The following is a 56,033-nucleotide window of genomic DNA, read 5'->3' as shown; positions in this document are numbered from 1 at the left end:
TCGACCGGGTCCAGGTGGTGGGCAAGCGCGAGGTCGTCTTCCACCTCAACAAGCCGGACGCCACCTTCCCGTTCGTTCTCGCCACCCCGGCCATGTCGATCGTCGACCCCGACGACTACCCCGCCCACTCGCCGCGCAAGGACGGCAAGGTCTTCGGGTCCGGGCCGTACAGCCTGCGCTCCTACGAGGACGGCAAGCAGGCCGAACTGGTCAGGAACGACAACTACAAGGGCTTCGCCCAGCGCAAGAACGACGCGGTCACCATCCGCTACTTCCAGGACTCCGGGCAGATGGTCGACGCCCTCAGGGACAAGAAGATCGACGTCACTTTCCGCGGCCTCGCCTCCAAGGACATCGTCTCGCTCCGCAGCCACGCAGGGCAGGAGGGCCTCCAACTCGTGGAGGGCGCGGGCACCGAGATCAGCTACCTGGTGTTCAACCCGAAGGACCCGTGGGCCAAGAAGCTCGCGGTCCGCAAGGCGGTCGCCCAGGTCGTCGACCGCGCGGCGATCGCACACAAGGTCTACCAGGACACCGTCGACCCGCTGTACTCCATGGTTCCCGCGGGTCTGACCGGTCACACCACGGGCTTTTTCGACGACTACGGGGACCCCAGTTCGTCCAAGGCCCGGAAGATTCTCCTGGAGGCGGGCATCACCGAGCGCGTCCCGCTCACCCTCTGGTACACCACGGACCGCTACGGCTCCGAGACCGCCCCGGAGTTCCAGGAGATCAAGAGGCAGCTCGACGACTCCGGTCTGTTCCGCGTGTCGGTCAACGGGCGCCCCTGGAAGACGTACGAAGAGGGCTACCGCAAGGGCGAGTACCCGGTGTTCGGGCGCGGCTGGTTCCCCGACTTCCCGGACGCCGAGAACTTCATCGCGCCCTTCGTGGGCGAGCAGAACGCGCTCGGTACGCCCTATCCGGTGCCGCGGATCACCGACTCCCTGCTGCCCGCCTCGCGCCGCGAGAGCGACCGCGGAGCCGTGGTCAAGGAGTTCGAGGCGGCCCAGCAGATCCTCGTCGACGACGCCCGGCTGCTGCCACTGTGGCAGGGCAAGCAGTTCGTGGCCGCGAGCGAGGAGATCTCGGGCGGGGAGCAGGCCCTGGACCCGTCGACGATCATGATGATGTGGGAACTGCACCGCAAGACCAGCTGGTAGATCCGTGGTAGATCCCCGGTAGGTCACCAGAGGCTCCGGTGGTGGCTCCTTTGGTGGCTCCATTGGTGGTACGGGGCGCGGGGCCGATTGTCAGTGGTCGCCTGTAGGTTCTGAGGCCTGGAAGTGACCGCACATCGGAGGAACTTGACGTGACCGACACCGCCATGCTGCCCGAGTCCTGGCGCGGCGTCCTGGGTGACGAACTGCAGCAGCCCTACTTCAAGGAGCTCGCCGAGTTCGTCGAGGAGGAGCGCGCCAAGGGTCCCGTCTACCCTCCGCGCGAGGAGGTCTTCGCCGCGCTGGAGGCGACGCCGTACGAGCGGGTGAAGGTGCTCATCCTCGGCCAGGACCCCTACCACGGCGAGGGCCAGGGACACGGCCTGTGCTTCTCGGTCCGCCCCGGGGTGAAGACCCCGCCCTCGTTGCGGAACATCTACAAGGAGATGAAGGAGGAGCTGGGCACCCCGATCCCGGACAACGGCTATCTGATGCCGTGGGCCGAGCAGGGCGTCCTGCTGCTCAACGCGGTGTTGACCGTGCGCTCCGGTGAGGCCAACTCGCACAAGGGCAAGGGCTGGGAGAAGTTCACGGACGCGGTGATCCGGGCCGTGGCCGACCGGCCCGACCCGGCGGTCTTCGTCCTGTGGGGGAACTACGCGCAGAAGAAGCTCCCGCTCATCGACGAGGAGCGGCACGTCGTGGTGAAGGGCGCGCACCCCTCGCCGCTCTCCGCCAAGAAGTTCTTCGGCTCCCGCCCGTTCACGCAGATCAACGAGGCGGTCGCACGGCAGGGCCACGAGCCGATCGACTGGCGGATTCCGGATCTGGGCTGATCCGGGGCGCAGGTGACGGCCGGGCCGGGGGGCCGGCCGTCACCTGCGTGGCCCAGCGGCGTACGGCGTGCCTGAGCGCAATTGTCAGTGCGTCCGTTTAGCGTCGGAAGGGACAGTGACAGCGTCTCTGATTGACTTGGTGATCCTGAGCGTTGCTCAGGGGTGTGAGTCAATCGACTTTGTACCCTGGTGCTGAACGGCCGGAGCCTTCAGTCCGCATGGCACGCCCCTCCGGACGCTGGTCGGTCAGGTCTCACGACCTCACCGAGGAGGGTGCCCGACGTCGACTGGGCGCCGAGCGCGTGCGTGACACTCCGCCATCAGATCGCTACGTTTCGCTCATCCAACTGGTGAGCGTCTCTGGAACTCTTAAGGATCCTGGGTTATCGCGTGGCCCCGAGGGGTGGAAGCGGTAACGAGCGCGGACGAGTCCGGGCCGATCCTTGGGTAGAGCCCGTGTGCGGCGTCACTGGCGGTGACGCGGTGCCGGCGTCTGGACTGTGCCCGGCTCTTTCGGGTCGGGCACACCCTGGGATCGCTGCCCCGCCGGACGCTGAACCGGTCACCGCAGGTGAAGCACGATGCCGGTGGCGGGGACCGCGCGCATTTCAAGCACGCGGCGTGTATGTCAGGTAGAACGAGAGGCAGTCCATATGGTTACGCCCGAGCCGGAATCAGTTTTCCGCGGCTTCGCTAAGCCAATCGCCGCACCGTTGGAGACCCTGGAGGACGCGGTGGCGGAGCAACAGGAGCAGGCGGCGCCGGATGCCATGATGACCCGGATCGGACAGGTCGTCATGCTGCACCACGGCGGCGACCGCGAGGAGGCCCGGGGGCGCTTCCTCGCCCTGTGGGCGGAGATCGGCGAGGACGGCGCCCCGCTGCACCGTTGCACACTGGCGCACTATCTGGCGGACACGCAGGACGATCCCGCGGACGAACTGGCCTGGGACCTGCGGGCCTTGTCGGCGGCCGAGGAACTCACCGACGGCACCGACGGCACCAACGGCACCGACGGCACCGACGGCAGGGGCGCCGAGCGCCACCAGTCGCTCGCGGTCCGCGCGTTCTATCCGTCGCTGCATCTGAACCTGGCGGCCGACTATGTGAAGCTCGGCCGCTCCGATGCCGCGCGAACCCATCTGCGCCGGGCCCGCGGCGTGATCGGCGCCCTCGGTGACGACGGCTACGGGGACGGTGTGCGGGCGGCGATCGGCCGTCTGGAGCTGAGACTCGACGGGGACGGGCCTTCGGACGGGGGGCCGGGGGAGGGCCCCGGTACCGTCGAGGGCCCCGGCCCCTTCGGCCGGCCCGGAGGGGAGGCCCTGGGGCCGCCGAGACAGCGGCCCTAGCTTCACCCTGCCGACTTCACGGGTCAGGGGCAGGACGGCAGCAGGGTGTTTCAGGTCGTCGCACTCCGTCCCGATATCGGCCCGCCGCACGACAGGGACGGCGTGCAGGCCCTCCTGGCGGACCGGGCGGTGCCGCGCGTGGAGTAGTCAGTGCGAGAGACGGCGTCTATCGCCGCACGATCCGCCTCGACGGCGACGCGGGCGCGCTGGAGGTGGGCCCCGGCGGCGCGGACCACGCCCACCGTTCCGGGGGCCGGGTGATCGGCCGGCTGATGAGCGCTGGCCGCTGTGCCCGGGATCGAGGCCGACACCTCCCATCGGATCGCCCCGCGGCTCGGTTACCGGGACGCTTTCCCGACGGCCGACCTGCGCGTGGGCCCCGGCCCGGTGAGGGAACTGGCCGCACGTGAACTGGCCGCACGGTGGCGTCGCTGGTGCGCCCTCACGGCGGCATGCCCGATGCGGACGGAGGGGTGCCTCGTGTGAGGCGGGCGGGGTGAGCCTTGTGACGGGCGCGGGATCCCTCAAGGGGCGTACGTCCTCCTGCAGATGACTGCCTCCGGGCTGTCCGGCTTCCAGCCGCCGTACTTCCTGCCGAGCGCGCACACGTCCGAGGTCCTTGGGAGCTCCGGTGCGACGGGTGGCGGGACGACGGCGCGAGGTGCGGGCCGGTGGGGCTGCGGCTGCGGGTGCGGGTGCGGGTGCAGAGGGCTGTGCGGGTGGTATGGAGGAGGCGCCTGGGGGACGGCGGGCGCGCGGTGTGGCGCCGACGCGCTCGGTGGGCTCGGCGACGGCTTCCGGGGCGGCCCGACGAGCTCCAGCGCCTCGCGCGCCGGCGCCTGCACGACCTGTGGCCCGGCCGTGCCGTCCGGACGCGGCGGTGACGGCCGGGACGGTGCGGGCGGCAGGGCGGGGGAGGGCGGTCGCTGGACGGTCACACAGCCGGACAGGGCGGTGACGGCCACGGTGACCAGGAGCGTTGCGGTCGTCGTCGTTCGATGCACCCGCGCAACTCTGCTGCGTCCGGCCCGCTGAGGGGAGCGGACAAGCGCAGGTTGCCCCGCACGGGTGATCCTTCCGCTTCTCCGGAGGGCGCCGGTGTCCGCAAGATGAACCGGCGCCGAGTGGAGTGCCTCACTCGCCCGTGGCGCCGTCGATCCGCTCCCGGATCAGATCCGCGTGACCGTTGTGACGCGCGTACTCCTCGATCATGTGGGTGTAGATCCAGCGCAGGCTGATGGGGTTATCGGTGAACTTGCTCCTGCCCTCGCAGGCGTCGTCCAGCGCGAAGCGTGCCGTGTTGCGCCGGGCGATCTCGATCTCGCCCTGCCAGGTGGCGTACGCCTCGTCCCAGGTGTCCGCCTCGGTGAGATGGAACTCCCCGTCCCGGTCCTCGTCGCTGCAGTAGATCGGCCCCTGGTCGTCGCCGACCAGCACCTTGCGGAACCAGCCGCGCTCCACTTCCGCCATGTGCCGCACCAGACCGAGCAGCGACAGCTCGGAGGGCTCGACCGAGGCGGTCCTGAGCTGGGCATCGTCGAGGCCTTGGCACTTCATCTCGAGGGTCTCGCGGTGGTGGTCGAGCCAGCCCTCCAGCATCGGCCGTTCGGCGGCGTTGGTGGCGGGTTTGGTGCGCTGCTTCGTCATGCCCGCATTTTCGCCGACCGGGCGGCCGCTCACCACGTCGTTTTCGGGCCCGCGGACGGAGTCGGCCGCGCAGCATTCCTGCCGGCAACTCCCGGAAACCGTCCCGCAGTTCGCCGACGCCGGGTACGTCCGCGTGGTGCGACCCCGCCACGCACGAGAACATCATCCCGTCGCACCACGCGGCCGGTGACAGCGCGTGCCGGGCGGGCTCGCGCGAACCCGCGGCCGTGACCATCGCGGTCAGCGGCTCCCGGAAACGCTGCTCCGCCGCGTCGAACACGGCGCGCAACTCGGGGCGGCGGGTGGCCTCCAAGGCCAGTTCGTAGCGGGCGATCAGCAGCTCTCGGTGGCGGGTCGGACAGCGGTGCAGGGCCGGTGTCAGCCCCTCGACGAGCGCGTCGGCCCCGCCCCGCGGATCCGGCATCTCGTCCGCCGTCAGCACCTGCGCCTCGCGCTCCGCGAGCAGGCCTACGGCGGCTTTCCGCAGGGCCCGCCGGGTGCGCGCCTGGTTCGAGGCCGAGCCCTGGGGGAGCCCGGCCACCTCGTCGACCGCCCGGTGGGTGAGCCCGCGCATACCGCGCTCGGCGGCGACCAGGCCATCGAGGACGCGATCGTGCTCGCCGGCCGCGCAGCCCCCGACCGGCCCGACCTCGCCGCGTACACGGCGGACCGCAGGCCGCGTACGACGGAGATCGCCCGGAAGGCCGTACGCGACCCTGTGCTCACCGTGCTGTCCAAGGCCGCGCCCGCACTCTTCCTGCGGAGCTTCGACGGCATTGCCGACTGGCGGCCACCGCAGCGGCCGTATGCTTCCGGCGAGGCCCGCGTCGGCGACTGAAGGAGACCCTGGTGAAGGTCGGCTGCATCGGACTCGGCGACATCGCGCAGAAGGCGTACCTGCCGGTGCTCGGCGCCCAGCCGGGGGTCGAGCTGCATCTGCAGACGCGGACCCCCGCCACGCTCGCCCGGGTCGGCGACAGCCTCCGCCTTCCGCGGGAACAGCGGCACGCCGACCTGTCGGAGCTGCTCGCGCGGGACCTCGACGCGGCGTTCGTACACGCGGCCACCGTCGCACACCCCGAGATCGTCACGCGGCTCCTGGAGGCGGGCGTACCGACGTTCGTCGACAAGCCGCTCGCGTACGAACTCGCCGACTCCGAGCGTCTGGTGCGACTCGCGGAGGAGCGGAACGTCAGCCTCGCCGTCGGCTTCAACCGGCGTTACGCGCCCGGATACGCGCAGTGCGCCGACCACCCCCGCGAGCTGATCCTGATGCAGAAGAACCGCATAGGGCTGCCCGAGGAGCCGCGCACGATGATCCTCGACGACTTCATCCACGTCGTCGACACCCTGCGGTTCCTGGTACCCGGGCCGATCGACGACGTGACCGTACGGGCCCGCGTCGAGGGCGGCCTGGTGCACCATGTCGTGCTGCAGCTGGCCGGGGACGGCTTCACGGCGCTCGGCGTGATGAACCGGCTGAGCGGTTCGGCGGAGGAGATCCTCGAGGTCTCGGGGCAGGACACCAAGCGTCAGGTGGTCAACCTCGCCGAGGTGATCGACCACAAGGGGCAGCCGTCCGTGCGGCGGCGCGGGGACTGGGTGCCGGTGGCCCGGCAGCGCGGCATCGAGCAGGGCGTGCTCGCCTTCCTCGACGCCGTACGCGCGAGCAAGGTGCTCAGCGCCCGTGACGCGCTGGCGACTCATGAGCTGTGCGAGCGGGTGGTACGAGCGGTCGAGGAGCGGTCCGCCGCAGCCTGAGCGCCCGGAAGCCCTCCGTCGCGCACAGCGCCGCCAGCACCAGCAGCGCCCCGTGCACCGGCCAGTCACCGAACCGGACGTACGGGGTGACGCCGCGCGCCAGCGGTACGTCGTAGACCACCGCCCCGCTCGCGCCTGTACCGAGCCAGGAGCCGAGCCGCTCGCCGCTCGGGCCGTAGGCGGCGGAGACGCCGGTCAGTGTCGCGTGCACCATCGGGCGGCCGGTCTCGGCGGCCCGCAGCGCGGCGAGCGAGGCGTGCTGCTCGGGCGCCCAGCTGTGCTGGAAGGTCGAGGTCGAGGACTGCGCGAGGAGCACCTCGGCGCCGTCCTGGGCGAGATGCCGGCTCATGTCGGGAAACGCCGTCTCGAAGCAGACCATCGGGCCGACCCGCAGCCCGTGTCCGACGTTCATCACCACCTGCTCGGTGCCCTTCCTGCGGTCCTCGCCCGCCGCCTTGCCCACCGAGGTCGCCCAGCCGAGGAGGGAACGCGCGGGTATGTACTCGCCGAAGGGTACGAGCCGCATCTTGTCGTAGCGGTCGCCGGTCGGGCCCCGCGGTCCGACCAGGACCGAACTCTTGAATATCCCCGGCCGGTCGGAGCGGCGCGCGTCGACGTTCACCAGGAGGTCGGCGCCGGTCAGACGGGACAGCGCCGCGATCCGGTTCGCCAGGTCGGGCCGGTGGGCCAGGTCGAAGCCGACGCTGCTCTCACCCCAGACGACCAGGTCGAGATTCTGCCCCGCGAGGGTCCGGGTGAGCGTCTCCTCGCGCGCGAAGCGCTTCTCGGCGCCGGCAGCGCCGCCGATGACCCCGGGCTGGACGACCGCGATCCGGACCCGGCCGTCCACGTCCGGGCGCGGCGACCACGCCCAGGCCGCCGAGGTCGCGGCGGCCGTCGCGACCAGTCCGGCGACGGCGGGCATACGGGACTCACGCACCGCGACCAGCAAGGCGACCGCCACGTTGACGGCGACCACCAGGAAACTCAGCAGCCACACCCCGCCGACCGACGCGAGCCGCAGCGCGGGCTCCACCTGCCACTGGCTCGACCCGAGCAGCCCCCATGGCCCGCCCAGGCCCTGCCAGGACCGGACGAGTTCGACCATCAGCCACCCCGACGGCAGCACGAGGAGCGCGGCCCCGACCTGCCTCGCCGACGGCACTCCGGCGAGGAACCGTCGTACGAGCCAGCCCCAGGGCGCCCACAGTGCGCCGAGCAGCGCCGCGATCACGACCGTGAACACATGAAGGCTCGGCAGCAGCCAGTGGTGCACGGCCAGCATGAAGCCCAGCCCGCCGAGCCAGCCGTCGTACGCCGCCTGCTTCGCCGTCGGGGCCGAGCGGGCCAGCAGGATCCAGGGCACGAGGGCGACGTACGCGAACCACCACCACGAGGGGGCGGGGAAGGCGAGCATGGGCAGCGCGCCGGCCAGCGCGGCGACGACGGCACGCCGCCAGGGGGAGACGAGCCAACGCTCGGGCCAACGGTCGGGCCTCTTCATGCAGCGCCTCCCTCCCCGGGGAATGTCTCCAGTGTGCGCGTCGGAGACGATCTCCGACAGGGGGCATCTGGTCCGAGGTGTCTGGTCCGAGGCATCTGGTCAGGGGCGTCCGGGCAGGGATGTTCGGTGAGGGGCATGCGGTCAGGTCGCGGCGGGTTCCTGGGGCGGCTGCGGGGTGCGGCGCCATTTTTCCTGGACGACGACCTCGCACAGGCGCCACCCCAGGTCCGTACGCACCAGCCGGAAGGCGTACCGGCCGCCGCACACGAAATCGGGCGCGGTCGATCCGCCGTCGTGGCCCGCGAACCGCATCGGATTGATGTAGTCGGCCTGGACCCGGGCCGTGTCGCCCGTGTCCTGTTCAAGGACTCCGAACCGCACACGCCGGTTCACGATCAGATGCTGACGCATGGGGAAGATCTCCATGCTCCGCGCGAGCCATCCCGCGACCTCGTCGGCGTCCCCCTCGATGCCACCGGCCGAGCGGTAGTCGGCGCGTCCGTCCGGTGCGAACAGCCTCCGGTACGCCTCCCAGTCGCCGTCGTCGACCGCCACCGCGTACTCGGTGACGAGTCCGTCCACCGCGAACCGGTCCATCACGGTCGCGAGCTCCACGCGCTGCGTCATCGGCTCAGTGTTGGCCACGAGGGGTGCGCAGCCAAGGGGCGTGCACCAATATTCGGTGGCCACGGCAGGTCGCTCCGGCGGACCCTGTTCCCGTGAATGATCAACCCCTCGCGGCAGAGCCGCAGTTCCGCGTCCGAGCCCGCCATACGCCCACCACGGTCACCGTCTACCAGGCCTACCGGCCCGAGATCGGCCTCCCCGCGGCTCGCGATGGACGATTCCCTTCCGCGTGGAAGCGCGACCGGATGACATGGATCAAGCCGAGCTTCTTGTGGATGATGTATCGCTGCGGCTGGGGCACGAAGGAGGGCCAGGAGACCGTTCTGGCCGTCGAGATCAGTCGCGAGGGATTCGTCTGGGCGCTGCGCAACGCGTGTCTGTCGCACTACGTCCGCGGGGTGCACGCCGACCAGGCGACGTGGAAGCGGCAGTTGAGGCAGGCGCCGACGGCCACGTCCCTGGATGTGGTGTACGGCTGCTCGCCACGGCAGAGGAGTCCGCAGGTGTGACAGATCTCCCGGATGTGTCACACCCTCGGCTGGTACACCACGTCCGTGGACGTGACCGCGCCGACCCGGGTGCAGTGGGACCCGGAGCGCGATCTGCGGCTCAATCCGCTGCCGTACCGTTCGTTGCAGCTCGGCCTCGCGGGCGAGGCCGTGCGGCGGTACGCGGACGAGTGGATCGTGGGAGTGGAGGATGTGACCTCGCTCGCTGCCGAGATCCATGGGCTCGTGCGGGAAGGTGAGCTCGACCGGGCCGCCGCGCTGCTGCCCGAGGAGCGGCCCTGTCCTCTCGGCGAGGAAGTGCTGGCGCATCTACGATCGCGGAGTGATCGATGAGCTTTGTCCGGGCGGATCACGCAAGAAACCTGACACCCTCACCGTGACAGGGCATACAGCGACGGACGGGTGCCGCACGTAGGGGATGGGCAGGGGCACGTTCGGAAGGGGCAGGGACACGTTCGATGTCAGCGGCTCCTTCTACTCTGCCGGTCATGAGCAGATGGATGTGGAACACCCAGTTGCTGGCAGAACAGGCCGCCCGGTACCAGGCCCTCGCCGAGCGCGGTGACCTACAAGAGTTGTCCCGCGCCGTCATGCGGGCCGCCTGTAACAACGGCGCCATGACGGGCGTGGGGTTGGAGAACATGGAGCTGTTGCGGGCGCTGCCCGACAAGGACCGGCTGGAGCTCGCGGGCATATGGGCCCGTTGGCACGCCCACGTGGAAGACGTCTGGACGGCCGAGGAATTCCGGCGGGATCTGGATTACCTCCGCACCGAACTGCTCATGGTCGCTTCCGGAGTTGTCCGCGGCCTCGATGGGGACCTGCTTGCCGCCGAACGCCATGAACAACTTTCCCGGTTGGGCGACCAGTACCTCATCTGGTCGACCCACCGGGTCTGGGAACTGGCCGATGCGGAACTCGCAGCCGGGCGTACCCCCGATCCGGCGATCCTCGCCGCCTTCCGGCGCACAAACGCTGCGGCGACCCTGCCAGGTTTCCGGCGCACTCATGCGGCCGCGAACGGCACTGAACCCGGGATGCGGAATCTGCTGGCCACGTTCCCTGGGCCGGTGCTCAATCCCGGGGAACCGTGGGCCGACCAGGCGCTCAAGGAGGCGACCGCTGGAGGAGAGCCGTGGCAGCGGCTACTGGCCCATGCCGCTCCTGCGACTGTCGGCGCACCGTCGGTGAAGTGGAAGCAGACCGGATCGGCCCTGCTGGACACCGTTGGCCCGGAGGCGGTACGGCGAGCCGTGCTGAGGTGGTTCGAGCTGGCTGCTCTGGATCGAACAATCCCGCTCCTCGGCCATCCGCACCTCCCGTTCGATGTGAACACGCGCTTCGACCCCTACAACTCCCACGTTCTGCGTGGACTCGCCTGGATGCTCTCCTTCCTTCCGCCTCGGCCAGACACCGTCCATGCCCTCGTCGGCCTCGTCGAGACCTCCCTGGACCATCGGTCCGGAGACACTCCCCGCTCGCCTCAGGTGGCCGAGGCGGGCATCGTCGCCTTGGCGCGGATCGGGGACCGTTCAGCACGAACTGAGCTGGAGACCCTGCGCAGATGGGTCACGCACAAGGGCACCTTGCAGCGAATAGACAAAGCACTCGCTGCTCACTGATCAGGCGGCAGCCACCCTCGGCAACACTCAGGTCACCACGCCCTCGCGGACCCCGATGGCCGGTTCTTGCTGCGCTTGAGTGGGAACTCCATGCCGACGGGTGACGTTCATGAAGCATGGCTGTCATCCACAAGACCACAATGACGCCCGGCAAGCTGGAGCTTCTCGCAGCCTGGCTTCCCAGGCAGCCGTGGTACATCGGCACGGCCAGTGAGCCGCACCTGACCAAGGCTGGTGGTTTCCGGCTCGATGATCCGCAAGGGGAGGTGGGAATCGAGTTCATGGTGGTCACGGACACGTCCGGCGAGCGACCGCGCTCCTACCACGTGCCGCTCAGCTACCGAGGGGCGCCGCTCGACGGAGCCGATCAGGCGCTCATCGGCACGTCCGAGCACGGGGTACTGGGAAGGCGGTGGGTGTACGACGGGACCCATGACCCGGTCCTCGTCGCTCAACTGCTCGGTCTCCTCCAGGGCCGCGCAGCGCCGCAGGCTCAGAGCGCCAGCGACACCCCCGACCCCTCCGTCACGAGCCGCTTCAATGGAGTCGGCTTTTCAACCGTGGTCGCGTCGATGGCCGTCGACGACGGACAGCATGGCACCGCCATCGTGGTGGAAACCAAGGAAGAAGCCGGTCCACACAGTCAGTTGGCGGCAGCTCTGACCATCGACGTGATCCGTGTCCTGCGGTCCGACGAGCAGGTTCCCCGCACCCATACGGCCGGGGAGGCCCGAGGACATGTCGCTGCCGACTGGCGCCGGCCGAACGGCGACGAGAGCCGCGGCCCGTTTGCCATCCTCAGCGACACAGTGCGTTGACCCGACCACAATGCTGGCCGTAGTCCCAACAAAGGACGAGCGGATCGTCGGGTGGAGGACGTGACTTCGCTGGTCAGCGAGATCCATGGGCTCGTACGCCGGGGAGAGCTGGACCGGGCCGCGGGGCTGCTGCCGGACGAGCCGGTCTTTCCTTTGGGGGACCGGGTGTTGGCGCATCTCCGACCCTCGGCGTGATCGAATGCGCATACGAGTTTGATGTGGCCACGGGGTTGCCGGTTCGCCGCTGGGAGGCGCATATGACACGCACTGTCACCGTCGTCACGGGCGGCAGCCGGGGGATCGGTGCTGCGACCTGCGCGCGGCTCGCGACGGACGGACACGACGTGGTCGTGGGGTACGTGAGGGACGCCGCGGCCGCGGAGCGGACCGCGAACGCCGTCCGCGCGACCGGGGCGCGCTGTATCACGGTGCGGGTGGACACCTCCGACGAGGACGACGTCGAGCGGCTCTTCGACACGGCGGCGGACCGGCTGGGCCCTGTCACCGGGTTGGTGAACAACGCGGGTGTGACCGGCCCGCTCGGCAGACTCGCGGACACCGGCACTGCCGATCTGCGGCGAGTGGTGGACGTCAACCTTCTGGGCACACTGCTGTGTTCGCGCCGGGCCGCCCGGTCCATGGCGGCTTGGGGAAGCGGTGTCATCGTCAACGTGTCCTCGGGGGCGGCCACGCTCGGCAGCCCGGGGCAGTTCGTCCACTACGCGGCCACCAAGGCCGCCGTCGACGCGCTGACGATCGGTCTCGCCAAGGAGCTCGGCCCGGACGGCATCCGCGTCAACGCGGTCGCGCCCGGCATGATCGACACCGAGATGCACGCCACCATGGGGGACCCGGGCCGCGCCGAACGTGCCGCCTCTTCCATTCCGCTGCGCCGCGTCGGACAGGCCGAGGAAGTCGCCGCCGCCATCGCATGGTTGATGTCACCCGACGCGTCGTACACGACGGGGGCGGTACTGCGGGTGTCCGGGGGGCGGTGAGTCCCGAAGGGAACGCTGGGCGTGAGGGCTGGACAGGATGCCCTTCAGCGACCGCCTGCGCACTGGCGAGCAGTCTTTGGAAGACGGTCGGTGTGGGCGTGCGCGGGGTGAATTCCTTGATACGGCGTGCGCAGTCGCGCGGCGCGGCTGATGTAGCACTCGATGCCGTACGCGCCGTGGGAGTGGGCCGGCGCCAACTGCTGGGCCGCCAGACCCGGCGGACGGTCGCCGCGCGTGCGCTCCCGCCGCTCCGGTTCCTGCCGTGGGCAGTGCACCGCCGATCAGCACGACGTCCTGCGGAGTGAAGAGCGTCAGGCAGTCCTCAAGACGTCGCTTCTCGCCCGATGAGGCCGCCGGGGTGCGGGGCGGGGCGACTCGATCCGCCGCGACAGGGGCTGTCGATCACGCCTCGGACCTCATGCCGGATCTCATGCCGGACCTCACGCCGCCTCGATGATCTCTCCGCGTATCGCTTCTGCCCACTTCACGACCAGCAGTTCGTACTCCGCCCGCTCCTGAGCGGACAGGGAACCGCCTGCGCGCGTCCACAGGGCACGGATCTGCTCGTTTAACGCGGCAGCGGACCGCACGGAACCAGAGGGCATGAAATCGGGGGACATGCGACAAGCCTAGGGGCATGGACTGACACTGCGCTACCAGGTGGCTACTCATGCCGTATGTGGTTCGTCACGGCCGACGCGGAGCGACGCGATCGGGCTCAGTCGATCCCTGCGACGACACAAAGGTCCTGGAGTTGAGCGCCTCGGCGGGTCCCAACGGGGAGCGCCACCGGGCGAGTCGAGGGCCGACTCGGGACACCGTGCCAGGTACTGCGGGCGGACGCGTGCGAACTGCTGGGTCATGGCCATGGAGTGGAGTATGGGCAGGTCGGAGGTGCGCTGTGGCCGGACTTTCGCGCGGCCGACCGAGGCCCGCTCACTGCCGCTCGGCCCAGGTGCGGGACCAGTCCAGCAGGGGGCCCAGCGCGGTGACCAGGTCGTCGCCGAGCGGGGTGAGATGCCAGGCCGACTGGGCCGTGGACGCCGTCGACGCCGTAGACACGGCGATGCACGCCTCGCGGAGTTCCGTGAGGCGTGTGGACAGGACGCTGGAGGACATGTCGTCGCAGCGGCGCTGGAGCTCGCGGAAGCCGATTGGGGCGCCGTTGCCGTGAAGTTCCCAGATGACGCGTAGCGTCCAGCGCCGGCCCAGGAGATCCAGCGCCGCCATCACGGGACGGGCCGGTGGCCGAGCCGGAGCCCTGGGCGCCCGCCCTGCCAGGGGCGGTCGAAGCACCCTAGAGGCGAGCCGTCAGCCCGCCGACTCCGCCGCGTGCGGGCTCAGTCCGCCCGTCGCCACCAGCGCGATGATGACGATACCGAGCGCGATCCGGTACCAGACGAACGGCATGAAGCTCTTGTGCGAGATGAACTTCATGAACCACGCGATGACGGCGTAACCGACCGCGAATGCGATGACCGTCGCGAAAATGGTCGGCCCCCACGACACGTCGCCGCTCGTGGTGGCGTCCTTGACCTCGAAGGTGCCCGAGGCGAGCACGGCCGGCATGGCGAGGAGGAAGGAGTAACGGGCCGCCGCCGCACGGGTGTGGGCGCACCGAGCCGCTGTGGGCGGTGATCACGGGTGTCGGAGGCAGCGTAGCGTCCCGTTGTGACAGCCCGGCCACAGGAGTTTCGCGGGCGGACGGAGGACGGACGGAGGACGGTCCTGCCCCGGGGCTGGAGGGCAACGTTGTCCAGGGTGTGACCGGGGTGTTGACCGGCCGCTGGGCCGCCACATACGTTGCAGCAGGAGGGAAAGCGCTTGCTGTCACCGGTTCCGCTTCGGTGACACCATGCGTTGGCCAACGTCTGACGTCACGTCCGATGGAGCGCTGATCACGTACATGAGTAGTACATCCCGCAACGCCGCCAGCCCCGCGACCTCGTCGAACCGTCCTGAGACGCTCTCCCGCGGCGCCACGGCCCCGTTCGCCGGCCGCCGCATCAGAGCCGCCGTCATCGGTACGGGCGCCATCGCGCGAGGGAGCCATGTGCCCGCACTCGCCCGGCTCGCCGAGGAGGGCGAGACGGAGATCGTCGCCGCGGTGGACATCGCCGAGGACGCCGTCCAGAAGTTCTGCGCGGAGGCGGGCATCCCGCACGCGTACACCGATCTGGACCGCATGCTCGAGGAGCAGCGGCCCGACCTGGTCGCCATCTGCACCCCGCCGACCCTGCACCGCGACCAGACCGTCGCCGCGCTGCGCGCCGGGTCCTGGGTGTGGTGCGAGAAGCCGCCGGTCCTGACGCTCGCCGACTTCGACGCCGTCGAGGCGGAGGAGGGCAAGGACGGGGGCCCGTACGCGGCCATAGTCTTCCAGCACCGGTTCGGCTCGGGCTCCCGGCATGTGAAGCGCCTCATCGCCGAGCGGACCATGGGACGCCCGCTCGTCGCGCACTGCCAGACCACCTGGTACCGCAATGCCGACTACTACGCCGTGCCCTGGCGCGGACGTTGGGAGACCGAGGGCGGCGGGCCCGCGATGGGACACGGCATCCATCAGATGGACCTGCTGCTCGACCTGATGGGGCCGTGGAGTGAGGTGCGGGCGATGGCCGGGCGCCTGGTGCACGATGTGGAGACGGAGGACGTCTCGACCGCCCTCGTCCGCTTCGAGAACGGCGCGCTGGCCACGATCGTCAACAGCGTGCTGAGCCCGGACGAGGTGAGCCGCATCCGAATCGACTGCGAACGCGCCACCGTCGAACTCACGCACCTGTACGGCCACAGCAATGACAACTGGCACATCACCCCGGCGCCGGACGTGTCGGACGAGGACGCGGCGGCCTGGCGGGACTTCGGTGCGGACATACCCAGTTCGCACCTCGAGCAGCTGCGGGAGCTGGTCGCGAGCATGCGCGCGGGTGAGCGGCCGCGCAGCAGCGGCGCCGATGGACGCACCAGCCTGGAACTGATCACCGCGCTCTACAAGTCGGCGTTCACGGATACGACCGTCCGGGCGGGGGAGGTCGGTCCCGGGGATCCGTTCCACACGGCTCTGCACGGGGGCGCGCCGGGCTGGGCGCCGTCCGCCGTGTCCGCGTCGGCCACAGTCGAGTCCGGGTCCACCGTGAGCCAGGAGGTGTCGGAATGACCGAGTCCGTGCAGAGTGCGCTGCGTATCGTCCACGCCCATGGTGATCGCATCACGATCAGCGACACCAGCACCGGCGTAGAGCTGTTGAGCTACGTCTACCGGCCCGAGGCGGCCTGGGAGGCCCCCAAGCCGTATCTGCATCCCCTCAGGACGCTCGCGGGCGACGTCGTCACGGACTACCGGCCCAACGACCACCGCTGGCACAAGGGCCTCCAGATGACGGCCTCGCACCTCTCCGGCTCCAACCTGTGGGGTGGCAACACATACGTCCACGGGGAGGGGTACCTCGAACTCCCCGAGCGTGTCGGGTCGATGGCACACGTCGGCTTCGACGAGGTGGCCTCGGACGGGGACCGCGCGGTCATCGCCGAGCGGCTCACCTGGCATCCGTACGACGGTGAGCTGTGGGCCGAGGAGGAGCGCCGCGTCGAGGTGCACGACGTCGATCCCGCGTCGGGCTCCTGGGCGCTGACCTGGACCACCGCGGTCACCAACCGGCGGGACGAACCGCTGCGCTTCGGCAGCCCCACCACCGCGGGGCGGGAGATGGCGGGCTACACGGGTCTGTTCTGGCGCGGACCGCGCGCCTTCCGGGACGGCCGGGTCATCGGACCCGACTCCGAAGGGCCCGGCCTGATGGGGCGGCAGGCGCCCTGGCTCGCGTACTCGGGCGAGCACGACGGTGCCGACGGCCACGCGACCCTCGTCTTCGCGCACGCCCCCGAGAACGACCACACCGGGGAGGCGGGCGCCCACCCGGCCCACTGGTTCGTGCGCAACGAACCGTTCGCCGCGGTCGCCCCCTCGCTCGCCTTCTTCGACGAACTGGAACTCGCCCCCGGTGACACCCTCACCCGCCGCTACCGGGTCGTCGTGGCCGACGGGGCCTGGGAGCGCGAGGGGGTCGCCAAGTACCTGGAGGAGCACCCGTGGTGAGCGGCTCGAACGAGACGCCGGTGTTCACCGGGCTTCCGGGAGCCGTCGCCGTCTCGCACCTCTGTGTGTACGACTGGCCTGCCGCCGACGGTGTCTTGGGCGGAACCCCCCATCTGCACCTGACCTGTTCGGAGGCATACGTCGTCACCGGCGGGAGTGGCGCGGTGCAGACGCTGACGACGTCCGGGTACGAGGTCACGCCGCTCGAACCCGGCACGGTGGCGTGGTTCACGCCCGGCACCATCCACCGCCTCGTCAACGAGGACGACCTGCGCATCACCGTCCTCATGCAGAACAACGGGCTCCCCGAGGCGGGCGACGCCGTGCTCACGCTGCCCCCGGAGTACCTGATCGACCCCGAGACCTACGCGGCCGCGACGGTCATCCCGTCCGACGCGCCCGAGGCGGAGCAGGAGCGGATCGCCCGGGCGCGGCGCGACCTCGCCCTGGAGGGCTACCGGGCGCTGCGCGCCGCGGACGGGCCCGGGCCGCTCGCCGCGTTCCACCGGGCCGCGGCAGCGCTGGTGCGGCCCCGGCTCGCCGAATGGCGCGAGCGGTGGCGGCGCGGCGCCGAGGCTGCCGCCGCGGCCACGGGGGAACAGCTCGACCGGCTGGAGCGGGGCGACACGTCCCACCTCGGCGACGCCCTTGTACGGGCCGAACAGCCTTCCGCGTACGGAAAGTTCGGGATGTGCGGACGGCTCGACGTCTACAAGGGGACCAACTAGCCCTCCAGGGGATTTTCTCTTACGTCTACGCCACCGCGGGCCCCGTCGTCGTCCAGCCCGGGGTCTGCGGGTGGGCCGTCAGGTGGTCCTGCTCGACCACCTCACCGCACTCCCTGCACACGACCTGCGGGACCAGTTCATGGCCGCAGGTGTGCTCAAGGACCATGGGACGGAAGCCGCCCTCCTGGAGATGGCGGTCGCCCCACGCCATCAGCGTGAGCAGCACCGACCCCAGCTCCAGACCGGCCTGGGTGGGCCGGTACTCGTAGCGCTTGGGGCGGTCGTTGTACTCGACCTTCTCCAGCACGCCGGCCTCGACGAGTCGCTTCAGGCGGGCGGTGAGCACATCGCGCGGGGCGCCGATGTTGCGGACGAGCTGGTCGAAGCGGGTGGCGCCGAGCAGTACCTCACGCAGGACCAACAGGGAGTACTTCTCGCCGACGAGAGCGAGCGTATCGGCGATCGAACAGGGGCGGGCGTCCTTCATGCCACCAGTCTAGGGGTGGGTTGGTTTGTCCAACCCACCGAGTTACTCTTGGGTCACCTAGCGGGTTTGGAAAACAAACTCTGCGAGTTTGGAGATCAAACATGCGTGACGCCGTCATCGTCGAAGCCGTACGCACCCCTATCGGCAAGGGCAAGCCGAACGGTTCCCTCGCCCACGTGCACCCCGTGGAGCTCCTCGCCCATACGCTGCGCACCCTCGTCGAGCGCTCCGGAGTCGATCCGGCGCAGATCGACGACGTCATCGGCGGCACCGTCAGCCAGGTGGGCGAGCAGGCTGCGAACATCACCCGGTACGCGGTGCTCTCGGCCGGGTTCCCCGAGACGGTGCCCGCGACCACCGTGGACCGCCAGTGCGGCTCGTCCCAGCAGGCCGTGCACTTCGCGGCGCAGGGTGTCCTGTCGGGGGCGTACGACATGGTCGTCGCCTGCGGTGTGGAGTCGATGAGCCGCGTGCCGATGGGCTCGAACGTCCGAGGCGCCGAGGACCCCTTCGGGCCCGGGATCGCGGCGCGCTTCCCCGAGGGTCTGGTGCCGCAGGGCATCAGCGCCGAGCTCATCGCCGCCAAGTGGGGCATGTCGCGCGAGCAGATGGACGCCTTCGCGGTGACCTCGCACCAGAAGGCCGCCGCGGCCTGGGACAAGGGCCTCTTCGACGCCGAGGTCGCGCCCCTGGAAGGCGTGACGCGCGACGAGAGCGTCCGGCCCGCCAGCACCACCGAGATACTCGCCGGGCTCAAGCCCGCCTACTACGCCCCGGCCTACGCCGAGCGCTTCCCGCAGATCGACTGGTCCGTCACGGCGGGCAACGCGAGCCCGATCAACGACGGCGCGTCGGCCGTGCTCATCACGTCGAGCGAGACCGCGGCCCGGCTCGGCCTGCGCCCGCTCGCCCGACTGCACAGCTTCGCGGTCACCGGCTCCGACCCCCTGCTCATGCTCACGGGCGTCATCCCGGCCACCGAGAAGGTGCTTCGCAAGGCCGGGCTGAGCGTCGACGACATCGACCTCTTCGAGGTGAACGAGGCCTTCGCGAGCGTCGTGCTCGCCTGGCAGCAGGAGACGGGCGCCGACCTGTCCCGCGTCAATGTGCACGGCGGGGCGATCGCGCTCGGCCACCCGCTCGGTGCGAGCGGCACCCGGCTCACGACCACCCTCGTCCACGCGATGCGCGCCCGCGGAGCCCGCTACGCCCTGCAGACGATGTGCGAGGCGGGCGGACTCGCCAACGCGATGGTGCTGGAGGCCGTGTAACCCCGATGGCCCCGGTTGCCGTGCCCCGGCTGTGCCCGTGCAGGTGGTGGTCCTAGCGTCCGCGCAGGTGGTGGCGCTTGCGCCAGGCCACCACCGCGCCGACCAGGGCCGGCAGGGCGATGAAGCCCATCGCGATCAGGAAGGCGGGGGAGGTCGGAGCCGAGGCCCGGGCGCCGGCGACGGCGTACGCCGCGGTGTTCGGGATCGACCCCAGGGCGGTGGCGAGGAGGAACGGCAGCCAGCCCATGCGGGAGACGGCCGCGCAGTAGTTCGCCGCCCAGAACGGCACGCCGGGGAACAGCCGGGCCATCATCATCGTGCGGAAGCCGTGCCGGCTGAGCTGTCCGTCGGCCGCCTTCAGCCAGCGGGCGCGCAGCAGCGGGCGCAGCGCGTCCTGCCCGAGGATCCGGCCGAGCCCGAACGCGACACCGGCCCCGAGCACGGTGCCCGCGAGCGCGGTGCCGAGCCCCAGCTGGGAGCCGAAGAGCGCGCCGGCGGCGAGGTTGAGCAGCGGCCGGGGCACGAACGCCACGGTGCACAGCCCGTACGCCACCGCGAACACCACGGCCGCCGCGGCACCGCTGAGCTGCGGCGGCCAGCCGTCGGAGAGCAGTCGCTGCGGTTCGAAGAGCAGCACACTCGACGCGGCCGCCGCGAGCAGCACCAGGAGCAGGGAGAGCCGGGACCAGGGCGAGAGCAGAACTCTCGTGCACCGGGCGGCGAGGCCCGTGGGTGTGGAGACGGCGAACTCCGCGGCGAGGGAGAGCTCAGCGGCGGGAGCCGGGGGAACGGCTGTGGCGGTGCCCCCAGAGAGGGTGGTGGCATCGAGCATTCGGCGACAGTAACCGACCCGTGTGTGTGATCGCCGTATGGTTCGTCTCATGCGCGTCACAGCTTCCGGAACGTCGGGTACACGGTTCGAGGTACCGAACAGTTCCCTCGCGGACACGGTGCTGGAACGGCTCACCGTCACCTATGCCGCCGCGGCCGATCCGCAACGGGCCGTGTCCATGCGCGCGTACATGAAGGACATCGCCCCCTTCCTCGGTCTGACCACGCCCGACCGGCGCACGCTGTCCCGTACGGTCCTCCTCGCAACAGCAGTCCCTGTAGAGGCCGATTGCACCGCCGTGGCCCTGCGCTGCTGGGCGTTGCCGGAGCGCGAGTACCACTACTTCGCCGTCGACTATCTGCGCCGCCATGTGAGGCAACTCTCCTCCGGTTTCCTCCCGGTGGCGCGCCATCTGGTCACCACGGTTCCTTGGTGGGACACCGTCGACGCACTCGCCTCCCACGTAGTGGGAGGCCTGGTGGCCGCCGACCCGAGGCTGAAGAGCGACATGGACGCGTGGATCGAGGACGACGACCTGTGGGCCGCCCGTACGGCCCTGCTCCACCAGCTCCGCCACAAGGACGCGACCGACACCGAGCGGCTCTTCGCCTACTGCGTACGCCAGTCCGGACACCCCGATTTCTTCATCCGTAAGGCGATCGGCTGGTGTCTGCGCGAGTACGCCAAGACGGACCCGGAGGCGGTACGGGACTTCGTCGCCCGGGAGCGCGGGCGGCTCGCTCCGCTCTCCGTACGCGAGGCCCTCAAGAACATCGGGCCCTGACACACCCGCCCCTGACACATCGGCAGAAGCCCCCGTTCACACCCGCCTCAGTGGCGAGAAAAACCATTCGACGTGGCCGGATCCGTCGGCGATGATCGCCTCATGTTCCGGTACGCCTTCCTTCTCGCAGCATCCGCAGTCGCGGATGCGCCGAAGGCTGCCGTCCCGATCATCGTGGCCGCCGTCGACGGCGCCCGAAGCTGACCCTTCCCGGATCGTCCGGCGGACCCCGCAGGGGGAGGGTCGGCAAGTCCTTGGGGTCCCCGTCCCGGCCGCTGCGTGCCGGGGCCATCACTCAGCTCCGCTGACACTGAAGAGGCTTCGAGGTACCGCCATGCCCAAGACGGCATACGTCCGCACCAAACCGCACCTGAACATCGGCACGATGGGTCACGTCGACCACGGCAAGACCACCCTGACCGCCGCCATCACCAAGGTCCTCGCCGAGCGCGGCTCCGGCACCTTCGTACCGTTCGACCGGATCGACCGGGCGCCGGAGGAGGCCGCGCGCGGTATCACCATCAACATCGCGCACGTCGAGTACGAGACCGACACCCGCCACTACGCGCACGTGGACATGCCGGGTCACGCCGACTACGTCAAGAACATGGTCACCGGCGCGGCCCAGCTCGACGGGGCGATCCTCGTCGTCTCCGCGCTCGACGGGATCATGCCGCAGACCGCCGAGCACGTGCTGCTCGCCCGGCAGGTGGGCGTCGACCACATCGTCGTCGCCCTGAACAAGGCCGACGTGGGCGACGAGGAGCTCATCGACCTCGTGGAGCTGGAGGTCCGCGAGCTGCTCTCCGCGCACGGCTACGGGGGCGAGTCCGTACCCGTCGTACGGGTGTCCGGACTCAAGGCCCTGGAGGGGGACCCCCGTTGGACCGCGGCGATCGACGCGCTGCTCGACGCGGTGGACACGTATGTGCCCATGCCCGAGCGGTACCTCGACGCGCCGTTTCTGTTGCCGGTCGAGAACGTGCTCACGATCACCGGGCGCGGGACCGTCGTCACCGGCGCGGTCGAGCGCGGCACGATCCGGGTCGGCGACCGCGTCGAAGTGCTCGGCGCCGCCGTCGACACGGTGGTCACCGGGCTGGAGACCTTCGGCAAGCCCATGGACGAGGCGCAGGCAGGGGACAATGTGGCGCTGCTGCTGCGCGGGGTGCCGCGCGACGCCGTACGCCGCGGGCACATCGTCGCCGCGCCCGGCAGCGTCGTCCCCAGTCGCCGTTTCTCGGCCCAGGTGTACGTCCTGTCGACGGGCGAGGGCGGTCGTACGACACCTGTCTCCACCGGGTACCGGCCGCAGTTCTACATCCGCACCGCGGACGTGGTCGGCGACGTCGACCTCGGCGAGCGGGCGGTCGCCCGGCCCGGCGACACCGTCACGATGACGGTCGAGCTCGGGCGCGAGGTGCCGTTGGAGCCGGGCCTCGGCTTCGCGATCCGCGAGGGCGGCCGGACGGTAGGCGCGGGGACGGTGACCTGGGTCGGCTGACGGCCGAGGGGTAGGACGCGGGTGCCCGCTTCGAAGGGAGCGGGCACCCGCTCGTACCGATGTCGGTGCCGTGCGCGAGACTGATCACAGGCAGGTCGTGGTGGAGGGGGAAATCCCATGGCGGGGAAGGCACTTGTGCTCGGTGGCGGGGCAGCGGGGGGATCGGCTGGCTCGCCGGGATGCTGTACGGGCTCGCGGAGGCGGGCGTGGATCTGAGCGACGCCGATGTGGTGATCGGTACGTCGGCGGGCTCGTCCGTGGGCGCTCAGCTCACCTCGGGCAAGCTGACGATGTCGCAGCTGTACGAGCGTCAACTCGGCTCGTAGAGCTGCGAGGTGCCCGGACGCCTCCGCATCGGCGCGTACGTCCGCTATGCCTGGGCGACGCTGTCCTGCCGCGCCCCGAGGCGTACGGCCGGAAGACAGGGAAGATGGCGCTGGCGGCCACCACCTCGAATGAGGCGACGCGCCGCGCCGCGATCGAGAGTCGGCTCGTCTCGCCCGAGTGGCCGCTGCGCCTGCCCGCCGTCGACACGGCCACCGGTGAGCTGCGGGTCTTCGACAAGGACAGCGAGGTGGAACTCGTCGACGCCATGTCCTCGAGCTCACCGCAGCGGGTGCCCGGGTCGCCGTCGTCACACCCGACAGCGCCGCGAAGCAGGGTACTCAGCAGCACAGTGATGGGCTCGAGGAGGCTGCATGAAGATCAGGGCGTAACCATATGAGTCGCCTGTCGTTCTACCTGGCATACCCGCCGCGTGCTCGACATGCGCGCGGTCCCCGCCGCCGGTGCCACGGCTTCGCCGAGGTGACCGGCCCAGCGTCCGGCGGGACGGCAATCCCAGGGTGCGCCTGACCCGGAAGGGGCAGGCGCAGGCAATGGCCCACGCCGAGGAGATCGCGGGGGTCTGGCAGCGCCGACGGAGCCCCTGGGGCCGACGCGGCTGCAGCGCCCCCGTAAGGGGCGCGGGGCTGTGACATCGTGCGGCTCCGCCGCGTGGGCGCGACCAGCCACATTCGACCGGCAGCCGAACCACATGCTCGGCACCGGCGGCACAATGGACCCGTGGACGAACCGATACCTGTGACACGGGCCGTGGATCACGGGACCGCCAAGCTGATGCCGGATGTCGACCGGAAGCGGGCCTGGCTGCTGACCGTCGACGGGGCACCGCAGTCGTACGTCGATCTGGACGCACCGACGCATCTGGAGTTCGAGTACGCGCAACGGCTCGGGCATGTCCTGGACACGGTCGTGGAGCCGGGACGCGCCCTGGACGTGCTGCACCTCGGCGGGGGAGCGCTGACGCTGCCCCGCTATGTGGCCGCGACCCGGCCCGGTTCGCGGCAGGACGTGGTGGAGGCCGACCGGGGCCTGCTGGACCTGGTCGTCGAGCACCTGCCCGTGCCCGACGACGCCGGCATCACGTTGCACGGCGCGGACGCCCGCGGCTGGCTCGAATCCGCCGCGCCCGCTTCCGCCGACATCGTGATCGCGGACGTCTTCGGCGGCTCGCGCGTCCCGGCGCACCTGACGTCCACGACGTACGCGCGCGCCGCCGAGCGCGTGCTGCGCGACGACGGTGTCTATCTGGCCAACCTCGCCGATGCCGCGCCCTTCGCCTTCCTGCGCTCCCAACTCGCCACGTTCGCGACGGTGTTCGAGGAGCTGTCCCTGATCGCCGAACCGGGCGTGCTGCGCGGCCGGCGGTTCGGCAACGCGGTGCTCGTGGCCTCGCACCGCTCGCTCGACACGGCCGCCCTCGCCCGCCGCACCGCCGCCGACGCCTTCCCCGCGCGCGTCGAACACGGCCCGGCGCTGCGGGAGTTCATCGGAGCCGCCAAGCCCGTGGGCGACGAGGACGCGGTTCCCTCACCCGAGCCGCCCGGCGGCGCCTTCAGCATCGGCTGACCCCGGTGCGACATCCACCGTCCGCGCCCCCTGCGTCACCGGTTTGGTCCGCCGCGTCAGATTCCGGACGTCCGGTACGCACAGCACCGCGGCCGTGACCACGACGACCAGCGCCGAACAGCCCCACAGGGCGGTCGTGCGACCGAAGGCCTGTTCCGCGGGGCCCGCCAGGGCGGTGGCCAGCGGGACCATCGCGATCGAGCCGAACCAGTCGTAGGCCGAGACGCGGGAGAGCTTGTCCTCGGGGATCTCCTGGTGCAGCGCGGTCATCCACGACACGCCGAACACCTCGATCGCAGCTCCGCTGACGAACATCACGGCACACAGCGGGCCCACCGGCACCGGCACGGCGAGCGCGGCGGCCGGGGCGGCGAGCGGGAAGACGCAGAGGGTGCCCGCGAGCAGGAGCCGACGGGGCTTCCAGCGGGTCATCAGCAGCGCACCACCGACGGTTCCGGCGCCGAACGCACCGAGGGCAAGCCCCCACGGCCCGGGCCCGCCGAGGCTGTCCCGGGCGACCAGCGGGCCGTACACCGCGTCGGCGGCACCGACGACCGCGACCACCACGGAGAACTGGGCGACGATCGTCCACAGCCACGTCCGTCCGACGAACTCCCGCCAGCCCTCGCGCAGATCGGAGAGCAGTCCGCCGCCGGGCTCGCGCGGCGGTATGTGGCTCACGTCGAGGAACGACCGCAACGCCCCGGCGACCGCGAACGCCACCGCGTCCACGGCGAGCACCCAGCCGGGCCCGACCACGGCCACCATCGCCCCGCCGAGGGCCGCACCGCCGAGTCCGGCGCCCTGCATCGCCATCCGGAACATGGCGAAGGCGCGGCTCGCCTGCTCCCCGCTCACCGAGGACATCAGCATGCCCTCGGCCGCCGGGCTGAAGAACGCCTGCCCGGTGCCGCCGAGCGCCGACAGCAGCAGCATCTGCCACAGCCGTGCCTCACCGGAGAGGACGAGGACCGCGAACACCGCCTGCGAGACGCAGTTGAGGGCATTGGCCGCGACCATCACGCGATGACGCGGCAGCCGGTCCGCGACCGCTCCGCCGATCAGCAGGAAGAGCACCAGCGGCAGCGTCCGCGCCGCCGCCACCAGCCCGACGTCACCCCCGTCGCCGCCCGCGTCGAGCACCGCGAATGCCGCGGCGATCAGCGCGCCCTGGCTGCCCAGGTTGGTGACGACCGCGGCGGTGGTCAGCAGGGTGTAGTTCTGGCCCGCCCGAGAAGGGCGTCGGGGGCGGTGGGAAGTGTCGGCGGCAGAGGTCACCGGCCGACTATCGCCGCCGCGCCCTCCGCTTGCCAAACCGTTTGCGCGAGGACCGGACACGGTCCGACACCGTCCGGCACCCCCGCGCCGGGTGACTCAGGACCCCGTCGGGTCGCCGTGCAGCCGTACCGTGCTGAGGATCTTCCGCACGGTCGCGTCCGGGACCTCGTCGCTGACGCCCTTCGCGCCGTAGAACGACCAGGACACGAAGTCGCCCGCCGAGTTCTTGAAGCCGAACGAGGTCGCCGTGCCGTCGGAGTCGCACTTGCCCCTCTTGGGGACACCGACCGTGTACGACGTCGCGACGCTGCCCTTGATGCCCGAAGCCGTCGTGTACGGCTGGGGCTTGCCGATCTTCAGGAGCTTCTCCGACGCCTTCGCCTGGTCCGTGTAGCCGCCGAAGGCCCAGGTGGCCGAGTCGCCGCGGGCGATGGTGTCGGTGTTCTTGGCGCCGCTCTCCCCCTTGGTGCCGACCGCGGCCAGCGCCGTGTCTTCCGTGCGGCCGTCCTTGTTGTCGTCGGACGTGCACCACTTCTCCTTGAGGAAAGCGGGCGCGGACATGCCGATGTACGCGGAACCGTCGCCCTTCTGCTGGTCCTCGAAGCTTATGAACGTGCCGGGCGTGCGGACGTTCCAGTCCGCGGGGACGTCGAAGGCGGTGCCCCACTTGGGGTTCACCGCGGTCTTCCATCCGGCGACGGGCGGCTTCTCGTCGCCGCCCGTGCCACGCGGATCGCCGGTCGGACTCGATTGCCGGTTCGGTGACGTGGTGGGCTGAACCTCGAGTTCGTGGAGACTACGCCGGAGAAGGCCGTGGTGGCCCTGCCGGACCAGAGCGACTACCACAACCACGTCGGCGGGCCGCACGCCGGGGCGTAACGACCCATACACACACGCCCGCGTTCCGTGTCGAGTTGAAGATTCCGATTGTGGAGCGGGTGCGTGACCCGAAGGGCTTCTTTCGGGCCGGGGGCGGAGTGTGAAGGGCTGGTCAGCTTCGCTACTCACCGGTAACATCTCGCTCATGACAGTTGAAAGCGCCTCGATGGGCGAAATGTTGGCCGCCGCTGTTCCGATGGTGCGGACCCTGAACCTGGAGTTCGTCGAGGTCACCCCGGAGCGGGCCGTGCTCCGGCTCCCGGACCAGCCGGACTTCCACAATCACATTGGCGGCCCCCATGCGGGCGCCATGTTCACGTTGGCCGAGTCCGCCAGCGGTGCCATCGTGCTCAAGGCCTTCAGCGACCAGCTCTCTCGTGCGGTGCCGCTCGCGGTGCGGGCCGAGATCGACTACAAGAAGCTGGCCATGGGGCCGGTGACGGCCACGGCGACCCTGCGCCGCCCGGCGGCCGAGGTCATTGCGGAGCTCGACGCGGGCGGGCGGCCGGAGTTTCCGGTGGGCATCGTCATACAGCGCGAGGACGGGGCCATCACGGGTGAGATGGCGGTTGTGTGGACGTTGCGGCTCAACGGGTGACGGGCAGGAGTGATGTCTGGGAGCTGTCGCCGGTCCGGAGCCGAACCTTCGGGTCGGGACCGGCAGCAGCCGGAAGCTGCGGACGATGCGCCTGCCGGAAGCCGTGTACGGCACCTTGCACTCACCCTGGGTTGTGGTTCCACCCTCGCGATCGTGCTCTGCCGTTCGGGCGCGGGTGGGATGCCGTGCTCGCGGAGGATCTCTCGAACGGTGGAGGATCTCCCGGACGGTGGAGGCGGCGACCTTGATGCCCGGCGCCGCGAGCTCGCCGTGGATCCGGCGATAGCCCCACGAGGAATTCTCGTGAGCCAGGCGCAGGACCAGGGCGCGGATCGACCGGACCGTGGGTGGGCGTCCGCGCCGCTTCGGTACGCAGGTGGCGGCATGTCGTCGCTTGAGCAGGTTGCGATGCCGCCGCATGATTGTGTCCGGGCCTAGCACATGATTGTGTCCGGGCGTACCAACAGCAGGAGCTGGCGCAGCTTCTCCCTCGGGAGGTGGTGGAGCGACCGGCGAGGACAGCGCGGTCGGTGTCCGTGAGCGTGGGATTGCCGACCTGGCGTTGCAGTACGAGCAGTTGATGCCGCAGGACAAGGATCTCGATGTCTTTGTCCCGGTCGCTCATCGGCAGCAGGCGCAGGAGCGCGAAGGTGTAGGTGGCCGCGAGATAGGCCAGGCGTAGCAGCACAAGAGGCCATGATGCCGTCGATGCCCGGTGCCGGCGAAGCCTCTGACGCGATCAGCGGACGCGGTCGGAGCGCGGGAACCAGGGACCTGACCTGGACGGACGAATTATCGGCACCCGCAGACCTGGGCGGATGAGTTATCGGCAGGCGCAAGGCCGGAAAGTCGGGGGGCAAGTCCGCCGGGACTTCGACGGCCAAGGGTTCCCGGACCGGTTCCGGCACCCCGAAGAGCGGCAGGCGCGGCATGCCCCGCCGCCGGTCGTAGCGCTCAGCCCACCCCGCCGTCGCCTCGGAGGATCTGGCCGCTCCAGTGGCGGGCCGAAGCCGTGGCCTGCCACCCCATGACGATCGCCGGCCCCGCGTGACCCCTGCGGCTCCACCAGTGCACGGTGTCCGTCGCGTCCGCCGGCGGAGTCATCGGAGGTGGACCAGGACCCGGCCGACGTTGGTCGCATCCGTCTCCACGCGGACGTAGAGCTTTTTGATGTGCTTCTGCGCCAGCACGGCCAGCACCCGCTTCTTCAGCTGACCTGTCCCCTTGCCCGGGATGATCTGCACGACGTCGATCCCGGTGGCGGCCGCCTTGAAGAGGGTCTGGCGCAGCGCGACATCGATGTCGCGATCGCTGCGGAACATCGGGTGCAGATCCAGCGTGAGCAGGGCAATCGCCTCCGATGCGCTCGGTCGCCGGCCGACGCCGGGTCCCCGTGGGCTCGTCGTACGGTCGCAGCGTACGTCATCCTCCCGACCCCCGTCCCACCCCGCGGGTCCCGGACTTCGGTGGGTACGGCCGGAATCGTGCCGGCGTGGCTGAGCCCCTGGACGGTCCGGAGGAAGAAAGTCGTCGGTGTCCCGAGGGCAAAGCCCGCTTGGGGCGAGAACCATGTGATGCAGGACGGGGTCTTCATCAATCTGCTCGCCCTCGTCGGCGGCTGAGCGACCGGGCTTTCCTCAGCGGACGAGGTGAGCCGACCTGACACGCTGACCACCTGGAGCAGCCGTCACGACTGACATCCCCGACACCGTGTGAGGCTCGAATAACTATCGCGGCTGGTCAAGAGGCGTATCGGTACTCGTTGATCACACCGCCGTGGACGCGGGTGCGGCGGGCTCTGCGGGCGGCGGACGCTTGGACCGGAGGCGGTTGTTCCTGGGCTTCGGGCGGTAGTTGGTTTCGGCTGCGGCGGGGGCGGTGCGCGTTGTAGTGCTTTTGGTATTCGGTTAGGACCTGGCGCGCGTGGGCCTCGCCGAGGATGAGGACGTGATCGAGAACTTCTCGACGGAGGGTGCCGATGACTCTCTCGCAGTGGGAGTTCGCCCTCGGCGCTCGGACCGGCGTTTTGATGATCTCCACGTTGTCGCGTAGCGCTTCAAAATGGCTTCACCGGTTGTGAGCTGGGACTTTGTCCGATGGTCAGCTGGCTCGGTGGTACTCGTTGATGAGGCCGGCGACGGCTTGTCGGCGTTCGATCTGGGCTGTTGGGAGGGGGATGGCGCTGGGGTCGTCGTTGGGCGCGAGCTGGTTGCGTTCTTGGTGGGGTCGGTGGCTGTTGAAGTGGTGGGCGTAGTCGTGGAGGGTCTTCTCGGCGTGGCCGCGGTCGAACAGCAGGACCCGGTCGGTGCACTCCTCCCGTGCTGAGCGTATGAGGCGGGTGCGCGTGAGACGGACATGGCGGACGCGGCGTAGCTCTGCCCCAGGACCACGTTGATGCCCGGTCAGGTGACTTGCCGGAGCTGGGCGCCAGGGAAAAGCTGGGAGACCTTCTGAGCTTGGGACTTGAGGGTCGCGCCGTACTGGACAAGCGCGGCGGCGTGGTTCTGGTTGCTGGCGTTGCCGGTCCTGGTGACCGTGAAGCCGTGGCGGGTCAGAGTCCGGGCTGCCCGGGAGGCGAGTCCGCTCTGGCTGGTGCCGTTGTAGACCGCCACGGTGATCCCGCCACCTGAGTCGATCTCGCCGGCGCTCGGCTACGGGGAAACGGCAACCGTCCGTGGTGCCGTTGTCTTCGGACGGCCAGTGTTGGTGCCGTCGACAGTGCGGTCGGCCTTCAGCGCGGCCCACAGCTCGTCGGCGTGCGGCTGGACGACGGCGGCGCGGGAACCCTGGTAGCGCCAGGGGAGGGTGACGAACTTGGTGTTGTGCAGGTCGATGCCCTTCAGCGCCATTGCGAAGGAGACGAGCCTGTTCGCCGTCCCCAAGCCGGGGTCGACGGTCATCGATTTGGTGGCGGCATCAGCGAGGGGCAGAAGCTTGGTCGGCGTGAGCCCATCGCCCTTCGTCTTCTTGATCAGGCTGGCTACGAACCCCTGCTGACGCTTGATTCGCCCGATGTCGGAGCCGTCACCGATGCCATGCCGGATCCGCACGTAGTCGAGCGCCTTCTCCCCCGAGAGGGTCTGTTCGCCCTTGTGGAAGAGAAGTTGGCCGCGGGTGGTGCGGTTCGGACTGAGATCTTTCTGATAGACGTCCTGCGGTACACACACCGTCACCCCGCCGACCACCTCGGTCAGCCTGGCGAACCCCTTGAAGTCGACGACGACCGTGTGGTCTACACGCAGCCCGGTCGGCTGCTCGATCGTGTTCTGGGTGCAGGCTGGGTTGCCCTTGGTGGTCTGCCCGACCGAATAGGCCGCGTTGAACATGGTGTTGCTCTGCACCTGGGTCCATGAACCGTCCGGCAGCCGCAGGGCGCACGTTCCAGGACCCTCTGCCCGCCATCGCCCCCCACCTGTGACCGGCTGGGATTCAGGGCCCGCTCAGTCGCGCGAGTTGTCGAACAGGATGCGGTAGCCGATGAGCAGGAAGAGTGAGCCGCCGATCGCCGCGCCCCAGGTGTAGAGGTCGAAGAACTGCTTCTCCACCGGGCGGTCGAGGAAGCGGGAGGAGAGCCAGCCGCCCACGAATGCGCCCGCGATGCCGATGAGGGCGGTGCCGATCAGGCCGCCCGGGTCACGGCCCGGAAGCAGGATCTTGGCGATGGCTCCGGCCGGCAGCCCGAGGGTGATCCAGCCGATGATGCCCACGTCGTTGTCCTCCAGCGGGGTCGGGTCGGGAGGACAGCGGACCCACCCGACCGGTGATGATGTGTTGCGAGGTTGCGCAACTCACAGGTTTCCAGAGGGCGCCATTCGGGAGGCGGATGGTTGCGCCCATATGTTTCACAAGTTGCGCAATCATGGAACCGGAAGGGGTGAGTTGGCGTTGATCATGATGAGTACGGGAAGCCGAAGCAGCTGCGGAGGAGTCCAATGAGAATGAGTGTGTTCCTGATCAAGGGCGGCAATGTGTCGCTGAGCAAGCAGGCCCCTGGCCTGATTGCGGTCACGGTCGGGCTGGGTTGGCAGGCGGGTACCGGCTACGAGCTGGACGGGAGCGCGCTGCTGTGCGACCAGTCCGGGCAGGTGCTGTCCGACGAGCACTTCGTCTTCTTCAACAACCTCAGCAGTCCGGACGGTTCGGTCCGACACTCCGGCAGCGGTGCTCCGGACGGCGGGGACGAGCAGCAGATCCAGGTCGACCTCGCCCGGGTGCCGGCTGAGGTCGCGAAGATCGTCTTTCCGGTGTCCCTGTACGAGGGTGCGGCCCGTGGCCAGAACTTCGGCCAGGTGCACCGCGCCCACATCCGTGTCCTGGACCGGGACACCAGCACCGAGCTGACCCGCTACGACCTCACGGCCGGAGAACTGTCGTCCGAGACGGCGCTGGTCTTCGGCGAGCTGTACCGCCACGGCGCGGAGTGGAAGTTCCGTGCCGTGGGCCAGGGGTATGCCTCAGGGCTCGCGGGCATCGCCACCGACTACGGCGTGGACGTTCTGCGCGGGACCCCGGCTCCGGCGCCTGCTGGAGCGGCTACCAGCACATACGCACCGCCGCCGCCCGTCGTCACGCCGACCCCGACCTTTGTTTCCCCCATGACACCGACGGCCGCTGCGCCACCACAACCGACAGGGAGTTCCTCCGTGACGTGCTTCTTCGATCCCAACCACGGCCCCGGTATGACGACGGTGACGTGGTCCCCGCAGTGGGGTGTGCCCCGGCCGGTGCAGGCGTGCGGCGGCTGCGCGCAGCGCGTGCAGACCACCGCGCCGCCGTTCTACACCCCGCCCCAGCAGGGCTACCCGCAGGCGGCGCCCCAGGGATACCCCCAGCAGGGCTACCCGCAGCAGTACGGCGATCACCACGATCACGGTCAGCAGCAGGGCGGCGGCCGCCGCTTCGGTGCGGGCGCGCTCATCGGCGCCGGTGCGGCCGGGCTGGTCGGCGGCGCGCTGCTCAACGAGGCGTTCGACGACGACGAGCCCGAAGTGATCGTCAACAACTACTACGAGGATTAACCGCAGACCCCCGACGGCGCGCGGCCGTCCCGTTGAGGACGGCCGGGTGTCCGGGCGCGGCCGGACACCTACGCGTCGGCGCCTACACTGGGTGCGCGGACGTGCGTTGGGCGTGACGTGGGCGTGGGCGGGAGAGGACTGTGGCGAAGATCGGCGGTGGCGTTCAGGACCCCCCGGCCGAGGTGCTGGGGGAGGCGGCAGCCGCCTTCGGACTGCTCGCCTCGACGGCCCGGCTGCACATCATGTGGGCCCTTTCCGAGGGCGAGAGCGACGTCACTCACCTGGCCAACCGGGTGGGCGGCGCCCTGCCCGCCGTCAGCCAGCACCTGTCGAAGCTGAAACTCGCCGGCCTCGTGCGTGCCCGCCGTGAAGGCCGGAGGCAGATCTATTACGTCGATGACCCGGACGTGGTGACCGTCGTCCGGGTGATGGTCGGGCAGTTGGCCGCGCGAGCCCAAAAGGCGCCGGCGCGCCGGCTGCGCGAGACCGGTGCCTAGGATCGCCTCGGCCTCACGAAAGGGCGCCGAAGCGCCACTGTCCGGGACCGAGTCGGCACCTCGGGTGCCGCATGCCGGAGAGACGGCCGACTCGTCGTTCGGCGTGGCGACGGTACTGCAGGTCCTGCGGCAGCTGGACACCGGGCCGCGCGGGCTGACGGACGACGAGGCCGCGGTCCGCCTGGTCCGCTCCGGGGAGAACCTTCTCCCGGCACGGCAGGACGCCTCCTGGGCACGGCTCGTCGTGCGCAGCCTGCGCGATCCGTTCACCGCGGTGCTGCTCTGTCTCGGTCTCGTGTCCGCTGCCGTCTTCGCTTGGTCCACTGCCTGTGTGATCCTGCTGCTGGTTGTGGTCAGCAGCGCGCTGCGGGCCTCCGGGGAGCGCCGGGCCGACCGGTCCATGGCCGGGCTGCGCGAGCTGGTCGCCAGCACGTCCACCGTGCTGCGGCGGGCCGACGAGGACGTGGCTCCGTCGGCCCGGGAGATTCCCGTGGATGAGCTGGTCCCCGGCGACATCATCAAGCTCGGCGCGGGCGATCTGGTCCCGGCAGACGTACGACTGCTGCGCGCGAGCGGACTGACCATCCATCAGGCGGTCCTGACTGGCGAATCGGCGCCCGTCGTGAAGAGTGCCGCGGACATCTCCCACCCGGACGGCACAGGGATGTTCGAGCAGCCGCAGCTGTGCTTCCAGGGCAGCAGCGTCTCCTCCGGCAGTGCCACCGCGGTCGTCGTCACGACCGGAGCGGACACGCAACTCGCGGCCGCCCATGGACGTACGGCCGGGCAGCGCGAGGCGAGTGCCTTCGACCGGTCGGTGCACGGCATCTCGTGGATCCTGATCCGCTTCATGCTGCTGACTCCGCCGCTGGTGCTGATGGCCAACGCCGCCCTGCGCGACCGCGGCCTGGAGACGCTGCCGTTCGCCGTCGCGGTGGCGGTCGGGCTGACTCCGGAGATGCTGCCGGTTGTCGTCACCACCTGTCTGGCCCGTGGCGCGTCCATGCTGGCCCGCACACACGGAGTGATTGTCAAGCGGCTCCCGGCGCTGCACGATCTGGGCGCCGTGGATGTCCTGTGCCTGGACAAGACCGGCACCCTCACCCAGGACCGGCCGGTCGTCGACCGTGCCCTGGACGCGGACGGGCGCGATGACCCCGACGTACTGCACTGGGCTGCGGTCAACGCCTGGTGGACCCTGCAACTCGCCGACCTGCCCGAGCCGGACGCCCTCGACGAGGCGCTCCTGGACGCGGTCGCCGAGGACGAGCTCCTGCAGTACGACGGGGCGGCGGCTCTCCCCTTCGACCCGGCGCGCCGCCTGTCCACCGCCGTTGTCCGTACCCCCGGCCGCCTCGGCACGCACACGCTCGTCGTCAAGGGAGCCGTCGAAGCCGTCCTGGAGCGCTGCACCCTGGAGGAGGACGAGCGTAAACGGTTGACGGTGCTGGCGTCCCGCGAGGCGGAAGACGGACTGCGTGTCCTGGCGGTCGCCACCGCCGAACGCCCGGCCCGCATGCGGGACTACACTCCCGCCGACGAACGCGGCCTGGCCTTCCGCGGCTTCGTCACCCTGCATGATGCCCTTGCACCCACCGCCGCCGAAGCCCTGAAGGGCTTCGGCGACCGGGGTGTCACCGTCAAGATCCTCACTGGTGACCACCCCGGCACCGCCGCCCGCGCCTGCCGCGACCTGAACATTCCTCTGGGCCCGGACGGCGTCCGGTGCGCCGACGGCATCGACGGACTCACCGACACCGAACTCACCGAACTCACCCGCCGTACGACGGTCTTCGCCCGCTGCACCCCCGAGCACAAAGCGCGGATCACCGCCGCGCTGGGCGCCGGCGGACACACCGTGGGCTTCCTGGGGGACGGGGTCAACGACCTGCCGGCGCTACGCGCCGCCGAGGTCGGCATCGCGCCGCAGGGTGCCGCGGACGTAGCCCGGGAGGGCGCCGACGTGGTACTCGCCGAGAAGGACCTCACCGCGATAGACCACGCCATCAGCGCGGGCCGGTATGCAGGCGGCAACATCGCCACGTACCTGCGTATCACCTTGTCATCGAACGTCGGCAACATCATCGCGATGCTCGCCGCGGGTCTGCTGCTGCCTTTCCTGCCGATGCTCCCGGCTCAGGTGCTCGTGCAGAACCTGTGTTTCGACACTGCCCAGCTCGCCTTCGCATTCGACCGTCCTGACCCATCGGTGCTGCGTCGCCCGACGGTGCTGAGCCCGCGCGATGTCCTGCGGTTCATCACCGGATTCGGCGTCCTCAATGCCGTTGCCGACCTGGCCACCTTCGCCGTCCTCGCCCTGACCCTGTACGGCCCCGGCACCGGGAACGACGAAGCCGTCTTCCATTCCGGCTGGTTCACCGAGAACCTGATCACCCAGGCCCTGGTGATGGTGCTCCTGCGCAGCGGACGCCGACTCGTCGAGGGCCGCGCGCTCGGCCCGGTCGGCTGGTCCGCGGCCACACTGGCCGTCATCGGCATCGTGCTGCCGCCCTCACCGCTCGGGCCGGTGCTCGGCCTGAGCACGCTGCCGTTCCAGTACTACCTGCTCCTCGCCGTCGTCCTGGCGCTCTATGCCGCCGGGCTCGCTCTGGCCCGGGCACGTCATGAGCGCAACCTCACCACCCGTTGGACCCCGTCGTGAGACGCGAAGACCTCCGCACTGGCTTTACGGCCAGGAGCAGCCGTAAAGCCACCAGGAGGCACGTGGGCGATGTAGGCGCTGTGCATTTCCCCTGCCAGTTCCCTGGAGAAGCGGTTGGCTCCGGTGACGGCTTCGCGGAACAGCGTGAGCAGCCGCGGTTCCGTGAGGCGATCGGCAGTCGCGAAGCACCGGTCGAGGAAGGCCGCCTCGTCGATGTAGTCGTCCTGGGGGCAGGTGAGGGTGACGTCGTGGGCGTGAAGCGGGGAGGCCGAGGCGCCGTCCTGGGCCGGTAGTACCAGAACGCCGCCTCGGCGGCATCGGTCGGGCCAGCCCTCAGGGGAGTTCCCCTTTCCGGCACGGTCTCAGCCTTCCTGCGCCAACCTTCTACGCCGACATGGGCCGCTGTACCCGGATCGACTGCAACAGTCCTATCGCCACCCACACCGCAAACATCGACGAGCCGCCGTAGGAGACGAACGGCAGGGGAATGCCCGCGACAGGCATGATGCCGAGGGTCATGCCGATGTTCTCGAAGGACTGGAAGGCGAACCAGGCGACGATCCCGGCGGCGACGATCGTGCCGTACAGCTCGGTGGTCTCGCGGGCGATCCGGCAGGCACGCCACAGCACCACGCCGATCAAGAGGATGATAAACGTGGCGCCGACGAATCCCAGCTCCTCGCCCGCGACGGTGAAGACGAAGTCGGTCTGCTGTTCCGGCACGAACTGGCCGGTGGTCTGCGCGCCATGGAAGAGGCCCGCGCCGGTCAGGCCGCCCGAACCGATGGCGATGCGGGCCTGATTAGTGTTGTAACCCACGCCCGCCGGGTCGAGGCTCGGGTCGGCGAAGGCCGCGAAGCGGTTGATCTGGTACTCGTCCAGGATGTGCAGCCGCCACACGGCGATGGCACCGAGGACGCCGACGGCGAGCAGGCCGAAGACCCAGCGGTTGGAGGCGCCCGAGGCGAGCAGCACGCCCAGGATCGTGACCGTCATGACCATGGTCGAGCCGAGGTCGGGCATCATCAGGACGACCATGATCGGCACGGCGGCCAGGCCCAGCGAGTGGGCGACGGTACGGCTGTCCGGGTACTGCTTGTCACCCGCGTCGACCCGGACCGCGAGCAGCATCGCCATGCCCAGGATGATCGTGACCTTCAGGAACTCGGACGGCTGGATCGAGAAGCCGCCGCCGATGACGATCCAGTTGCGGTTGCCGTTGATGGTGGCGCCGAGCGGAGTGAGCACCAGCAGCGCGCCGAACAGCGAGAGGCCGTAAAGGATCGGTACGGCGTTGCGCAGGGCGCGGTGGCCGAGCCAGACCGTGCCCGTCATCAGGGCGAGCCCGATGCCGGTGTTCATCAGGTGGCGGACGAGGAAGTAGTACGGGTCTCCATGATTGATCTGGATGCGGTTGCGGGTCGCGGAGTAGACCAGGAGCGAGCCGAGCAGCGACAGCGCAGTGGCCGACAGCAGTATCGGCCAGTCCAGCCGGCGAGCCAGCGAGTCACGGGTGAACAGCCGCGTCCAGCCCGCGCGCTGGGGGCCGTAGCCGGAGACGGAGAAGCTGTTCGCGCCGGTCATGTGAGCATCCTCTGGCTTCCCCGCTTCTGCGGTCACCTGCGGGTAGTGCGGTTGGCGCTGTGGGCGAGGCTGTGGTTGCCGCTGCCTGGGACGCGTCCTGTAAGAGCGAGCCTCGGGGATGACGTGCTACTCCTTGGCTGTTCCCTTGGAGATCCTAGCTTTTGGGCATGGATCTTCATGACGAACCGCCGAAGGGCGGAGGCACCTGTATGGGGCATCTACCAGTACCCGTTCGATAACCATGGGACGGTCGTGGCCGGTCTGATCGACAACCTACGTGACTCCATCCCCCCGATCGGTGGCCTCTCGCACTTCAACGGTCACGCTGGACTGTTCGTTGAACACATCGTGTTCAGGTACTCAGGTCATTGGTCGTGGCGCCCAGGCACCCGAAGCAGATTGAACCGCCGGGTCTGATGGAGGCTGCGGACTGTCCCGAGTTGGGTGGAGTCGAATTGCCGGTGGCTCTGTTGGAGCGGCGGCGGCTTGCCTGGCCGTGCCGCTCACGGTGCGGTCTGCGGTGACCAGCGCGGGAATCCTGGCCGTCCTCACTCTGCTCAAGGCTCTCTCCGCCACCGTTTTCCGGGAGCCCGCGGCCGTACGAGCCATCCTTTTCACCGGTGTTGTGTGTGCCTGCCGGCGGGCATCCGCGGCGGTCGGCCGCCGGCGGTCGCCACGGTCCTGGTGTGCCGCCTGCGAACCGGAGGACTCGTCGTCTCGTCGGCGGCCCATGCTGCCGCCGACGCGACATCGGCACGGTGGCAGTAGCCCTGCTGCACTGAATCCTGTGAAGCATCAGCGACGCTTCACACGCGTCTTAGCGCGCGTGCTGTACAAGTGGCTGGCCCGAAGCGGGGCGAGAAAGGGGGGGCGAAATATGTCCGATGCCACCTCACGGCGGCGATGGCTGGTGGTCGTGGTCCTCGCTGTGGCTCTCTACGTCGTCGTCCGCGCCGCCCGCACTCCGCAGTCGGACTCGCCGCCCCCGGCTAGGGCATCGGCCTCACCCACCCGCTCGGCCGGTTCCTCCGCCGCGCCGAGCGGTTCCGCCTCGTCGTACGACCCCGCTGACTACGCCACCCAGGTCCGCACCAGGGCTCAGCAGGCAGGCGTCAGCGCCCAGTTGGTGATGGCGATTCTGTACAACGAGGCGTACAAGCCGCACGACCCTGCCTTTGAGCGCGCCTGGCAGAAGTACAAGCCGGACGCCGCCTTCGGTATCGCGAACATGCACCGTGCCGCCTTCGGCGAGGTGAAGCAGGGCCGGGACTTCGCGGACCGTAAGTGGGAGGAATTGCCCAACGACCGGGATCTCGCCATCGAGGCTGAAGCCTGGTATCTGCACGACCTCGCCGCCCAACTCCCCGCCCGGTGGTCCGCTTCCTACAGCAGGAACGATCTGCTGGCCCTCGGCTACAACACCGGCGCGGGCAACATGCTCGCCTTCGCCCGCGGCGCGACCCCCGGCAGCCAGGCCCAGTCGTACCTTGACAACCTGCACGCCAACTGGGCCAAGGCGGGCAGGTCGATCGGCGGCTGAGCCGGTCCGGCCGTCGCCCCTTGCGTGCTGAGCATGGCGGACTTGAAGCACGGCAGCCTTCACACCGCCGGAGAAGTTCTGTGCGGCGGTGAGCGATGAGTGAGGGAACGCCACAGCCCACGGAAGGCGAGACGCGCGAGCCGGGTCCCAAGCTGCCCAACGGTGCCCGGGAGGCGGAGACGCTTTCCCTGCTGCAGCGGGCCGAGAGTGGCTGACCCCGGGCGAGGTCGCCGAACGTCTCGGCGGCGAGCTGACGTACAGCACGGTGGTTCCTCATCCGGATGTACGCCAAGCAGCTGCTCACGCGCACCCGGCGCCGCCGGGCTTATGCCTACGCTCCGCCACGGACGACCCCGGGTTCGCCGCCCGCCGGATGCGTACCGTCCTGGAGGAGCGCCCCGACCGTGAGGCCGTGCTCGCCCGCTTCGCCGACGGCCTGTCGGACACGGACGCCGACCTGCTGCGGCAGCTGCTCGGCTCCGAGCCCGGCAGCGACGACCGCTGAGCCGTCCACCTCCGCACCGTCGAAAAGGGCCCTGGACGCCTGTCCTCGTCTACCTCCCGCTGCTGCCCCTGCTCGCCCTGCTGGGCACCCGGCAGCTGTCAGAGCGACGCGAGCACCGCGCTTGGCCACCTGGCTGCTCACCGCCTCCTCACTGGTCCCGGCCGCGGCGAGCGCGGTTCCGCTGGGGCTGCTGACCATCACAGGGCTGCTCCGCGTCCCGCAGCTCGCCGGGCCTGGCCACTGGTCGGTGGACACCGCGCGGCGCGACGATCTCACCGAGCTCTCCCCATGAACACGCCCGTCTCAGGCGGGGCGCCGCATCGAGCTCAGTCCACCACCCGTGATCATTTACACGTGTGTAGATGTTAAGGTGTTGTTCACCTTCTCGCATCTCTTTGTTCCCGCGGTCTCCGCCTGCCTGAAAGCGCCGCCAGATGACCCCTCACGCCGTGACCGTCCTCGCCTTCAACGGCTCCCGCATCGACGGCTCCCTCTTCACGTCGGTCGCCGACTTCGCCCGCGACACCCCCTGGCTCAACGCCCCCATGGCGCTGACAACCAACCTCGGCCTGGGTGTCTTCGCCGTCCTGATGGTGATCGGCTGGTGGCGGGCCCGCCATCGCGACGATGCCGCCATGGCCCTCGCGCTGGCGGCGCCGGTGAGCGTCGTGGCCGCCTTCGCCGTCACCGAGGTCATCAAGAAGCTGGTCGCGGAGTCCCGCCCCTGCCGCGCCCTCCCGCACGACTACTTCGTCAACAGCTGTCCGGCCCCCACCGACTACGCCTTCCCCAGCGGCCACACCACCACGGCTGCTGCCACCGCCGCGGCCCTCTTTCTCCTCGACCGCCGGCTCGGCGCCATCGCCGCCGTCTGCACGCTCCTGGAGGGCTTCACTCGCGTCTACGTCGGCGATCACTACCCGCACGACGTCCTCGGCGCCATCGTCATCGCTACCCCCGTCGCCATGATCACCAGCCTGATCCTGCGCGAACTGATCCGCCCCCTCGTGTCCCGCCTGCGCACGGGCGGTGGCGCGCTCCAGCCCCTCCTGACGGTCGGCTCCGCCGTTGAGGCAACCCGTTGAGGCCCGTCGGCTGAACGGGCCTCGGCCGGGCGGAACGGTGAACAGTGAGGGTCGGCGAGATGAACAGGTCTCGGCGGCCCTGCGGTTCTTACCATCATTTACACGCGTCTCGTAGGTTCACGCTGGCCGGGGTCGCCGCAAGCGCCGCCCGAGCCCCCTCCTCGCGTGCATTCCGAGTCAAAGGCCAGCCATGTCCGTTTTGACCTACCCCGAAGCCATAGGCGTCGGCCTGCTGCAAGGCGTCACTGAGCTGTTCCCGGTCTCCAGCCTCGGGCACAGCATCCTGATACCCGCCCTCCTGGGCGGACACTGGAAACACGATCTGAACGTCTCCGCCGACGGATCCCTCTACCTCAACGAGTTGATCGGTCTCCACCTGGCCACGGCGCTGGCGCTGGTGGTCTACTTCTGGCGGGACTGGATCCGGGTGATCCGCGGGCTGTCCACATCGGTCACGCAGCGGCGCATCCAGACCGTGGACCAGCGGCTCGCCTGGCTGATCGTCATGGCCACCATCCCGGTGGGCGTCGCCGGTATCGCGCTCGACAAGGTGTTCCGCACGACGCTCGGACGGCCCGTGCCGACCGCGATCTTCCTGGCCCTCAACGGCATCGTGCTCTTCATCACCGAGCAGTTGCGGCGCGGCGGGACGGGGCGGAGGCGCGCAGGAGCCTCCACCGCGGCGGGGGAGGAGCAGCTGACTCCGGACGAGCTGTCGGACCAGCGGATCACGGGGATGACCATGCGGCAGGCCATGGCGATCGGCGCAGCCCAGATCCTCGCCCTGCTCCCCGGGATCAGCCGCTCCGGTTCCACCATCAGCGCGGGAATCTTCCGCGGCCTCGAACGCGAGGACTCCGCTCGCTTCGCCTTCCTGCTCGCCACGCCGGTGATCGGCGGAGCGGCGCTGCTCAAGTTGCCACCGCTGCTCGGAGCCCAGGGCAACGGCCTGCGCGGCCCCCTGCTGGCGGGCAGCCTTGCCGCCTTCGTGGCGGCGTATCTCGCGACCCGCTATCTGGTCAGGTACTTCGAGAACCGAACCCTCATCCCGTTCGCCATCTACTGCACACTGGCGGGCATCGGCAGCCTGGCCTACTTCACCATCGCGTGAAAACGGGTTTGCCACCAGGCTGAGGCACTCCATCAGCCGCGCGATCCGTACGACAGGTTGGAGCACGGGTCGTCGTCCGCAGAGCGGGCATCATCGGCCACCGAGGAGGGCACGGTGGCCGATGACGGTGAGGCGGAGGTGCCGGCCGCGGTGTATGAGGCGCCCAGGACGAAGCTGATGCCCGCGCCCGTGACGTGCTGGAGCTGGGCGCCGGGGAAGAACTCGGCGACGGTCTGGGCCCGGGTCTTCAGGCCGGCGCCGTACTCGATGTTGTCCACGGGCTGCGGTTGCGGTTCCGTACCGCGTGGCCGTCGCGAGATCCGCCGCGCCGGGGCGGCTCCGCCCGGCGCCGGTGGCGGGAGGGTGTGTTCTCATCCCTCATGGCGGTCATGGGCGTACCCTCGTCCGCCCGACTCATACGGAGGGCGCGACTGGCCCCACCCTATGCTTGTACAGTTGCGCAATGTGGCAATGATGGCAGATGGTACGCCGCTCCTGCATGTGCCACTGTCCGGCGAAGAGAAAGGGGTGGGGCCAGATGCTCCGCAACGGACTGGAACCCTGGCACCTGCTGATCGTGGCGATCGTGATCATCCTGCTGTTCGGCTCGAAGAAGCTCCCCGAGGCCGCCCGAGGGCTGGGCAAGTCGATGCGCATCCTCAAGAGTGAGGCCAAGGCCATGAAGGACGACGGCACCGCCCAGTCCGCCGCCCCGGCCGAGGACGCGTCCTCCTCCGCCGCGGCGGCGCCCCGCGTCATCCAGTCCGCTCCCGGCGAGACCGCGACGGCTCGGCCGACCACGGAGGGCCACACGGCACACTGAGCCTCCCGTTGCCGGCTCGTCGGCGGCCGACCACGTCGAAGCCGTTCCGCAGCGGCTCGCCCTTTGCACGGAAGCCGCAGCGGTAGGTTCGAGGCGTCGTGAGGCGGGGCGCGGCCTCATGGGCTGGTGCCCAGCGCTTGAGATCAGCGGTTACTCAGACAGGCCAGTAGCGGTCATCGTCTTGATTGATGGTCCGCCTCGGAGGATTCCGGTTGCTGCGCCAGGTGGCGTCGGAGTCGAATTGCGTGCGTGCGTGCGGCCGGTTCGGCCGGTACCTCCTTGGCCCCGGCCTGCGGTCGGTGTCTCCTTCCGGCTGTCGTCCGCCGCTTCGCGCAACGCATCGGTGACGTCCGTCAGTTCCTTCCTCGGGTCGAGGCGCTGTGGATGTCGCCCAGTCCCCTTCCCGTCCGTGCCTGCGTTCCGACGGGGCTTTTGGCTGGCCAGGGGTGCCGCCGCCGGTGCCCCAGCTCGCCAATCGGATCTTCCGCTGAGCGGATTTGCGGGAGAGCGCACCGGTGCCATCAGCAACAGTTGCTATATTGCGCAATTATCCCAACCGAGGGTGCTCCCCTACGTGCGGGACCGGGGTCCGTGCTGTCGGGCCGCAGCGCTGGCGGTTGGCGTCGGCGATGAGCGTAGGGAGAGGGAATGGGCGACTCCTGGGATGGTGGCTCGGTTCGCCAGACGACGCGCGGCCGCTCCGCCGCTCCGCCCCGCCCGCGGAGGGCGGACGACGGCGGGCCTGCCAGGCCGCCGCAGGGCGGCCGGGCGGCGGCCCGGCAGGCGCCTCAGTCTCAGGGTCGCAGGTCGGGGCGGCGGGCCAAACCCGGGGCCCGGCGCAAGCGGCTCGGCCGCATAGCCCTGTTCACGGTGTCCGCGCTGATCCTGGTCATCGCGGGCGCCGGGACGTGGCTGTGGCAGCACCTGAACGGCAACATCCACAGCGTGTCGATCGATGACGGCGCCAATGGCAAGGAGAAGGCAGACGCCTTCGGCCGTACGCCGATCAACATCCTGGTGATCGGTTCGGACGGGCGGAACAACGCGGCCGACTGCAAGCTGGGCGGTGGCTGCGGCTCGGCGAGTTCGACGGCCGGGCACAACGCGGACGTGGAGATGGTGGTGCACGTGTCCTCCGACCGCTCCAACGCCACCGTGATGAGTGTGCCGCGCGACACCATGACGCATGTGCCCGCCTGCAAGGACCCGGACAGCGGCCAGTCGACGTCCGGCTACTACGGGCAGATCAACAGCGCCCTGCAGTACGGCCCGGCCTGCCAGGTCACCACCGTGCACCAGCTGACCGGCATACCCATCGACCACTTCGTGATGCTCGACTTCTCCGGCGTGGTGAAGATGTCCGACGCGGTGGGCGGGGTGTCGGTGTGCGTCAGCGACAACGTCTACGACACCTACTCGCACCTCAAGCTCGCCAAGGGATCCCACACCCTCAAGGGCGGGGCGGCGCTGGAGTTCGTCCGCTCCCGGCACGGCTTCGGCGACGGCAGTGACCTCGGCCGCACCTACGCCCAGCATCTGTTCCTCAGCGCGATGATCCGCAACTTCAAGAGTGCGGGCACGCTGGCCAACCCGGCCAAGGTCTACTCGCTGGCCGACGCCGCCACCAAGGCCCTGACCGTGGACACCGGCCTGGGCAGCATCAGCAAACTCATCGGGCTGGCGACCGACCTGAACAAGGTCCCGTCCAAGCGGATGACGTTCACCACGATGCAGACCGCGCCCGACCCGAACAACTCCGAACGCCTCGTCGCCGCGTCCGCTGCGAAATCGCTGTTCGCCGCCATCGTGAACGACCAGTCCCTCAGTGCCGACGGCAACAAGAAGGCGTCCGCCTCGCCGTCCGCCTCGGCATCGGCCACGGTGCCGGCCTCTCAGGTCGCCGTACACGTGGAGAACGGCACCACCACCGAGCGCGGACGCGCCTCCGTGATCGCCTCCGAGCTCATCGCCAAGGGCTTCAGCTCCGGCACCACCTCCGGCAACGCCCCGCAACGGACGGCGACCACCACGCTCACCTACGGCCCCGGTCAGAAAGCCGAGGCGCAGTCGGTGGCCGCCGCGCTCGGCCTGCCCGCGTCGCACCTCACCCAGGGCAGTGCGAGCGGACTCACCCTCGTCATCGGCGCCGACTGGCCCAACGGAACGACGTATGCCACCAGTTCCTCCGGCAGCTCGTCGGCCGCGCCCGCCGACACGCACGCCGCCGTGTCCAACGCCCATGCCCAGACCGCCGACCAGTCCAAGACCTGCGCCAAGGTCAGCCCCTACAAGACCGTGCAGCTCAACGGCGTGGCGATGACCCCGGCACAGGCCTACGCCGCGGCGGGCGACCAACAGGACTCCGCCTCGTGATCAATCCGGTCACGTGGAAGCGCGATCGCTGCGGCGCGGCGCCCGGCTGAACGAACTGCCCACCGGACCTCCCGCCTACCTGCCGCCGGCCATCCGCTGCGCGGCCGCTGATGCGGCGGCAGGGCGATGTTCTTCGAGGGGCGCTGCCGCCCTTGAGGGCGATGCCGTCGGCGTCGGCCATGACGTACGAGTTCGCGATGGTCACGTCGGTGGCGCCGCTCGGGTCGATGCCGTAGAGGGTGAAGTTGTTCGACTTCACGGCTGGATCATGCGCGGGTTGTTCACGTCCAAACAGTATGAGCTGCACGTCCATTGGACCGTAGAGGCATGCAGGACCGTCAGCTCGGAACGGGGGTGAGCAGGACGACCACCTCGGCTGCCTGTCCGGAGCGGGAATCATGGACCGCCCAGCCTCGGCTCGAAGCGGCGCTGCTCCATTGGCGGTCGTCGAAGGTCACGGAGGTGATGTGCAGGGCGGTGGCGTGGCAGACCGTCCACAGGGCCAGGGCCCAGCCCGCCGCGGTGCCGGTCACCGGGTAGGCGACTCTATGCACTGCTGGCCGAACGAGGACTGCGTACCGTGCTCACCGCCAGTGACCCGTTCGGCAAGCTCCTCGCCGCCGGGCTGGCCACTTCCCTGGTCCTGCAGGTGTTCGTTGTCGCCGGCGGCGTCACCGGCCTGATCCCGCTCACCGGCAAGGCCCTGCCGTTCCTGGCACAGGGCGGCTCGGCCCTGGTCGCCAACTGGCTGCTGGTCGCCGTCCTGATCAAGGTCAGCGACAGCGCCCGCCGACCCCCGCCCACCCCGGCCGCAGACCTGAGTGCCGCCGAAACCCAGCTCATCCGCCCGTGACCACCCTGCGACCTGCCTCATGGGCGTGCGGTGGTGAACCTTGGCTGAATTCCGGGAACTGGCCGCGCTTTCAGTCAGGTTAGAAATTTCTTTCCACGGCGGGATTTCAGTAAGGAGTGAGTAAGGACATGAGGGACGCTCGTGCGCCTGCATGCATCGAAAATAATTTTGGGGTCTTGCCAATTCTTTTTCATGAGCTGGTCGCGGCCGGTGGGTGACTGCCGGTGTGGCGACTTGCGGATGCGGGAGGCAAGGCCGCTTCGCGGCGTGTTCGATTTGACGATTTCTCAGTTGCGCAGTGAACCTGTGGCGGATGGATGCCGTCTTCCGAGGCGAATGTCCGAGGTTTTTTCGACCTGTCAGTAGCGAACAAAACAACAGAGGCATGTTGATGTCCTGGTCCTGTGAGGAACCGTCTTTTGGCCCGTCAACGGAGTTGGCCGGTCGGGCCGTCTACCGCTCCGGGGAGGCTGCCGCGCCACGTACGCTGATGGACGTCCTGGATGCCACGGCAGCAGCGTTTCCGGATGCGCCTGCTGTGGACACGGGAGCGGCGGTGCTCTCCTACCGTGACCTGTGCGAGGAGACCGTGCGCCGGGCACGGGACCTGACGGGGCGGGGGATAGGCCCCGGTGACCGGGTCGGTGTACGGGTGCCTTCGGGTACGGCGGAGCTGTATATGTCGATCCTGGCGGTGCTCCGGTGCGGTGCCGCCTACGTACCGGTTGACGCGGACGATCCCGAGGAGCGGGCCGCCACCGTCTTCCGGGAGGCGGGCGTGTGCGCGGTGCTGGGGCCGCACCCGCAGCCGGAGGGGCTCGTGGAGCCGGTCGGAGTCACCGCGGCGGGCCGGATGACGCCCGGACCCGGCCTGGACGACGACGCGTGGGTCATCTTCACCTCCGGCTCGACGGGCGCGCCGAAGGGCGTCGCCGTCACCCACCGATCGGCAGCGGCGTTCGTGGACGCCGAGGCAGGCCTGTTCCTGCGGGAGCGGCCGCCAGGCCCCGGCGACCGGGTGCTGGCGGGGCTGTCCGTCGCCTTCGACGCCTCCTGTGAAGAGATGTGGCTGGCGTGGCGGCACGGCGCGTGTCTGGTGCCGGCGCCGCGCTCGCTGGTGCGAGCGGGGTACGAACTCGGCGGCTGGCTGGTCGAGCGTGGCATCACGGTGGTGTCGACGGTTCCGACGCTGCTGACGCTGTGGCCGGTCGAGGCGCTGAGCCGGGTGCGGCTGCTGATCCTGGGCGGCGAGGCGTGTACCGCGGGGCTGGTGGACCGGTTCGCTGCGCCTGGACGGGAGATGTGGAACACCTACGGGCCGACGGAGACCACCGTGGTCGCGTGTGCGGCTCCCCTGGAGCCGGGCCACGTGGTGCGGATCGGGCTGCCGCTGGAGGGCTGGCAGTTGGCCGTGGTGGACGCGGCGGGGGAGCCGGTGGCGTTCGGGGAGGAGGGCGAGCTGGTCATCGCCGGTGCGGGCACGGCCCGTTACCTGGATCCCGTCAAGGACGCCGACCGCTTCGGGCCCTGCCCCGCGCTGGGTTGGGCGCGTGCCTACCGTACAGGTGACGTGGTGCGGGCCGACGCGGACGGCCTGATCTTCGTCGGGCGCGCCGACGACCAGGTCAAGCTGGGCGGCCGCCGCGTCGAGCTCGGTGAGATAGACGCCGCGCTCAGCGCCCTGCCGGGGGTGCGCGGCGCGGCGGCAGCCGTGCAGACGACGCCGGCCGGTACCCAGGTGCTGGTGGGCTACCTGGTACCCCAACTGACCGCGGACGGCCGTGGCTCGGCCTTCCAGATGGACAAGGCCCGTGCGCTGCTCGTGGAGCGTCTGCCGCAGCAGTTGGTGCCGGTCCTCGCCGAGGTCGCGGAGTTGCCGACGCGCACGTCGGGCAAGGTGGACCGTAAGGCGTTGCCCTGGCCGCTGCCCGTCCCGTCCCGTGGTGAGAGCGGCCAGGACGGTCCTGCCGGCCCGGCGATGGAGTTGGCGGGGACGGCCGCGCGGCTCGCGGACATCTGGGAGGAGTTGCTGGGTGTACGTCCCGGCCCGGACAGTGATTTCGTGGCGCTGGGTGGCACCAGCCTGACCGCAGCGCGGATGGCCTCGATGCTGCGCGTGCACCATCCGGGTGTCTCGGTCGCCGATCTGTACCGGTATCCGGTGCTGTGCCATATGGCCGTGCATCTGGACTCGCTGGCCGGTGCGGCCGAGGAGGTACGGGTGGTGCGGCCCGTGCCACGACGGGCCTCCGTGGTGCAGATTCTGGTCCAGACGGCCTTGTACGGGGTGACGGGGCTGCGTCTGCTGACCGGGTTGGCGATGGCGGACAACGTACTCGGCGGGGTGGCGCCGCATGCCTGGGCGCCGCACACCCCGTGGTGGCTGGTGGCGGTGGCATGGGTGGTGCTGTTCAGCGCGCCGTCGCGATGCCTGACCGGAGCGGGCCTGGCGCGTGCGCTGGCAGGCTCCGTCCGCCCGGGGGCCTACCCGCGGGGCGGCGGCGTCCACCTGCGCCTGTGGAGCGCCGAACGGGCGGTGGCCGCCTTCGGCGTCCCGTCCCTGCTGGGTACGCCGTGGGCTGCTCTGTACGCACGCGTGCTGGGCTGCACGACCGGCCGGGACGTGCGCCTGCACGCGATGCCGCCCGTGACGGGTCTGGCGGAGCTGGGTGAGGGGGCCGCCATCGAGCCGGGGGCGGACCTCTCCGGCTGGTGGCTGGACGGCGACACGCTGCATGTCGGGACGGTGACGGTGGGGGCGGGGTCGCGTGTGGGCCACCGCAGCATGCTGCTGCCCGGGGCGGTCGTGGGCCGAGGCGCGGAACTCGTGGCCGGCGCCTGCCTGGACGGGCGGATCCCCGACGGTGAGTGCTGGACGGGCTCCCCGGCCCGGCCGGCCGACCCGGCCGAACGTATCGCGAGCAAGGGCTGGCCCGCCCCGCTGACCGTGCGCCGACGCCGCTGGAACATCGCCTACGCCCTGTCCCTGGCAGCAGCGCCGCTGCTGCCGCTCGTGGCAGCCGTACCGGCCCTGTTGGCCACATACCAGATGGTGCGCGGCGCGTTGACCCTGCCGACCGCGGCGCTCCGCCTGCTGGCGGCCGTTCCGTTGTTCACGGTCATGACGACCGTGTGCTGGGTACTGGTCCTCGCGCTGGTGGTGCGGGGCCTGGGCCGGGGGATCACGCCGGGTGTGCACCGCGCGGACGGCGGTGTGGCCTGGCGGGTGTGGCTGGTCACCCGTCTGCTCGACGGCGCCCGCGGGGGCCTCTTCCCGCTGTACGCGAGCCTTGCCACGCCGTACTGGCTGCGGCTGCTCGGGGCGCGTGTGGGACGGCACACCGAGATCTCGACGGTGCTGCCGCTGCCGTCGCTGCTGCACGTCGAGGACGGTGCGTTCCTCGCGGACGACACGCTCGTCGCACCGTTCGAGGTACGCGGCGGATGGATGCGGCTGGGGCAAGTGCGCATCGGCACGCGGGCGTTCGTCGGCAACTCCGGCATCGTCGGCCCCGGCCGTACGGTGCCCGACCACAGCCTGGTGGGCGTGCTCTCCGACATGCCCGCGCACGGCGAGGCGGGCATGTCCTGGCTCGGGCGACCCGCACTGCCGCTGCCGCGGGTGGCGACGGCGGCCGATCCGGAGCGTACGTTCGCCCCGCCCCGGCGGCTGGTTGCGGCCCGTGCGCTGGTGGAGATGTGCCGCGTGCTGCCTCTTCTGGCGAGCACCGCCCTCGCCGAATGCGTACTGCTGGGCGAACAGGACGCCTTCACCCACGGCGGTCTGCTCCTGGCGGCACTCGTCGGCGCACCGCTGCTGCTGGGCGCGGGCCTGGCGGCCATGCTGACGGCCACCTGCGCCAAATGGCTGCTGGTGGGCCGTTTCCGGGCCGGTGAGCACCCGCTGTGGTCGTCGTTCGTGTGGCGCAACGAACTCTTCGACACGTTCGTGGAGTCGTTGGCCGTGCCGTGGATGGCCCGCGACTTCCTGGGCACCCCGGTCCTGAACTGGTGGCTGCGCAGTCTGGGCGCGCGCATTGGGAGCGGTGTGTGGCTGGACACCTACTGGCTGCCGGAAACCGACCTCGTCACCCTGGGAGACGGTGCGAGCGTCAACCGCGGCTGCGTGCTGCAGACCCACCTCTTCCACGACCGCATCATGCGGATGGACACCGTGCACCTGGCCGCCGGTGCCTCGCTCGGCCCGCACGGCATCGTGCTGCCCGGCACCACCGTGGGCGCGGGCGCCTCCATCGGTGCCTCCTCGCTGGTGATGCGCGGCGAGACGGTGCCCACCGGCACCCGCTGGGCCGGCAACCCCATCGCGGGCGAACCGGCCGCGCGCCGCGCACCGCTGCCGGCCGGGACCGGTAAGGAATGACCCACTGCAGTCGTCGTGCCCTCCTCCGGGGCGCGGCCCTGATCCCGCTCGCCGCAACGGCCGCAGACGGTCTCCTCGATGCGGCCGGGGCAGAGAACCGCTACTTTCCGAGTCACGGCACGTATGACCATCACACCCTCTCCTACGACCTGCACCTCGCGTACGACCCGTCGAGCGGCACGCTCGACGGCCGCGCACACATTCACGCCGTGGCCGACCGGCCCCTCGCACGGGTGGAACTGGACCTCGCCCGCCTGACCGCCCACACCGCCCGTGTCAACGGCATTCCGGCGAGGCCCAGGCAGAAAGGCGACAAGCTGTACCTGACCGGCTCGCACACGCTCGCCGCAGACACCCCGTTCACCGTGGAGGTCGGCTACCGCGGCCGGCCGGCCCCGCTGTGCTCACCGTTCGGACAGATCGGCTGGGACCGCACCGGTGACCCGCACGACGGCACTCTCGTGGCCTCCCAGCCCCTGGGTGCGCCCTCATGGTTCCCTTGCAACGACCGCCCCGACGACAAAGCGGCCTACACCTTCCGGGTCACCGTCCCCCACGGCCACCACGCACTCGCCAACGGCACCCTGCGCGACCGGTATGCCACCGCGGACGCCCAGTGCTGGACGTACCACCACCCCGGCCCCATGGCCCCCTACCTCGCCACCCTCTACACCGGTCGCTTCACCCGCGACACCTGGCAGGCCCACGACAGCGCGACCGGAGAGACCATCACCGGACACAATCACTACCCCGCCCACCTGTCACAGCAGGCCCGCCACGACCTGGCCCGACAACCCGACATGCTGGCAGTGTTCACCGGTTGGTTCGGCCCCTACCCCTTCGAGACCTACGGCGCCGTCGTCGTCGACACAGAACTCGACCAACCGGTGGAGAACCAGACCCTGTCCGTCTTCGGCAGCAACCACATCGACGGCCACCGCGGCTCGGAGACACTGGTGGCTCACGAACTCGCCCACCAGTGGTACGGCAACAGCGTCAGCCTGCACAACTGGCGCGACATCTGGCTCAATGAGGGCTTCGCCACCTACAGCGAATGGCTGTGGTCCGAACACATCGGCGAAGATTCCGCCGACACCATCGCCCGCGCCGAATGGCACACCCTCAACCACCGCCACAGGAAAGACCTGCGCATCGCCGACCCCGGCCCGCACCGTATCTTCGACGACCGCATCTACACCCGCGGAGCCTGCACCCTGCACGCCCTCCGGCTGGCCCTGGGCGATGACCGCTTCTTCCCCCTCGTGCGCACCTGGCACGCCACCCATCGCGGCACCAGCGCCACCACAGCCGCCTTCATCGGCCACGCCGAACGCTACTCACCCCACCCCGTCCAACCGCTCCTGCACACCTGGCTCTACGAGAAACCCCTGCCCGCACTTCCTTCCGGCCCGGCCTGACACCGACCGGTTCGTGCCAGCGGGTCCATCTGGTCCCGCTTCTCCGTGCCTCGGTCTTTGGCGTACCCGATCTCCAGGCCGCTTCCTGCCGGCCGATCGGCTGTGCTCGGCAGGGCCCGGCGACTTCAGCCACGGCGGCTGAAGACTCGGCGGACGGCGCGGACCACGAGCCGGACGAGCAGGGCGACGAAGAGGATCACGATGATCACGAGGACCACGAGGAAGATGCCGAGCTTCTTGAAGAAGCCGCTCTTCTTCTTCGTGGTCCTCTTCGTAGTCCTCGTCCTGCGGGTCTGAGCCGCAGCGACTTGACGGGTGGACGCGGTGTGCCGGAGGTGGGCGGGCGACACCGTACCGGAGAGGGGGGAGACGGTGCGGGCGGGGTTGCCGGCTGCTGGCGCCGGGTGGTCGCCGTGCTGCGTCTGAACGCCGCTTTGGGCGGATGCCGGTGTCACTGCGAGCGCGAGCCCGAGCCCGAGCAGCAGGCCCACAAGTGCGGCCGTGGCGCGGGCCCTTCGGTTGTGCTGGTGCGTGATGTCCACGCGTGCCTCCCCGGTTCAGGTGCGGATGCTGCCTTGCGCAAGCACGCAACTATTATCTCGGCAGAGGTTCTTCCCATCTCCGGATCTGGACGGGGTTTCCATGCGCTACCTGGTACGCGATCGCATGCTGGCGTTCCACGAGGAAGCCTGGGTCGAGACCGAGCACCGGGAGAAGCTGTTCAAGGTCAACCGCAAACTGCTCCGCCTGCGTACGACGTTCGACTTCGTGGACACCGAGGGCAACCAGGTCGCCCGCATCGTCAAGAAGACCTTCACCCTCCATCACACGATCCTGGTCAAGCAGAACGGCGAGGTCGTGGGCCGCATCAGCAAGCGGGCTCTCCGGATCTTCGGGGACCGCTTCAAGGCGCGTCTGCGGGGCGGGCGGCGGCTGCGCATAGCCGGGAACTTCTGGGACCGCGAGTTCGACATCGTGGACGGCGACACCACCCTGGCGCACATCTCGCGCCGCTGGTTCAGCATCCGCGACGCATACGCGGTCGACGTGATGAGCGAGCCGGACGCGCTGCTGCTGATCATCCTGGCGGTGTGCGTGGACCACACGCTGGAGGACCGCAAAGGCGAACGGCTCACCAACCTCTGACGCACAGACATGTCGGCGCGCCACCTCCGGTGGCGCCGAACCGGGGGTAACCACTTCACCATGATGGGTCATTCGCACGCCGTGAGCGGCGCGCTGATCTTCGCCGGCACCGCACCGTACCTGCCGCCACTGCTGCTGCACACGCATCTGGCACCCCAGGAGATCCTCATGGGCACGGTGCTGTGCGCGGGCGCCGCACTGCTGCCCGACCTGGACCACCACGACGGAACGATCGCGCACTTCCTCGGCCCGGTCTCCCGGTTGCTGTGCCGGTTCGTCGCCTGGATCTCCGGAGGTCACCGCCATGCCACGCACTCCGTGTTCTTCGTCGCCCTCATGAGCGTGGGCAGCTGGGCCGGAATCGCCTACCTGGGCAGGCCGTTCACTCTCGGGATCTCCTTCTTCCTCCTGGCGCTGGCTGTGCGGGCGCTCAATCTCTGCCCGCCGGGGCACGGTTTGCATGCCTGGGGCACCATCGTGGCTCTGGCCGGGCTGGGCACCGCGGCCATCGCCAAGTTCATTCCCTCCACGCCCGGTTGGCTTCCCTACGCGGTCGGCCTGGGCTGCCTGGCCCACCTGGTCGGCGACTCCATCACCAAGCAGGGCGCACCGTGGCTGTGGCCGCTGCGGACCCGGTACGAGATCGTGCTGATCAAGAGCAGTGGCAACAAGCTGGAGACGGAGATACTCACCCCGCTGATGGGCGCCGGCACCATCGCGCTGCTCTGGCTGACCGTACTGGCGCCTCATCCCGTCCGCTGAAGCCATTGGCGGCCGGTCCGGCCCGGTACCCGTTCGGTACCGGGCCGGACCGGGTGTCAGTGGTCGCCGCGGGGGCGGGTGAGAGTGAAGCGGTCGACGGGCACCAGGTCGCCGAAGGGGCCGCTGACGGTGTAGTAGGTGACGTTGATCGAGGTGGTGCCGCCGGGGCGGCCGGGGCCGGCCTCCCGGCACCGGCCACCGCCGCCGTGGCCGCAGGGCGACCCGCCCTACCGGGCAGGGCGCGGCTACCGGGGAGGTGGTCCGTGGTCGGGCCCTCCGTGCCCGCGCGCGGCCGGATCGCCCGGTGAGGCTTGGCGTCCGGCGCGTGCGATGATCCAGGCGGCTCCTCGGGCCGCCAGGGCGCGACGACGCCCGCGCCGCGAGTGCGGCACGGCTGCGCCGTGGCCCTCGGCCGCCCCGCCGGTTACGGCGGCCAGTCGCCGGGCGGCATCCTCGAGTTCGGCCATGAGTCGATTCCGGCGGGCCCCCGGCCCGGTGATGCGCAGGACCGCGTAGAGGCCCTCTATCCGGGCCACCGCGGCGCCTATCCGCAGGTTCGCGCTGCCCGTTGACGGAAATTGCTCCTGCGGCACGGGGGTCCTCCATCCTGGCCGATCGGTGCGGTCCGGTCCGCACGGGACCCGGGCGCTCGGCCGACCGGCATACGCTTGCACAATTGCGTAATCGTGAAATGGTTGAGAGTGATCATGTCGAGATGAGCGGAGTGTGGCGAGTCGGGCCGGAGTGGCCCGGTCCTGGCTCGGCCGGTCATGCCGGGGCGTAGACGATGCACTCCGTCTCGCCGGGCTCCAGCGGTAGGCCGAGGCGGTCGGCTGCCGCCGGGATGTCGTGCTCCTCCGGCTCTTTGAGTCACAGCTTCGTCCACTCCGCGGTGCGGTCCCTCGACGTGTTCGACGGGTGCTGGGTACCGGCATCCCGAACACCTCCGGCCTGTCTCCCCAGGTCAGTGCGGCCGTGTGGCAGGTCGTCGATGACCTTGCGGCGTGCTCCTCCTGTCGTACCACCAGACGCTGAGCGTGCTCGCGCCCTGTCTCCTCCGGAGAGGTGGCGGGCCGTACGGACCTGTCTCACCCCGCAGGAGCCGGTTGGGGGCAAGAAATACTTGTTATGGCGCGCCGGCGTCCAGGTCGCAGTCGCCCCCCGAAGGGGATCCCGCCTGCCAGCCCAGCCCGGCCGTTACAGCGGTCAGGCCCGGCGCCTGCCTGTTCAGTGACATGTTGCCGCCCTTGGTCAGGGGCACACCCATGAACTTCCTCCGCACCTGTTCCGGCTTCCCGCGTTCATCACAGACAACGCGGTCACAGTCTCCATAGTTCCCTAGTTGCGCAATATCTAAAGTAATGAGTGCTGGGGCAGCGGCAGACCGCGGGAGCGCGGCGGTGGCGGCTTGCGGGGCCCGGCACGCGGAAGCGGGGCAGTCCGAGAGCAGCTCCACCACGCAACGGTGTCATCTCCCGCCGCTGCGAGGCGGATTAGCCAAGCGGGCGCCAACGGCCGGTCAAGGTTGCCTGCCGGCAAGGGGCTGTTCATTCCCGGGCTCTACCCGCATAGATGGTCCGGTGCTGTCATGTTCTCGACACCCCGTTATCCGTCGGGGTGACCCCCCCCACGCCGGGAGCCCCCATGCCACGTCTGCGTCGTCAACTCGCCGTCGCTGCCTCCTCGTTGGCCCTCGCCGCCGCCGGGCTGATCGTCGGAACCGACACCGCCCACGCCGCCAGCTGCTCGCAGTCCTACCTGCCGCTGCAGGACACCGCCTGCCAGCCCGGCGCGCTCAACTCGGCCGTCACCCAGTCGACGATCAACTCCACGATCTGCGTCTCCGGCTACAGCTCCTCCATCCGCCCCTCCACCAGCTACACCAACGCCCTGAAGGTCAAGCAGATCGCCGAATACGGCTACAGCGACACCGCCACCGCCGACTACGAGGAAGACCACCTCATACCGCTGTCTCTGGGCGGAGCCCCGAAGAGTGAACAGAACCTGTGGCCCGAACCCCGCTACGCCGTCGGCGGATACAGTGCCGCCGACAAGGACACCGTCGAGTACAAGCTCTACGAGGCGGTCTGCGCGGGAACGATAAAGCTCGTCCCGGCACAGAAAGCGATCGCCACCGACTGGACCACCGCACTGGACGCCGTCGGCCTGAGCTGACCCGAGCCCCTTCACCAGCGCCGCGCCCGCCGCGTGCAGACGCCCACGGCGGGCGCGGCGCGACACCGCCTCTGCAAGATCTCACCAGACCCCGCAGCCCGACCACGGTTGCCGGAGGAGCGGCATCAGCACTGCTGACGTCCTGGCGTGCAGGCCAGCACCAACGGCCGTCTGCTGCGGCCGGGTTCGGGCACGCGGAGCCCTCCGTCCGGTCGATTCAGCCGCTGGGTCAGCGGGCGGCATGGGCTTCGGCGAAGTCCCAGATCAGCGGGAGGAACTGCTCGGGGGTCTCGATCTGGGGCATGTGGCCGGTGCGGGGGAGCAGCTCGAACCGGGCGTCCGGGATGGCCGCGGCGTAGGCGCGTCCGTAGTCGGCGTCGACGACCTGGTCGCTCTCGCCCCACGCGACGAGGGTCGGGTGCGTGACCTTGGCCAGCCGCTCGCGCAGGGTGGGGTCGGCCATGGCGTGCGGGCTGGAGTAGACCTGCAGTGCAGCCCGGTTGGCGATCGCGATCGCGCGCTGGGCCTCGGAGAAGGTGCTCGGGTCGATGCGGAACTTCTCGGGGTCGTGGAAGGAGAGGGCGGACAGTTCGGCGGCCGTCAGGGAGAACGGGTCGGCGACGGGGTGGCCGGGGACGTGGATGCCGGTGGCGTTGACGATCACGACGCTGCTGATCCGGTCGCTGCCGAGGAGGACCAGTTCGGCGGCTGTCCAGCCGCCGATGGAGTTGCCGACGACGGTGACATCCGTCAGGTCGAGGTCGTCGAGCAGCCGTCCGTAGACCTGAGCGAGGCCGGGGACGTCGGTCAGCCAGTCGGGCCGGGCGGTGCCGCCGAAGTCGGGGTGGAAGGGGGTGAGGACCCTGGCCTGCCGCTGCTGGGCGAGGAGCTGGGCGAAC

55 protein-coding genes and 8 pseudogenes (2 of these 63 only partly in view) are annotated in these 56,033 nt (G+C 70.0%); 39 read left to right on the top strand and 24 right to left on the bottom strand.

The genetic code is table 11. From position 1 onward, the window contains the following. The 4 genes from OG747_RS06040 to OG747_RS06025 all read left to right on the top strand — a co-directional run. Positions 1-1,163 carry the 3' portion of an ABC transporter substrate-binding protein gene (locus OG747_RS06040; protein ID WP_405878253.1) on the top strand. 418 nt of this gene lie to the left of the window's left edge, so only the last 1,163 of its 1,581 coding nucleotides appear in the window; the start codon falls outside the window, past its left edge; the stop codon is at positions 1,161-1,163. Positions 1,164-1,312: 149 nt separating this feature from the next. Continuing rightward, a complete protein-coding gene (locus OG747_RS06035) occupies positions 1,313-1,996 on the top strand; it encodes a uracil-DNA glycosylase (protein WP_405878252.1) in 684 nt (227 codons plus the stop codon). 734 nt (positions 1,997-2,730) lie between these two features. Continuing rightward, complete coding sequence (locus tag OG747_RS06030; RefSeq protein ID WP_405885456.1) at positions 2,731-3,348, top strand: hypothetical protein; 618 nt, start codon at positions 2,731-2,733, stop codon at positions 3,346-3,348. A 288-nt stretch (positions 3,349-3,636) separates the two neighbouring features. Continuing rightward, positions 3,637-3,834: a hypothetical protein gene (locus OG747_RS06025; protein ID WP_405878251.1), complete on the top strand. Its 198-nt coding sequence runs from the start codon at positions 3,637-3,639 to the stop codon at positions 3,832-3,834. A 648-nt stretch (positions 3,835-4,482) separates the two neighbouring features. Here OG747_RS06025 and OG747_RS06020 read toward each other — a convergent pair. Then, complete coding sequence (locus tag OG747_RS06020; protein ID WP_405878250.1) at positions 4,483-4,995, bottom strand: DinB family protein; 513 nt, start codon at positions 4,993-4,995, stop codon at positions 4,483-4,485. Positions 4,996-5,065: 70 nt separating this feature from the next. Next, positions 5,066-5,590, bottom strand: a pseudogene (locus OG747_RS06015) (TetR/AcrR family transcriptional regulator); the annotation flags it as partial. Between the two features lie 254 nt (positions 5,591-5,844). Here OG747_RS06015 and OG747_RS06010 point away from each other — a divergent pair. After that, entirely contained in the window at positions 5,845-6,756 is a 912-nt protein-coding gene (locus OG747_RS06010) for a Gfo/Idh/MocA family protein (RefSeq protein WP_405878249.1), read from the top strand. Here OG747_RS06010 and lnt read toward each other — a convergent pair. After that, the gene (gene lnt / locus OG747_RS06005) at positions 6,674-8,260 is read right to left on the bottom strand and encodes an apolipoprotein N-acyltransferase (RefSeq protein WP_405878248.1); all 1,587 of its coding nucleotides are present in this window, start codon (positions 8,258-8,260) and stop codon (positions 6,674-6,676) included. The genes OG747_RS06010 and lnt overlap by 83 nt on opposite strands. A gap of 141 nt (positions 8,261-8,401) precedes the next feature. Continuing rightward, positions 8,402-8,887, bottom strand: a complete 486-nt coding sequence (locus OG747_RS06000) for a nuclear transport factor 2 family protein (RefSeq protein WP_405878247.1) — start codon at positions 8,885-8,887, stop codon at positions 8,402-8,404. A gap of 92 nt (positions 8,888-8,979) precedes the next feature. Between OG747_RS06000 and OG747_RS05995 the strand changes: the two are divergent. From OG747_RS05995 to OG747_RS05975, 5 genes and pseudogenes are all read left to right on the top strand, one after another. Further along, positions 8,980-9,729: pseudogene (locus OG747_RS05995) on the top strand (DUF4291 domain-containing protein). A 155-nt stretch (positions 9,730-9,884) separates the two neighbouring features. Continuing rightward, positions 9,885-11,018 (top strand): hypothetical protein, encoded by a 1,134-nt coding sequence (locus tag OG747_RS05990; RefSeq protein ID WP_405878246.1) that lies wholly within the window; start codon positions 9,885-9,887, stop codon positions 11,016-11,018. Positions 11,019-11,134: 116 nt separating this feature from the next. Then, positions 11,135-11,836 (top strand): maltokinase N-terminal cap-like domain-containing protein, encoded by a 702-nt coding sequence (locus tag OG747_RS05985; protein ID WP_405878245.1) that lies wholly within the window; start codon positions 11,135-11,137, stop codon positions 11,834-11,836. Between the two features lie 51 nt (positions 11,837-11,887). Next, positions 11,888-12,031, top strand: a complete 144-nt coding sequence (locus OG747_RS05980) for a hypothetical protein (RefSeq protein ID WP_405878244.1) — start codon at positions 11,888-11,890, stop codon at positions 12,029-12,031. 62 nt (positions 12,032-12,093) lie between these two features. Then, complete coding sequence (locus OG747_RS05975) at positions 12,094-12,834, top strand: SDR family NAD(P)-dependent oxidoreductase (protein ID WP_405878243.1); 741 nt, start codon at positions 12,094-12,096, stop codon at positions 12,832-12,834. A 44-nt stretch (positions 12,835-12,878) separates the two neighbouring features. Here the strand turns inward: OG747_RS05975 and OG747_RS05970 are convergent, their stop codons facing one another. The 4 genes and pseudogenes from OG747_RS05970 to OG747_RS05955 form a co-directional block, all read right to left on the bottom strand. Then, a complete protein-coding gene (locus OG747_RS05970; protein WP_405878242.1) occupies positions 12,879-13,109 on the bottom strand; it encodes a hypothetical protein in 231 nt (76 codons plus the stop codon). A 165-nt stretch (positions 13,110-13,274) separates the two neighbouring features. Continuing rightward, positions 13,275-13,454, bottom strand: coding sequence for a hypothetical protein (locus OG747_RS05965; RefSeq protein ID WP_405878241.1), 180 nt, complete (start codon positions 13,452-13,454; stop codon positions 13,275-13,277). A gap of 316 nt (positions 13,455-13,770) precedes the next feature. Further along, positions 13,771-14,064 (bottom strand): winged helix-turn-helix transcriptional regulator, encoded by a 294-nt coding sequence (locus tag OG747_RS05960; RefSeq protein WP_405878240.1) that lies wholly within the window; start codon positions 14,062-14,064, stop codon positions 13,771-13,773. An 81-nt stretch (positions 14,065-14,145) separates the two neighbouring features. After that, a pseudogene (locus tag OG747_RS05955) lies at positions 14,146-14,445 on the bottom strand (undecaprenyl-diphosphate phosphatase); the annotation flags it as partial. Between the two features lie 295 nt (positions 14,446-14,740). On the opposite strand from OG747_RS05955, the gene OG747_RS05950 reads away from it, so the two are divergent. Genes OG747_RS05950 through OG747_RS05940 form a run of 3 tightly spaced genes read left to right on the top strand, consistent with a single transcriptional unit; the run spans position 14,741 to position 17,657 of the window. Further along, positions 14,741-15,991 (top strand): Gfo/Idh/MocA family protein, encoded by a 1,251-nt coding sequence (locus tag OG747_RS05950; RefSeq protein ID WP_405878239.1) that lies wholly within the window; start codon positions 14,741-14,743, stop codon positions 15,989-15,991. Next, positions 15,988-16,929, top strand: a complete 942-nt coding sequence (locus OG747_RS05945; protein WP_405878238.1) for a PmoA family protein — start codon at positions 15,988-15,990, stop codon at positions 16,927-16,929. Before OG747_RS05950 ends, OG747_RS05945 begins: the two co-directional genes overlap by 4 nt. Further along, a complete protein-coding gene (locus OG747_RS05940) occupies positions 16,926-17,657 on the top strand; it encodes a cupin domain-containing protein (protein WP_405878237.1) in 732 nt (243 codons plus the stop codon). The genes OG747_RS05945 and OG747_RS05940 overlap by 4 nt, the downstream gene beginning before the upstream one ends. Positions 17,658-17,682: 25 nt before the next feature. Here the strand turns inward: OG747_RS05940 and OG747_RS05935 are convergent, their stop codons facing one another. After that, positions 17,683-18,144: a winged helix-turn-helix transcriptional regulator gene (locus OG747_RS05935; protein ID WP_405878236.1), complete on the bottom strand. Its 462-nt coding sequence runs from the start codon at positions 18,142-18,144 to the stop codon at positions 17,683-17,685. Between the two features lie 101 nt (positions 18,145-18,245). Here OG747_RS05935 and OG747_RS05930 point away from each other — a divergent pair, with 101 nt between their 5' ends. Next, the gene (locus OG747_RS05930) at positions 18,246-19,415 is read left to right on the top strand and encodes a thiolase family protein (RefSeq protein WP_405878235.1); all 1,170 of its coding nucleotides are present in this window, start codon (positions 18,246-18,248) and stop codon (positions 19,413-19,415) included. A gap of 52 nt (positions 19,416-19,467) precedes the next feature. On the opposite strand, the gene OG747_RS05925 is transcribed toward OG747_RS05930, so the two are convergent. Continuing rightward, positions 19,468-20,247 (bottom strand): TVP38/TMEM64 family protein, encoded by a 780-nt coding sequence (locus OG747_RS05925; RefSeq protein WP_405878234.1) that lies wholly within the window; start codon positions 20,245-20,247, stop codon positions 19,468-19,470. Positions 20,248-20,296: 49 nt separating this feature from the next. Here OG747_RS05925 and OG747_RS05920 point away from each other — a divergent pair, with 49 nt between their 5' ends. The 5 genes from OG747_RS05920 to OG747_RS05900 all read left to right on the top strand — a co-directional run bounded on the left by OG747_RS05920 (position 20,297) and on the right by OG747_RS05900 (position 24,446). Continuing rightward, positions 20,297-21,031 (top strand): DNA alkylation repair protein, encoded by a 735-nt coding sequence (locus tag OG747_RS05920; RefSeq protein WP_405878233.1) that lies wholly within the window; start codon positions 20,297-20,299, stop codon positions 21,029-21,031. 334 nt (positions 21,032-21,365) lie between these two features. Further along, positions 21,366-22,535, top strand: a complete 1,170-nt coding sequence (gene tuf, locus OG747_RS05915) for an elongation factor Tu (protein ID WP_405878232.1) — start codon at positions 21,366-21,368, stop codon at positions 22,533-22,535. Positions 22,536-22,714: 179 nt separating this feature from the next. Continuing rightward, positions 22,715-22,861 carry a hypothetical protein gene (locus OG747_RS05910; protein ID WP_405878231.1) on the top strand — a complete coding sequence of 49 codons (147 nt, stop codon included), beginning with the start codon at positions 22,715-22,717 and terminating at the stop codon, positions 22,859-22,861. Positions 22,862-22,965: 104 nt separating this feature from the next. Continuing rightward, on the top strand, positions 22,966-23,259 hold the full coding sequence (locus OG747_RS05905) for a hypothetical protein (RefSeq protein ID WP_405878230.1): 294 nt from the start codon (positions 22,966-22,968) through the stop codon (positions 23,257-23,259). Positions 23,260-23,600: 341 nt separating this feature from the next. Then, a complete protein-coding gene (locus tag OG747_RS05900) occupies positions 23,601-24,446 on the top strand; it encodes a spermidine synthase (protein ID WP_405878229.1) in 846 nt (281 codons plus the stop codon). Here OG747_RS05900 and OG747_RS05895 read toward each other — a convergent pair. Continuing rightward, the gene (locus OG747_RS05895; protein ID WP_405878228.1) at positions 24,408-25,724 is read right to left on the bottom strand and encodes an MFS transporter; all 1,317 of its coding nucleotides are present in this window, start codon (positions 25,722-25,724) and stop codon (positions 24,408-24,410) included. The genes OG747_RS05900 and OG747_RS05895 overlap by 39 nt on opposite strands. Positions 25,725-25,820: 96 nt before the next feature. Continuing rightward, positions 25,821-26,402 carry a hypothetical protein gene (locus OG747_RS05890; protein ID WP_405878227.1) on the bottom strand — a complete coding sequence of 194 codons (582 nt, stop codon included), beginning with the start codon at positions 26,400-26,402 and terminating at the stop codon, positions 25,821-25,823. A gap of 96 nt (positions 26,403-26,498) precedes the next feature. Here OG747_RS05890 and OG747_RS05885 point away from each other — a divergent pair. Beyond that, positions 26,499-26,600 (top strand): annotated as a pseudogene (locus OG747_RS05885) (DUF4442 domain-containing protein); the annotation flags it as partial. 148 nt (positions 26,601-26,748) lie between these two features. Beyond that, the gene (locus tag OG747_RS05880) at positions 26,749-27,201 is read left to right on the top strand and encodes a DUF4442 domain-containing protein (protein ID WP_405878226.1); all 453 of its coding nucleotides are present in this window, start codon (positions 26,749-26,751) and stop codon (positions 27,199-27,201) included. 152 nt (positions 27,202-27,353) lie between these two features. On the opposite strand, the pseudogene OG747_RS05875 reads toward OG747_RS05880, so the two are convergent. Together OG747_RS05875 and OG747_RS05870 are read right to left on the bottom strand one after the other, a co-directional pair. Next, positions 27,354-27,889, bottom strand: a pseudogene (locus OG747_RS05875) (integrase); the annotation flags it as partial. Between the two features lie 412 nt (positions 27,890-28,301). Beyond that, a complete protein-coding gene (locus tag OG747_RS05870) occupies positions 28,302-28,547 on the bottom strand; it encodes a Smr/MutS family protein (RefSeq protein ID WP_405885455.1) in 246 nt (81 codons plus the stop codon). Positions 28,548-28,685: 138 nt separating this feature from the next. On the opposite strand from OG747_RS05870, the gene OG747_RS05865 reads away from it, so the two are divergent. Next, complete coding sequence (locus OG747_RS05865; protein ID WP_405886082.1) at positions 28,686-28,823, top strand: hypothetical protein; 138 nt, start codon at positions 28,686-28,688, stop codon at positions 28,821-28,823. Between the two features lie 118 nt (positions 28,824-28,941). Here OG747_RS05865 and OG747_RS05860 read toward each other — a convergent pair whose 3' ends face one another. After that, positions 28,942-29,241 carry an integrase core domain-containing protein gene (locus OG747_RS05860; protein ID WP_405878225.1) on the bottom strand — a complete coding sequence of 100 codons (300 nt, stop codon included), beginning with the start codon at positions 29,239-29,241 and terminating at the stop codon, positions 28,942-28,944. A gap of 21 nt (positions 29,242-29,262) precedes the next feature. Between OG747_RS05860 and OG747_RS05855 the strand changes: the two genes are divergently transcribed. Continuing rightward, on the top strand, positions 29,263-29,526 hold the full coding sequence (locus OG747_RS05855; protein ID WP_405878224.1) for a hypothetical protein: 264 nt from the start codon (positions 29,263-29,265) through the stop codon (positions 29,524-29,526). On the opposite strand, the pseudogene OG747_RS05850 reads toward OG747_RS05855, so the two are convergent. Together OG747_RS05850 and OG747_RS05845 are read right to left on the bottom strand one after the other, a co-directional pair. Next, positions 29,493-30,569 (bottom strand): annotated as a pseudogene (locus tag OG747_RS05850) (LCP family protein); the annotation flags it as partial. The gene OG747_RS05855 and the pseudogene OG747_RS05850 sit on opposite strands and share 34 nt — an antisense overlap. Before the next feature lie 72 nt (positions 30,570-30,641). Beyond that, positions 30,642-30,908, bottom strand: coding sequence for a GlsB/YeaQ/YmgE family stress response membrane protein (locus tag OG747_RS05845; RefSeq protein WP_405878223.1), 267 nt, complete (start codon positions 30,906-30,908; stop codon positions 30,642-30,644). Positions 30,909-31,139: 231 nt separating this feature from the next. Between OG747_RS05845 and OG747_RS05840 the strand changes: the two genes are divergently transcribed. From OG747_RS05840 to mgtA, 3 genes are all read left to right on the top strand, one after another. Continuing rightward, the gene (locus tag OG747_RS05840) at positions 31,140-32,219 is read left to right on the top strand and encodes a TerD family protein (RefSeq protein WP_405878222.1); all 1,080 of its coding nucleotides are present in this window, start codon (positions 31,140-31,142) and stop codon (positions 32,217-32,219) included. A gap of 140 nt (positions 32,220-32,359) precedes the next feature. Continuing rightward, a complete protein-coding gene (locus tag OG747_RS05835; protein ID WP_405878221.1) occupies positions 32,360-32,716 on the top strand; it encodes an ArsR/SmtB family transcription factor in 357 nt (118 codons plus the stop codon). A gap of 64 nt (positions 32,717-32,780) precedes the next feature. Then, positions 32,781-35,378, top strand: coding sequence for a magnesium-translocating P-type ATPase (gene mgtA / locus OG747_RS05830; protein ID WP_405878220.1), 2,598 nt, complete (start codon positions 32,781-32,783; stop codon positions 35,376-35,378). A gap of 384 nt (positions 35,379-35,762) precedes the next feature. Here the strand turns inward: mgtA and rodA are convergent, their stop codons facing one another. Further along, the gene (rodA, locus tag OG747_RS05825) at positions 35,763-36,962 is read right to left on the bottom strand and encodes a rod shape-determining protein RodA (RefSeq protein ID WP_405878219.1); all 1,200 of its coding nucleotides are present in this window, start codon (positions 36,960-36,962) and stop codon (positions 35,763-35,765) included. Between the two features lie 877 nt (positions 36,963-37,839). Between rodA and OG747_RS05820 the strand changes: the two genes are divergently transcribed. From OG747_RS05820 to OG747_RS05800, 5 genes are all read left to right on the top strand, one after another. Continuing rightward, positions 37,840-38,502: a lytic transglycosylase domain-containing protein gene (locus OG747_RS05820; protein WP_405878218.1), complete on the top strand. Its 663-nt coding sequence runs from the start codon at positions 37,840-37,842 to the stop codon at positions 38,500-38,502. A gap of 373 nt (positions 38,503-38,875) precedes the next feature. Next, positions 38,876-39,007, top strand: a complete 132-nt coding sequence (locus tag OG747_RS05815; protein ID WP_405878217.1) for a hypothetical protein — start codon at positions 38,876-38,878, stop codon at positions 39,005-39,007. 121 nt (positions 39,008-39,128) lie between these two features. Further along, on the top strand, positions 39,129-39,299 hold the full coding sequence (locus OG747_RS05810) for a hypothetical protein (protein WP_405878216.1): 171 nt from the start codon (positions 39,129-39,131) through the stop codon (positions 39,297-39,299). A 142-nt stretch (positions 39,300-39,441) separates the two neighbouring features. Then, positions 39,442-40,092 carry a phosphatase PAP2 family protein gene (locus tag OG747_RS05805; RefSeq protein ID WP_405878215.1) on the top strand — a complete coding sequence of 217 codons (651 nt, stop codon included), beginning with the start codon at positions 39,442-39,444 and terminating at the stop codon, positions 40,090-40,092. A 190-nt stretch (positions 40,093-40,282) separates the two neighbouring features. Continuing rightward, a complete protein-coding gene (locus OG747_RS05800; RefSeq protein WP_405878214.1) occupies positions 40,283-41,203 on the top strand; it encodes an undecaprenyl-diphosphate phosphatase in 921 nt (306 codons plus the stop codon). Positions 41,204-41,235: 32 nt separating this feature from the next. On the opposite strand, the gene OG747_RS05795 is transcribed toward OG747_RS05800, so the two are convergent. Next, the gene (locus OG747_RS05795) at positions 41,236-41,481 is read right to left on the bottom strand and encodes a hypothetical protein (protein ID WP_405878213.1); all 246 of its coding nucleotides are present in this window, start codon (positions 41,479-41,481) and stop codon (positions 41,236-41,238) included. 260 nt (positions 41,482-41,741) lie between these two features. Here OG747_RS05795 and tatA point away from each other — a divergent pair, with 260 nt between their 5' ends. Together tatA and OG747_RS05785 are read left to right on the top strand one after the other, a co-directional pair. Then, a complete protein-coding gene (tatA, locus tag OG747_RS05790) occupies positions 41,742-42,026 on the top strand; it encodes a Sec-independent protein translocase subunit TatA (protein WP_405878212.1) in 285 nt (94 codons plus the stop codon). Positions 42,027-42,674: 648 nt separating this feature from the next. Next, positions 42,675-44,399, top strand: coding sequence for an LCP family protein (locus OG747_RS05785; protein WP_405878211.1), 1,725 nt, complete (start codon positions 42,675-42,677; stop codon positions 44,397-44,399). 338 nt (positions 44,400-44,737) lie between these two features. Here OG747_RS05785 and OG747_RS05780 read toward each other — a convergent pair whose 3' ends face one another. After that, positions 44,738-44,932 carry a hypothetical protein gene (locus OG747_RS05780; RefSeq protein ID WP_405878210.1) on the bottom strand — a complete coding sequence of 65 codons (195 nt, stop codon included), beginning with the start codon at positions 44,930-44,932 and terminating at the stop codon, positions 44,738-44,740. 11 nt (positions 44,933-44,943) lie between these two features. On the opposite strand from OG747_RS05780, the pseudogene OG747_RS05775 reads away from it, so the two are divergent. The 3 genes and pseudogenes from OG747_RS05775 to OG747_RS05765 all read left to right on the top strand — a co-directional run. Next, positions 44,944-45,252 (top strand): annotated as a pseudogene (locus tag OG747_RS05775) (FtsW/RodA/SpoVE family cell cycle protein); the annotation flags it as partial. A gap of 490 nt (positions 45,253-45,742) precedes the next feature. Next, entirely contained in the window at positions 45,743-49,633 is a 3,891-nt protein-coding gene (locus OG747_RS05770) for a Pls/PosA family non-ribosomal peptide synthetase (RefSeq protein WP_405878209.1), read from the top strand. Then, a complete protein-coding gene (locus OG747_RS05765) occupies positions 49,630-51,051 on the top strand; it encodes a M1 family metallopeptidase (protein WP_405878208.1) in 1,422 nt (473 codons plus the stop codon). The genes OG747_RS05770 and OG747_RS05765 overlap by 4 nt, the downstream gene beginning before the upstream one ends. A gap of 125 nt (positions 51,052-51,176) precedes the next feature. Here the strand turns inward: OG747_RS05765 and OG747_RS05760 are convergent, their stop codons facing one another. Continuing rightward, the gene (locus OG747_RS05760; RefSeq protein WP_405878207.1) at positions 51,177-51,593 is read right to left on the bottom strand and encodes a hypothetical protein; all 417 of its coding nucleotides are present in this window, start codon (positions 51,591-51,593) and stop codon (positions 51,177-51,179) included. Between the two features lie 100 nt (positions 51,594-51,693). Here OG747_RS05760 and OG747_RS05755 point away from each other — a divergent pair, with 100 nt between their 5' ends. Both OG747_RS05755 and OG747_RS05750 read left to right on the top strand, forming a co-directional pair. Next, positions 51,694-52,197, top strand: a complete 504-nt coding sequence (locus tag OG747_RS05755; protein WP_405878206.1) for an LURP-one-related/scramblase family protein — start codon at positions 51,694-51,696, stop codon at positions 52,195-52,197. Between the two features lie 60 nt (positions 52,198-52,257). Beyond that, positions 52,258-52,959 (top strand): metal-dependent hydrolase, encoded by a 702-nt coding sequence (locus OG747_RS05750; RefSeq protein ID WP_405878205.1) that lies wholly within the window; start codon positions 52,258-52,260, stop codon positions 52,957-52,959. 245 nt (positions 52,960-53,204) lie between these two features. Here the strand turns inward: OG747_RS05750 and OG747_RS05745 are convergent, their stop codons facing one another. Together OG747_RS05745 and OG747_RS05740 are read right to left on the bottom strand one after the other, a co-directional pair. Further along, a complete protein-coding gene (locus tag OG747_RS05745) occupies positions 53,205-53,552 on the bottom strand; it encodes a hypothetical protein (RefSeq protein ID WP_405878204.1) in 348 nt (115 codons plus the stop codon). 539 nt (positions 53,553-54,091) lie between these two features. After that, positions 54,092-54,226 (bottom strand): annotated as a pseudogene (locus tag OG747_RS05740) (TerD family protein); the annotation flags it as partial. 377 nt (positions 54,227-54,603) lie between these two features. Between OG747_RS05740 and OG747_RS05735 the strand changes: the two are divergent. Continuing rightward, positions 54,604-55,134 carry a hypothetical protein gene (locus tag OG747_RS05735; protein WP_405878203.1) on the top strand — a complete coding sequence of 177 codons (531 nt, stop codon included), beginning with the start codon at positions 54,604-54,606 and terminating at the stop codon, positions 55,132-55,134. Between the two features lie 229 nt (positions 55,135-55,363). Here the strand turns inward: OG747_RS05735 and OG747_RS05730 are convergent, their stop codons facing one another. Further along, positions 55,364-56,033, bottom strand: the 3' portion of a protein-coding gene (locus tag OG747_RS05730) for an alpha/beta fold hydrolase (RefSeq protein WP_405878202.1). The gene runs 122 nt beyond the window's last position; the window shows 670 of its 792 coding nt (coding positions 123-792); its start codon lies beyond the right edge, outside the window; the stop codon is at positions 55,364-55,366.

Source organism: Streptomyces sp. NBC_01384, assembly GCF_045040035.1.
Classification (GTDB): domain Bacteria; phylum Actinomycetota; class Actinomycetes; order Streptomycetales; family Streptomycetaceae; genus Streptomyces.
The sequence above is the reverse complement of the archived record's forward strand: the minus strand, read 5'-3'. Positions and strand labels throughout refer to the sequence as shown.

Coding starts and splice junctions, on each gene's coding strand:
- OG747_RS06020 (WP_405878250.1), bottom strand. CDS start 4,995: ATGACGAAGCAGCGCACCAAACCCGCCACCAACGCCGCCGAACGGCCG.
- lnt (WP_405878248.1), bottom strand. CDS start 8,260: ATGAAGAGGCCCGACCGTTGGCCCGAGCGTTGGCTCGTCTCCCCCTGG.
- OG747_RS06000 (WP_405878247.1), bottom strand. CDS start 8,887: ATGACGCAGCGCGTGGAGCTCGCGACCGTGATGGACCGGTTCGCGGTG.
- OG747_RS05990 (WP_405878246.1), top strand. CDS start 9,885: ATGAGCAGATGGATGTGGAACACCCAGTTGCTGGCAGAACAGGCCGCC.
- OG747_RS05985 (WP_405878245.1), top strand. CDS start 11,135: ATGGCTGTCATCCACAAGACCACAATGACGCCCGGCAAGCTGGAGCTT.
- OG747_RS05975 (WP_405878243.1), top strand. CDS start 12,094: ATGACACGCACTGTCACCGTCGTCACGGGCGGCAGCCGGGGGATCGGT.
- OG747_RS05965 (WP_405878241.1), bottom strand. CDS start 13,454: ATGTCCCCCGATTTCATGCCCTCTGGTTCCGTGCGGTCCGCTGCCGCG.
- OG747_RS05960 (WP_405878240.1), bottom strand. CDS start 14,064: ATGGCGGCGCTGGATCTCCTGGGCCGGCGCTGGACGCTACGCGTCATC.
- OG747_RS05950 (WP_405878239.1), top strand. CDS start 14,741: ATGAGTAGTACATCCCGCAACGCCGCCAGCCCCGCGACCTCGTCGAAC.
- OG747_RS05945 (WP_405878238.1), top strand. CDS start 15,988: ATGACCGAGTCCGTGCAGAGTGCGCTGCGTATCGTCCACGCCCATGGT.
- OG747_RS05935 (WP_405878236.1), bottom strand. CDS start 18,144: ATGAAGGACGCCCGCCCCTGTTCGATCGCCGATACGCTCGCTCTCGTC.
- OG747_RS05930 (WP_405878235.1), top strand. CDS start 18,246: ATGCGTGACGCCGTCATCGTCGAAGCCGTACGCACCCCTATCGGCAAG.
- OG747_RS05925 (WP_405878234.1), bottom strand. CDS start 20,247: ATGCTCGATGCCACCACCCTCTCTGGGGGCACCGCCACAGCCGTTCCC.
- OG747_RS05920 (WP_405878233.1), top strand. CDS start 20,297: ATGCGCGTCACAGCTTCCGGAACGTCGGGTACACGGTTCGAGGTACCG.
- tuf (WP_405878232.1), top strand. CDS start 21,366: ATGCCCAAGACGGCATACGTCCGCACCAAACCGCACCTGAACATCGGC.
- OG747_RS05910 (WP_405878231.1), top strand. CDS start 22,715: ATGCTGTACGGGCTCGCGGAGGCGGGCGTGGATCTGAGCGACGCCGAT.
- OG747_RS05905 (WP_405878230.1), top strand. CDS start 22,966: ATGGCGCTGGCGGCCACCACCTCGAATGAGGCGACGCGCCGCGCCGCG.
- OG747_RS05880 (WP_405878226.1), top strand. CDS start 26,749: ATGACAGTTGAAAGCGCCTCGATGGGCGAAATGTTGGCCGCCGCTGTT.
- OG747_RS05855 (WP_405878224.1), top strand. CDS start 29,263: ATGGCTTCACCGGTTGTGAGCTGGGACTTTGTCCGATGGTCAGCTGGC.
- OG747_RS05840 (WP_405878222.1), top strand. CDS start 31,140: ATGAGTGTGTTCCTGATCAAGGGCGGCAATGTGTCGCTGAGCAAGCAG.
- rodA (WP_405878219.1), bottom strand. CDS start 36,962: ATGACCGGCGCGAACAGCTTCTCCGTCTCCGGCTACGGCCCCCAGCGC.
- OG747_RS05820 (WP_405878218.1), top strand. CDS start 37,840: ATGTCCGATGCCACCTCACGGCGGCGATGGCTGGTGGTCGTGGTCCTC.
- OG747_RS05815 (WP_405878217.1), top strand. CDS start 38,876: ATGCGTACCGTCCTGGAGGAGCGCCCCGACCGTGAGGCCGTGCTCGCC.
- OG747_RS05805 (WP_405878215.1), top strand. CDS start 39,442: ATGACCCCTCACGCCGTGACCGTCCTCGCCTTCAACGGCTCCCGCATC.
- OG747_RS05800 (WP_405878214.1), top strand. CDS start 40,283: ATGTCCGTTTTGACCTACCCCGAAGCCATAGGCGTCGGCCTGCTGCAA.
- tatA (WP_405878212.1), top strand. CDS start 41,742: ATGCTCCGCAACGGACTGGAACCCTGGCACCTGCTGATCGTGGCGATC.
- OG747_RS05785 (WP_405878211.1), top strand. CDS start 42,675: ATGGGCGACTCCTGGGATGGTGGCTCGGTTCGCCAGACGACGCGCGGC.
- OG747_RS05770 (WP_405878209.1), top strand. CDS start 45,743: ATGGACGTCCTGGATGCCACGGCAGCAGCGTTTCCGGATGCGCCTGCT.
- OG747_RS05765 (WP_405878208.1), top strand. CDS start 49,630: ATGACCCACTGCAGTCGTCGTGCCCTCCTCCGGGGCGCGGCCCTGATC.
- OG747_RS05755 (WP_405878206.1), top strand. CDS start 51,694: ATGCGCTACCTGGTACGCGATCGCATGCTGGCGTTCCACGAGGAAGCC.
- OG747_RS05750 (WP_405878205.1), top strand. CDS start 52,258: ATGATGGGTCATTCGCACGCCGTGAGCGGCGCGCTGATCTTCGCCGGC.
- OG747_RS05735 (WP_405878203.1), top strand. CDS start 54,604: ATGCCACGTCTGCGTCGTCAACTCGCCGTCGCTGCCTCCTCGTTGGCC.